53 protein-coding genes (1 of these 53 running past the window's edge) are annotated in these 56,269 nt (G+C 71.9%); 25 read left to right on the top strand and 28 right to left on the bottom strand.

The features are described 5' to 3' along the window. Positions 1–102: 102 nt before the first annotated feature. The 3 genes from ACLJPL_RS29255 (at position 103) to cseC (ending at position 3,029) form a co-directional block, all read left to right on the top strand. Positions 103–843, top strand: coding sequence for a hypothetical protein (locus ACLJPL_RS29255; RefSeq protein WP_411083946.1), 741 nt, complete (start codon positions 103–105; stop codon positions 841–843). Positions 844–978: 135 nt separating this feature from the next. After that, positions 979–1,692 (top strand): two-component system response regulator CseB, encoded by a 714-nt coding sequence (cseB, locus tag ACLJPL_RS29250; protein ID WP_411083945.1) that lies wholly within the window; start codon positions 979–981, stop codon positions 1,690–1,692. Beyond that, a complete protein-coding gene (gene cseC, locus ACLJPL_RS29245; RefSeq protein ID WP_411083944.1) occupies positions 1,689–3,029 on the top strand; it encodes a two-component system sensor histidine kinase CseC in 1,341 nt (446 codons plus the stop codon). The genes cseB and cseC overlap by 4 nt, the downstream gene beginning before the upstream one ends. 270 nt (positions 3,030–3,299) lie before the next feature. Here cseC and ACLJPL_RS29240 read toward each other — a convergent pair whose 3' ends face one another. Next, positions 3,300–4,013, bottom strand: a complete 714-nt coding sequence (locus ACLJPL_RS29240) for a M23 family metallopeptidase (RefSeq protein WP_411083943.1) — start codon at positions 4,011–4,013, stop codon at positions 3,300–3,302. A 458-nt stretch (positions 4,014–4,471) separates the two neighbouring features. Here ACLJPL_RS29240 and ACLJPL_RS29235 point away from each other — a divergent pair, with 458 nt between their 5' ends. From ACLJPL_RS29235 to ACLJPL_RS29225, 3 genes are all read left to right on the top strand, one after another. Beyond that, positions 4,472–4,876: a trypco2 family protein gene (locus ACLJPL_RS29235; RefSeq protein WP_411083942.1), complete on the top strand. Its 405-nt coding sequence runs from the start codon at positions 4,472–4,474 to the stop codon at positions 4,874–4,876. Continuing rightward, positions 4,873–7,203 carry an NACHT domain-containing protein gene (locus tag ACLJPL_RS29230; protein WP_411083941.1) on the top strand — a complete coding sequence of 777 codons (2,331 nt, stop codon included), beginning with the start codon at positions 4,873–4,875 and terminating at the stop codon, positions 7,201–7,203. The genes ACLJPL_RS29235 and ACLJPL_RS29230 overlap by 4 nt, the downstream gene beginning before the upstream one ends. Before the next feature lie 95 nt (positions 7,204–7,298). Beyond that, positions 7,299–8,135 carry a hypothetical protein gene (locus ACLJPL_RS29225; RefSeq protein ID WP_411083940.1) on the top strand — a complete coding sequence of 279 codons (837 nt, stop codon included), beginning with the start codon at positions 7,299–7,301 and terminating at the stop codon, positions 8,133–8,135. Between the two features lie 81 nt (positions 8,136–8,216). On the opposite strand, the gene ACLJPL_RS29220 is transcribed toward ACLJPL_RS29225, so the two are convergent. After that, a complete protein-coding gene (locus ACLJPL_RS29220) occupies positions 8,217–10,745 on the bottom strand; it encodes an ATP-dependent Clp protease ATP-binding subunit (RefSeq protein WP_327218941.1) in 2,529 nt (842 codons plus the stop codon). Between the two features lie 450 nt (positions 10,746–11,195). On the opposite strand from ACLJPL_RS29220, the gene ACLJPL_RS29215 reads away from it, so the two are divergent. Continuing rightward, complete coding sequence (locus ACLJPL_RS29215; protein WP_411083939.1) at positions 11,196–11,810, top strand: SCO3374 family protein; 615 nt, start codon at positions 11,196–11,198, stop codon at positions 11,808–11,810. On the opposite strand, the gene ACLJPL_RS29210 is transcribed toward ACLJPL_RS29215, so the two are convergent. From ACLJPL_RS29210 to ACLJPL_RS29165, 10 genes are all read right to left on the bottom strand, one after another. Continuing rightward, positions 11,789–12,124 (bottom strand): histone-like nucleoid-structuring protein Lsr2, encoded by a 336-nt coding sequence (locus tag ACLJPL_RS29210; protein WP_097869371.1) that lies wholly within the window; start codon positions 12,122–12,124, stop codon positions 11,789–11,791. The two genes, ACLJPL_RS29215 and ACLJPL_RS29210, sit on opposite strands and share 22 nt — an antisense overlap. A gap of 239 nt (positions 12,125–12,363) precedes the next feature. Next, on the bottom strand, positions 12,364–12,933 hold the full coding sequence (locus ACLJPL_RS29205; protein ID WP_411083938.1) for an amino-acid N-acetyltransferase: 570 nt from the start codon (positions 12,931–12,933) through the stop codon (positions 12,364–12,366). Between the two features lie 10 nt (positions 12,934–12,943). Continuing rightward, positions 12,944–13,390 carry a BlaI/MecI/CopY family transcriptional regulator gene (locus ACLJPL_RS29200; RefSeq protein WP_411083937.1) on the bottom strand — a complete coding sequence of 149 codons (447 nt, stop codon included), beginning with the start codon at positions 13,388–13,390 and terminating at the stop codon, positions 12,944–12,946. A gap of 359 nt (positions 13,391–13,749) precedes the next feature. Next, positions 13,750–13,929: a hypothetical protein gene (locus ACLJPL_RS29195; RefSeq protein WP_411083936.1), complete on the bottom strand. Its 180-nt coding sequence runs from the start codon at positions 13,927–13,929 to the stop codon at positions 13,750–13,752. A gap of 93 nt (positions 13,930–14,022) precedes the next feature. Further along, a complete protein-coding gene (locus tag ACLJPL_RS29190) occupies positions 14,023–14,607 on the bottom strand; it encodes a hypothetical protein (RefSeq protein ID WP_411083966.1) in 585 nt (194 codons plus the stop codon). Positions 14,608–14,769: 162 nt separating this feature from the next. Beyond that, complete coding sequence (locus ACLJPL_RS29185) at positions 14,770–15,567, bottom strand: type III pantothenate kinase (protein ID WP_411083935.1); 798 nt, start codon at positions 15,565–15,567, stop codon at positions 14,770–14,772. Next, positions 15,567–16,625, bottom strand: a complete 1,059-nt coding sequence (gene nadC, locus ACLJPL_RS29180; RefSeq protein ID WP_411083934.1) for a carboxylating nicotinate-nucleotide diphosphorylase — start codon at positions 16,623–16,625, stop codon at positions 15,567–15,569. The genes ACLJPL_RS29185 and nadC overlap by 1 nt, the downstream gene beginning before the upstream one ends. Positions 16,626–16,705: 80 nt before the next feature. Next, positions 16,706–18,397, bottom strand: coding sequence for an L-aspartate oxidase (locus ACLJPL_RS29175; RefSeq protein WP_411083933.1), 1,692 nt, complete (start codon positions 18,395–18,397; stop codon positions 16,706–16,708). Continuing rightward, complete coding sequence (gene panC, locus ACLJPL_RS29170) at positions 18,394–19,473, bottom strand: pantoate--beta-alanine ligase (RefSeq protein ID WP_411083932.1); 1,080 nt, start codon at positions 19,471–19,473, stop codon at positions 18,394–18,396. Before panC ends, ACLJPL_RS29175 begins: the two co-directional genes overlap by 4 nt. Continuing rightward, the gene (locus tag ACLJPL_RS29165) at positions 19,470–20,420 is read right to left on the bottom strand and encodes a Rossmann-like and DUF2520 domain-containing protein (protein ID WP_411083931.1); all 951 of its coding nucleotides are present in this window, start codon (positions 20,418–20,420) and stop codon (positions 19,470–19,472) included. The genes panC and ACLJPL_RS29165 overlap by 4 nt, the downstream gene beginning before the upstream one ends. A gap of 166 nt (positions 20,421–20,586) precedes the next feature. Between ACLJPL_RS29165 and ACLJPL_RS29160 the strand changes: the two genes are divergently transcribed. Both ACLJPL_RS29160 and ACLJPL_RS29155 read left to right on the top strand, forming a co-directional pair. Continuing rightward, the gene (locus tag ACLJPL_RS29160) at positions 20,587–21,744 is read left to right on the top strand and encodes a threonine aldolase family protein (RefSeq protein WP_411083930.1); all 1,158 of its coding nucleotides are present in this window, start codon (positions 20,587–20,589) and stop codon (positions 21,742–21,744) included. Positions 21,745–21,912: 168 nt separating this feature from the next. Then, positions 21,913–23,025, top strand: coding sequence for a DUF5937 family protein (locus ACLJPL_RS29155; protein WP_411083965.1), 1,113 nt, complete (start codon positions 21,913–21,915; stop codon positions 23,023–23,025). 235 nt (positions 23,026–23,260) lie between these two features. Here ACLJPL_RS29155 and ACLJPL_RS29150 read toward each other — a convergent pair whose 3' ends face one another. From ACLJPL_RS29150 to ACLJPL_RS29140, 3 genes are all read right to left on the bottom strand, one after another. After that, positions 23,261–23,869: an AAA family ATPase gene (locus ACLJPL_RS29150; protein WP_411083929.1), complete on the bottom strand. Its 609-nt coding sequence runs from the start codon at positions 23,867–23,869 to the stop codon at positions 23,261–23,263. 35 nt (positions 23,870–23,904) lie between these two features. Next, a complete protein-coding gene (locus tag ACLJPL_RS29145; protein ID WP_411083928.1) occupies positions 23,905–24,564 on the bottom strand; it encodes a response regulator in 660 nt (219 codons plus the stop codon). Positions 24,565–24,941: 377 nt separating this feature from the next. Next, positions 24,942–25,142 carry a hypothetical protein gene (locus ACLJPL_RS29140; protein WP_411083927.1) on the bottom strand — a complete coding sequence of 67 codons (201 nt, stop codon included), beginning with the start codon at positions 25,140–25,142 and terminating at the stop codon, positions 24,942–24,944. Between the two features lie 118 nt (positions 25,143–25,260). Here ACLJPL_RS29140 and ACLJPL_RS29135 point away from each other — a divergent pair, with 118 nt between their 5' ends. After that, positions 25,261–26,001 carry a helix-turn-helix domain-containing protein gene (locus ACLJPL_RS29135; RefSeq protein WP_411083926.1) on the top strand — a complete coding sequence of 247 codons (741 nt, stop codon included), beginning with the start codon at positions 25,261–25,263 and terminating at the stop codon, positions 25,999–26,001. Positions 26,002–26,005: 4 nt separating this feature from the next. Next, positions 26,006–26,476 (top strand): NUDIX hydrolase, encoded by a 471-nt coding sequence (locus ACLJPL_RS29130; RefSeq protein ID WP_411083925.1) that lies wholly within the window; start codon positions 26,006–26,008, stop codon positions 26,474–26,476. A 106-nt stretch (positions 26,477–26,582) separates the two neighbouring features. Here ACLJPL_RS29130 and ACLJPL_RS29125 read toward each other — a convergent pair whose 3' ends face one another. Further along, entirely contained in the window at positions 26,583–27,785 is a 1,203-nt protein-coding gene (locus ACLJPL_RS29125) for a sensor histidine kinase (RefSeq protein WP_411083924.1), read from the bottom strand. A 96-nt stretch (positions 27,786–27,881) separates the two neighbouring features. Here ACLJPL_RS29125 and ACLJPL_RS29120 point away from each other — a divergent pair, with 96 nt between their 5' ends. Together ACLJPL_RS29120 and ACLJPL_RS29115 are read left to right on the top strand one after the other, a co-directional pair. After that, the gene (locus tag ACLJPL_RS29120) at positions 27,882–28,913 is read left to right on the top strand and encodes an SAM-dependent methyltransferase (protein ID WP_411083923.1); all 1,032 of its coding nucleotides are present in this window, start codon (positions 27,882–27,884) and stop codon (positions 28,911–28,913) included. 106 nt (positions 28,914–29,019) lie between these two features. Next, positions 29,020–30,162 (top strand): NADH-quinone oxidoreductase subunit D, encoded by a 1,143-nt coding sequence (locus ACLJPL_RS29115; RefSeq protein WP_411083922.1) that lies wholly within the window; start codon positions 29,020–29,022, stop codon positions 30,160–30,162. A gap of 156 nt (positions 30,163–30,318) precedes the next feature. Here the strand turns inward: ACLJPL_RS29115 and ACLJPL_RS29110 are convergent, their stop codons facing one another. The 4 genes from ACLJPL_RS29110 to ACLJPL_RS29095 form a co-directional block, all read right to left on the bottom strand. Next, a complete protein-coding gene (locus ACLJPL_RS29110) occupies positions 30,319–31,488 on the bottom strand; it encodes a hypothetical protein (protein WP_411083921.1) in 1,170 nt (389 codons plus the stop codon). 243 nt (positions 31,489–31,731) lie between these two features. Then, positions 31,732–32,700 carry an ABC transporter substrate-binding protein gene (locus ACLJPL_RS29105; RefSeq protein WP_411083920.1) on the bottom strand — a complete coding sequence of 323 codons (969 nt, stop codon included), beginning with the start codon at positions 32,698–32,700 and terminating at the stop codon, positions 31,732–31,734. Positions 32,701–32,762: 62 nt separating this feature from the next. Beyond that, the gene (locus ACLJPL_RS29100) at positions 32,763–33,437 is read right to left on the bottom strand and encodes an ABC transporter permease (RefSeq protein ID WP_411083919.1); all 675 of its coding nucleotides are present in this window, start codon (positions 33,435–33,437) and stop codon (positions 32,763–32,765) included. A gap of 3 nt (positions 33,438–33,440) precedes the next feature. Further along, positions 33,441–34,322, bottom strand: a complete 882-nt coding sequence (locus ACLJPL_RS29095) for an ABC transporter permease (RefSeq protein ID WP_411083918.1) — start codon at positions 34,320–34,322, stop codon at positions 33,441–33,443. 141 nt (positions 34,323–34,463) lie between these two features. Between ACLJPL_RS29095 and ACLJPL_RS29090 the strand changes: the two genes are divergently transcribed. Beyond that, positions 34,464–35,738, top strand: coding sequence for an ABC transporter ATP-binding protein (locus ACLJPL_RS29090; RefSeq protein WP_411083917.1), 1,275 nt, complete (start codon positions 34,464–34,466; stop codon positions 35,736–35,738). 9 nt (positions 35,739–35,747) lie between these two features. Here the strand turns inward: ACLJPL_RS29090 and ACLJPL_RS29085 are convergent, their stop codons facing one another. Next, entirely contained in the window at positions 35,748–36,869 is a 1,122-nt protein-coding gene (locus ACLJPL_RS29085) for an alpha/beta hydrolase (RefSeq protein ID WP_411083916.1), read from the bottom strand. A 224-nt stretch (positions 36,870–37,093) separates the two neighbouring features. On the opposite strand from ACLJPL_RS29085, the gene ACLJPL_RS29080 reads away from it, so the two are divergent. From ACLJPL_RS29080 to ACLJPL_RS29055, 6 genes are all read left to right on the top strand, one after another. Then, a complete protein-coding gene (locus ACLJPL_RS29080) occupies positions 37,094–38,917 on the top strand; it encodes a phosphatidylglycerol lysyltransferase domain-containing protein (RefSeq protein WP_411083915.1) in 1,824 nt (607 codons plus the stop codon). A gap of 93 nt (positions 38,918–39,010) precedes the next feature. Then, positions 39,011–39,808: a dihydropteroate synthase gene (folP, locus tag ACLJPL_RS29075; protein ID WP_411083964.1), complete on the top strand. Its 798-nt coding sequence runs from the start codon at positions 39,011–39,013 to the stop codon at positions 39,806–39,808. Next, positions 39,805–40,281, top strand: a complete 477-nt coding sequence (locus ACLJPL_RS29070; RefSeq protein ID WP_411083914.1) for a nuclear transport factor 2 family protein — start codon at positions 39,805–39,807, stop codon at positions 40,279–40,281. The genes folP and ACLJPL_RS29070 overlap by 4 nt, the downstream gene beginning before the upstream one ends. Before the next feature lie 229 nt (positions 40,282–40,510). Beyond that, positions 40,511–40,870 carry a dihydroneopterin aldolase gene (gene folB, locus ACLJPL_RS29065; protein ID WP_388181986.1) on the top strand — a complete coding sequence of 120 codons (360 nt, stop codon included), beginning with the start codon at positions 40,511–40,513 and terminating at the stop codon, positions 40,868–40,870. Beyond that, a complete protein-coding gene (gene folK / locus ACLJPL_RS29060) occupies positions 40,867–41,478 on the top strand; it encodes a 2-amino-4-hydroxy-6-hydroxymethyldihydropteridine diphosphokinase (RefSeq protein WP_411083913.1) in 612 nt (203 codons plus the stop codon). Before folB ends, folK begins: the two co-directional genes overlap by 4 nt. A gap of 58 nt (positions 41,479–41,536) precedes the next feature. Next, a complete protein-coding gene (locus tag ACLJPL_RS29055; RefSeq protein WP_411083912.1) occupies positions 41,537–42,028 on the top strand; it encodes a DUF3180 domain-containing protein in 492 nt (163 codons plus the stop codon). Between the two features lie 335 nt (positions 42,029–42,363). Here ACLJPL_RS29055 and folE read toward each other — a convergent pair whose 3' ends face one another. The 6 genes from folE to dacB all read right to left on the bottom strand — a co-directional run bounded on the left by folE (position 42,364) and on the right by dacB (position 50,075). Beyond that, entirely contained in the window at positions 42,364–42,969 is a 606-nt protein-coding gene (gene folE / locus ACLJPL_RS29050; RefSeq protein ID WP_411083911.1) for a GTP cyclohydrolase I FolE, read from the bottom strand. Between the two features lie 164 nt (positions 42,970–43,133). Further along, positions 43,134–45,194, bottom strand: a complete 2,061-nt coding sequence (gene ftsH, locus ACLJPL_RS29045; RefSeq protein ID WP_411083910.1) for an ATP-dependent zinc metalloprotease FtsH — start codon at positions 45,192–45,194, stop codon at positions 43,134–43,136. 171 nt (positions 45,195–45,365) lie between these two features. After that, positions 45,366–45,905 (bottom strand): hypoxanthine phosphoribosyltransferase, encoded by a 540-nt coding sequence (hpt, locus tag ACLJPL_RS29040; RefSeq protein WP_073719669.1) that lies wholly within the window; start codon positions 45,903–45,905, stop codon positions 45,366–45,368. A 99-nt stretch (positions 45,906–46,004) separates the two neighbouring features. Next, the gene (tilS, locus tag ACLJPL_RS29035; RefSeq protein ID WP_411083909.1) at positions 46,005–47,171 is read right to left on the bottom strand and encodes a tRNA lysidine(34) synthetase TilS; all 1,167 of its coding nucleotides are present in this window, start codon (positions 47,169–47,171) and stop codon (positions 46,005–46,007) included. Positions 47,172–47,359: 188 nt separating this feature from the next. After that, complete coding sequence (locus tag ACLJPL_RS29030; RefSeq protein WP_411083908.1) at positions 47,360–48,535, bottom strand: zinc-dependent metalloprotease; 1,176 nt, start codon at positions 48,533–48,535, stop codon at positions 47,360–47,362. A 70-nt stretch (positions 48,536–48,605) separates the two neighbouring features. Continuing rightward, positions 48,606–50,075 carry a D-alanyl-D-alanine carboxypeptidase/D-alanyl-D-alanine-endopeptidase gene (gene dacB / locus ACLJPL_RS29025; RefSeq protein WP_411083907.1) on the bottom strand — a complete coding sequence of 490 codons (1,470 nt, stop codon included), beginning with the start codon at positions 50,073–50,075 and terminating at the stop codon, positions 48,606–48,608. An 86-nt stretch (positions 50,076–50,161) separates the two neighbouring features. On the opposite strand from dacB, the gene ACLJPL_RS29020 reads away from it, so the two are divergent. Together ACLJPL_RS29020 and ACLJPL_RS29015 are read left to right on the top strand one after the other, a co-directional pair. After that, the gene (locus tag ACLJPL_RS29020; protein ID WP_366391794.1) at positions 50,162–50,656 is read left to right on the top strand and encodes an inorganic diphosphatase; all 495 of its coding nucleotides are present in this window, start codon (positions 50,162–50,164) and stop codon (positions 50,654–50,656) included. A 197-nt stretch (positions 50,657–50,853) separates the two neighbouring features. Next, complete coding sequence (locus tag ACLJPL_RS29015; RefSeq protein WP_411083906.1) at positions 50,854–52,557, top strand: threonine/serine exporter ThrE family protein; 1,704 nt, start codon at positions 50,854–50,856, stop codon at positions 52,555–52,557. A gap of 222 nt (positions 52,558–52,779) precedes the next feature. Here the strand turns inward: ACLJPL_RS29015 and ACLJPL_RS29010 are convergent, their stop codons facing one another. Next, the gene (locus ACLJPL_RS29010; protein WP_411083905.1) at positions 52,780–53,490 is read right to left on the bottom strand and encodes a DedA family protein; all 711 of its coding nucleotides are present in this window, start codon (positions 53,488–53,490) and stop codon (positions 52,780–52,782) included. A 191-nt stretch (positions 53,491–53,681) separates the two neighbouring features. Between ACLJPL_RS29010 and ACLJPL_RS29005 the strand changes: the two genes are divergently transcribed. The 3 genes from ACLJPL_RS29005 to ACLJPL_RS28995 all read left to right on the top strand — a co-directional run. Continuing rightward, positions 53,682–54,962 (top strand): ion channel protein, encoded by a 1,281-nt coding sequence (locus ACLJPL_RS29005; protein WP_411083904.1) that lies wholly within the window; start codon positions 53,682–53,684, stop codon positions 54,960–54,962. A 255-nt stretch (positions 54,963–55,217) separates the two neighbouring features. Further along, entirely contained in the window at positions 55,218–55,841 is a 624-nt protein-coding gene (gene wrbA / locus ACLJPL_RS29000) for an NAD(P)H:quinone oxidoreductase (protein WP_411083903.1), read from the top strand. A 43-nt stretch (positions 55,842–55,884) separates the two neighbouring features. Further along, positions 55,885–56,269: the beginning of a glutamate decarboxylase gene (locus ACLJPL_RS28995; protein ID WP_411083902.1), read on the top strand. The gene runs 1,043 nt beyond the window's last position; only the first 385 of its 1,428 coding nucleotides appear in the window; it begins with the start codon at positions 55,885–55,887; the stop codon falls past the right edge of the window.

Below are 56,269 nucleotides of genomic sequence, written 5' to 3'. Positions count from 1 at the left end.
GACGGCAGCGGGAGCAAGAGCGGCAACGGCGGCAGCGGGGCGGGTTCCGACGACGGGGGCGCTTCCGGGAGACCCCGCCGGAACGACAGGTTCCGGGCAGGCATGGCGGCGAGTGGTACGGCCCTGGCCGGACTCGCCGCCTTCGGGCTGTTCTGCGTCGGCTGCTCCAGCGGCGGCACAGGCACCCGCGACGAAGGCCCGGCGGGCAGTCAGCCGGTCGCCCAGGTCTCCCCCCGGCCCACCCCCTCCGGCACGACGCCCACCACCAAGCGCGTCAACGCCGTAACACTCCTCAAGCGCGATCCCACCGTGAGCGAGCGCGTCAGGGACGGCCTGGAGCCCTGCGCCGGCAAGTCCTACCCGGTCGACACCTCCTACGGCTCGATGACCGACGGTCCGTCCGCCGATGTCGTGGTCAACGTGATGAGCTGCGCCGATTCGGTGGGGATCGGGACGTACGTCTACCGCGCGCGCGAGGACGGTTCGTACGAGAACGTCTTCATGGCGGAGGTCCCGGCCGTCTACGGCACCATCGACCGGGGCGACCTCGTGGTGACGACCCAGGTCTACGGGTCGGATGATCCGCTCGCCTACCCGTCCGGCTCCGAGGTGGTCACCTACCGTTGGGCCAACGAGCGCTTCACCGAGCACGACCGGGTGCACAACGACTTCAGCCGTGCCGTCGACGGCACGGACGGCGAGCTGCACGAACCTTCGGAGCCGCCGGAGCAGGCGGAGCCGCCGGACACGGCAGAACCGGCGGAACCGGCGGAACCATCAGCTCCGGCGGAACCGGACAGGACGGTCGGACCGGATGAGCCGGCGGAGCCGAGCGGTCGGTGAACCGGCGCTGGACCGGCGCCGCCCGGCGCTGGACCGCTGCTGAACCGGCCGCTGAAGACGCGCCGGTCTGACCTGATCCACCGAGCGGGACCTGAGTGGGACCTGAAGCGGGAACTGAAAGCGAGAAGCAGTCGCATGGCCGAGACCCACGTCCTCTTCGTCGAGGACGACGATGTCATCCGTGAGGCCACCCAGCTCGCCCTGGAGCGGGTCGGCTTCACGGTCACCGCGATGCCGGACGGGCTCTTGGGACTGGAGGCGTTCCGGGCCGACCGGCCGGACATCGCCCTGCTCGACGTGATGGTGCCGGGGCTCGACGGGGTGAGCCTGTGCCGCCGCATCCGTGACGAGTCGACCGTGCCCGTGATCATGCTCTCCGCGCGGGCCGACTCGATCGACGTGGTCCTCGGCCTGGAGGCGGGGGCCGACGACTACGTCACCAAGCCCTTCGACGGCGCGGTCCTGGTCGCCCGGATCCGCGCCGTACTGCGCCGCTTCGGCCACGCGGCCGGACCGGAGGGCACGGGCCAGGGCGGTACGGACGGGGAGGGCGGGGAGCTCGGCGGGGTGCTGGCCTTCGGCGACCTGGAGGTCGACACGGACGGCATGGAGGTGCGGCGCGGCGGGGAGCAGGTGGCGCTGACGCCCACGGAGATGCGGCTGCTGCTGGAATTCTCCTCCGCGCCCGGCACCGTGCTCTCCCGCGACAAGCTGCTGGAGCGGGTCTGGGACTACGGCTGGGGCGGCGACACCCGGGTCGTGGACGTCCACGTCCAGCGGCTGCGCACCAAGATCGGCCAGGACCGGATCGAGACGGTCCGCGGCTTCGGCTACAAGCTGCGGGCGTGATGCGACTGGCCCTGCGGACCGGTGTCCGCTGGAAGATCAGCATCGCCATCGCGGCGGTCGGCGCGCTCATCGCGGTCGCGCTGAGCCTCGTGGTGCACAACGCGGCCCGGGTCTCGATGATCGAGAACGCCCGTGAGGTGCAGCTGGAGCGGCTGCTCGGCGCGCAGCGGTTCTACGAGGCGACGAACATGCAGAAGGGCGGGCCCAAGTTCGGCGCGAAGCTCAACGATCCGGCGATCCCGGCGAGCCTGCGCGAGGAGGTCCGCAAGAACCGGCGGGCCACGCATGTGACGCAGAGCGACGACGGGGTGCCCGACGTGTGGGCGGCCGTCCCCCTGGCCAACGGGGACGTGCTCTCGCTGCACACCCGGTTCGCGGACCGCTCCGCCACGATCATGGACGACCTGGACCGGGCCCTGATCATCGGCTCGGTCTCCGTCGTCTTCGGCGGCTGCGCGCTCGGCGTCCTCATCGGCGGCCAGCTCTCGCGCCGGCTGCGCCAGGCGGCGGCAGCGGCGGGCCGGGTCGCCGAGGGCCACACCGACGTACGGGTACGGGAGGCGGTCGGCGGGGTCGTCCGCGACGAGACGGACGAGCTGGCGCGGGCGGTCGACGCGCTGACCGACGCCCTGAACGGGCGGATCGAGGCGGAGCGCCGGGTCACCGCCGACATCGCCCACGAGCTGCGCACCCCGGTCACCGGGCTGCTCACGGCGGCCGAGCTGCTGCCGCCGGGCCGCCCGACCGAGCTCGTACGGGACCGGGCCCAGGCCATGCGGACGCTGGTGGAGGACGTGCTGGAGGTGGCCCGCCTGGACAGCGCGTCGGAGCGGGCCGAGCTCCAGGAGCTGCCGCTCGGGGAGTTCGTCAGCCGGCGGATCGCGTCGCTGGACCCGGACGTGAGCGTGCGGGTGGTGCACGAGTCCTGGGTCTCCACGGACCCGCGCCGCCTGGAGCGCATCCTCGGCAACCTCCTCGGCAACGCCGCCAAGCACGGCTCCACCCCGGTGGAGGTCACGGTGGAGGGCCGGGTGGTACGGGTCCGGGACCACGGTCCGGGTTTCCCGGAGGAGCTGCTGCGGGACGGGCCGAGCCGGTTCCGTACGGGCTCCATGGACCGGGCCGGACACGGGCACGGGCTTGGCCTGACGATCGCGTCGGGCCAGGCGAGGGTGCTGGGGGCCCGGCTGACCTTCCGCAACGCGGCGCCCTCGGGTGCGGCGGAGGGCACGGGCGGCGCGATCGCGGTGCTGTGGCTGCCGGAACACGCGCCCACGGCTACGGGGAGCTTTCCCCTGCTGCGGATGGAGGACGGGGAGCGGCAGTCGCAGGGGTGAGCGGTGGCCGCCCGGAGGGGGGTGGGCGGTGGCCGCCCCCGGGAGGGGGGTGAGCGGCAGCCGCAGGGGTGAGGTTCCCTGGATCCGCCGGGTACAACGGCGACGGCGACCCCGAGGAGTGAGCCGTGAGGCTGTCCTCGACGTCGCCGTCGATCGGGTGACCCGGGCGCACGCCCCGGGTACCGGGGTGTAACGGGTCCACTGACTCTTTTCGGTTGTGCTGCGCGCCCGCCGGAGTCCCGGCGGAGTCGCGCGGTTACGCCGGCCGGATCAGATGGAGACGTGCACCGAGCGGAGGAACGCGGCCGGGTTCAGCGCCGAGCCGTAGTTCGGGGAGGTGCGGATCTCGAAGTGCAGGTGCGGGCCGCTGGAGTTTCCGGTGTTGCCGGACAGGGCGATCTTCTGGCCCGTCTTGACCTGCTGGCCGATCTTCACGTTGATCTTCGACAGGTGCGCGTACTGCGAGTACTTGCCGTTGGCGTGCTTGATCACGACGGCGTTGCCGTACGCGGGGCCGTCGCCGCCGCCGTTCGGGCCGGCCTTCACGATGGTGCCGGTGTGGGCGGCGTTGACCGGGGTGCCGACCGGCACGGCGAAGTCCTGGCCGGAGTGCTTGGCGGCCCAGCGGGCGCCGCCGGTGCCGTAGCCGGCGGACAGCGTGTACTTCTTGACCGGGGCCTTCCAGGAGGCGGCGTTCTTCTTGGCCGCCTTCTTCTTGTCCTCGGCCTTCTTCTTCGCGTCGGACGCCTTCTGCGCCGCCGTCTTCTTCGCCGCGTCGGCGGCCTTGCTCTGCGCGGTCGCCTGCTGGGCGACCGACTGGGCGGTGGTGCCCGCGGCGAGGGGAGCGGCGGCGTCGGCGTTGCCGGCCGCGAACGCCGAGCCTGCACCCAGCACCACGGACGCACCCAGGCCGGCGGCCAGGACGGCGCCACGGACGCGGGAGGCGGACGGGCGAATGGTGTGCTGGTTCGTTGCGCGCTTCATACGGTGAAGTCCTCCGAAGGTGAGTGGACCCGGCGTGCTGTCCGGGCTTGCTCCACCTTGGTAACCCGCACCCCCGCCGGTGCTCAAACCCCCCATCTACGAAGAAAAGCCGTAGAGGGCGCCCAGGGAATTCGTTGCGGTTGGTCCCTTTTCAACCACCCGGGGAGTCTTCGGAATCCTTCGCCCGCAGGAGGTTTAGCCCCAGTTCTGTGCGCACTTTTCCGGACATGACGCCATGAACCGGCCATATCGGTCGAAACTTCGGAAGTGCCTGCCGAGGGCGGGTCGAAGGTCCCTCCGCCGATCACCGCGCCATCTCCTAGCACGGCTAGTAGACCTGTTTCGGCCTGTGCGCCTTGTCACCGCCGGTGGGGCCTAAGTCCTTCCGATTCGGGACCTTCGGCCCGCTACATCACTACGCTGACGGGAAAGCGGCACCGCACCCCCGGGGGACCACCATGACGGCCGAGAACACCCATGACCTGGACGGCATCGAGCTCGCCGATGCCGTCGAATCCATCCGCAACCAGCTGATCGAGGCGGCGGGCCGGGCCACGGACCGGCCCCTGTCCTTCGAGGTCGGTGACATCCAGATGGAGTTCACCCTCGAACTGCGCAAGGAGGCCAAGGCGGGCGGCAAGGTGAGGGCCTGGGTGGTCGAGGCGGGCGCGGACGCCTCCCGGGCGACGGGCCGTACGCACAAGGTCGCCTTCACGCTGAGCCCGCGGAACGCGGTGACCGGCCAGGCGTGGGAGATCGGGACGCAGGACGACGGGTCCACGGCGGGGTTCGGCGACGGAGCCGGGCCGGGCGGGGACACGGCGGGGTTCGGTGAGGGGGCGGGGGCGGGAGTCCGCCCGTGAGCACCACAGTCCCCTACCACCCCGCCGACCGTACGGTGGTCGTCTCCGGCGCCCTCCAGGGCAGCGGCGTCCTGCTCACCGACCGGCTGGTCCTGACCTGCGCCCATGTGGTCAAGGCCAGGCCCGTCGCCATCGGCCACCCCGCCCGCCGGGACCGTGTAGGGGCCCACGTCGTCTGGATCGACTACGGGCTGGACGTGGCGCTCGTGCAGTCCACCGTGCCGGTGCGGCCGGTCTCCCCGGTGCGGCTCGGCGTGCTGGACACCCGCGAGGCGATCCCCGACTGCGAGATCACCGGCTTCCCGCAGGTCCAGCGCTACGGCCGTGACAAGCGGCTGGAGGCAGACCAGTACACGGCGACGGTCCTGCCCATGGCGGGCCGGGTGCGCGACGTGCTCGTCTGCGAACTGGACGGCCCGCCCGCCGCCCGCCCGGACGATGAGCCCCCGGCGCTGTCCGGGCTCTCCGGCGGCCCGCTCTTCGTCGGGGACGTGCTCCTGGGCATCGCCCGGCAGATCCCGCGGCAGCGCGAGGGCCGCCGGGTCGAGTGCGTACCGCTCGGCCCGGCCCTCGCCACGGAGTACTTCCGCTACGTCTTCCAGCGGACCGGGGTCGAACTGCGCGAGGAACGCGTCCACGGCAGCTTCCCGAGAGACCTGCGGTACGAGGCGGAGTACGCGCAGGCGCTGGGTGCCAAGTACCGCCGTACGAAGATCTTCGGCCTGGACGAGCTGAGCCGGCACGACTCCGAGTGGGACCTCGACACGGCCTACCTCAGCCTGGAGGCCCAGGCCCAGGCCCAGGGCCGAGGGGAAGCTCAGGGCCCTCCCCTCCCCCAACGCATCGACACCCTCCTCACCGGCCGCCCCCGGGTCCTGCTGCGCGGCGAGGCGGGCGCGGGCAAGACGACCCTCCTGTGGTGGCTGGCCGCCCACGCCTCGGCCCGCACCCTGGACGACGACCTGGCCCCGCTGAACGGCCTGGTCCCCTTCGTCGTACCCCTGCGCACCCTGCACGCCCGCGGCGGTACGTTCCCGAGCCCGGCGGAGCTGTGGGGCGCGGCCGGCCTGGCGATCGACGCGGCCCCGAAGGGGTGGGCGGGGCGGGTCCTGGAGTCCGGGCGGGCCCTGCTGCTGGTGGACGGGCTGGACGAGGTGCCGCCGGAGGACCGCGAACAGGCGCACGACTGGCTGTCGCAGCTCCTGGCCCGCTACCCGGAGACCCGGTGCGTGGCGACCGTACGACCGTTGGCCGTCGAACCGGACTGGCTGCGCTCGGAGGACTTCGCGGAGTTACGTCTGCTGCCGATGCGGAACGAAGATATCCAGGAGTTCGTGGCCTCCTGGCACCGGGCGGCGCGGCTCTCCGAGGAGGACGCCGAGCGCCTGGACGAACTGGAACGCGACCTCTCCCGCCAGTTCGAGCAGAACTCCACGCTCCGTGACCTGGCCCGTACACCGCTGCTCTGCGCGGTGATCTGCGCCCTGCACCGCCGCCGCGACGGCTTCCTCCCGGAGACCCGGTGGAGCCTGTACCGCTCGGCGCTGGAGATGCTCCTCGGCCACCGAGACCGGCGCCGCCGGATCGGTGACCCCGAGGGCATCGAGCCGACCATCGAGGAACACACCCAGCTCCTCCAGCGGATCGCGGTCTGGCTGGTGCGCGAGGGCCAGTCGGAGTTCACCCGGGAGCAGGCGCTGCGCCGGCTCGGCCGGGCACTGGCGGGGATGGAGCGGGTGAGCGCGCAGGGCACGCCCGAGAAGATCCTCACGCACCTGCTGAACCGCAGCGGCCTGCTCCAGGAACACGCCGACGACACCTACCAGTTCATCCACCGCACCTTCCAGGACTACCTGGCCGCCAAGGAGTTCATCGAGGACGACCACCTCAACGAACTGCTGCGGCACTCGACGGAGGAGACCTGGCAGGACGTGATCCTGCTGGCGGCGGGCCATTGCGGACGACGTGAACTCGCCCTGCTCGTCAGCGGGTTGCTGGACGTGGGCCTGCTGCACGAGGCCGGTACGGCGGAGCGCACCGCCGCCCATGTCCTGGCCGCCCTGTGCGCCCAGCACGCGACCTGGCTGGACGAGGCGGTGCGGAGAGCGGTACGGGAGAGCACGGCAGCGCTCTTCCCGCCGCGCGACGGCGGCCAGGTGGCCTCCCTGGCCCGGCTGGGACCGGCGGCGCTGGCGTTCCTGCCCGATCCCCGGCAGGTGTCCGACGAGGACCCGTGCCAACAGCACGTGGGCGAACTGATCGTGGCCATCGGGGGAGCCCCGCCGTACCCCATGCCCATGACTGGATCCTGGGCCGCCCGGGTCTGAGCCATTGCTTTGCGAGCGCGTGGGAACGCTTTCCGCCCGAGGAGTACGCCGCCCAGGTACTGGCCCACTGCGCACTCCGGACGACGATTCTGGGCGTGGCCGACCGGAAGCGGCTGAGGGCACTGCGGCACCTCCCGTCCGTGGAGGCCCTGTCACTGGGCTCGGACCTGCCCGAGGCGGAGCTCGGTGCGGCGCTGGAGGGCATCCAGGTCGAAATGCTTCTCCTCATCCAGAACACCCTGCTCACCGGGGTCTCGTGGCTGAGCGCGGTCGCCGACTCCCTGTCGCTGCTGTCCGTCGAACAGTGCCCGGGGGTCCGGGACCTGACGCCGCTCACCGGTCTCGGCAAGCTGCGGATCCTGCTCCTGGACGCGGAGGGAATGCCCCTCGCAGACCTGGCGCCGCTGGCGAACCTGCCCAGCCTGACCGACCTCAGCCTGAGGCGTCTCTCGGTGGACCGGCTGAGTGAGATCCCGGCCCACCCGGGGGTCAGCGTCCTGCGAGTGACGAACTTCCGTCCGCTCACGCTGGACGGGCTCGGCGCCTGGAAGTCGCTCAGGGCGCTCCGGGTCACCGAACTCGCCGCGTTCGACGACGCCCTCGTCAAGCTGCGGGAGCATTCCCGGATCACCGATCTCCAGCTGACCGCCTTCCCCTGGGGGAGCCGGCCGGACCACGCGGTGTCCGTCCCCACCATCGAGAAGCTGTCCGTACCGGCCCCTCCCCCCGGCGAGAACGTGGCGAGGCTGCGGACGGTCTTCCCCTGGGTCACCCGGCTCACCCTGGACGCTTCGGGCAGGCGGACGCTGAATCTCACGCCGCTGCGTTCCTGGCCCGGTCTGTCGTGGGTGGAGGTCGTCGGGGCGAAGGAGACCCGCCTCATCGGGGCGGAAGGACTGGGCGACCGGCTCGACGTCTCCCCCTTCGCGTGAGGACGCGGAAAGAGGGGCTGCCCCGGACCCGGCCGTGAAGCCGATTCCGGGGCAGCCCCTCCTGCGTGCCCTGTACGGGCCTTACGCGTCCTTCGTCAGGTTCGGGCCGGCGCCGCCTGCCGCCTGCTCGATCGGGGGGACGTCGGGCAGAGCCGACTTCTCCTCGCCGCGGAACGAGAACTTCTTCTCGTCGCCCTCGCCCTCGACGCCGACGACCACGATGTGACCGGGGCGCAGCTCACCGAAGAGGATCTTCTCGGAGAGGATGTCCTCGATCTCGCGCTGGATCGTCCGGCGCAGCGGCCGGGCGCCCATCACGGGGTCGTAGCCCTTCTTCGCCAGGAGCGACTTGGCCTCGGAGCTGAGCTCGATGCCCATGTCCCGGTCCTTGAGCCGCTCGTCCACCTTGGCGAGCATGAGGTCGACGATCTGGATGATGTCTTCCTCGGTCAGCTGGTGGAAGACGACCGTGTCGTCGACACGGTTGAGGAATTCCGGCCGGAAGTGCTGCTTGAGCTCTTCGTTGACCTTGGTCTTCATCCGCTCGTAGTTCGTCTTGACGTCGCCCTGGGCGGCGAAGCCCAGGTTGAAGCCCTTGGAGATGTCCCGGGTCCCGAGGTTGGTCGTCATGATGATGACCGTGTTCTTGAAGTCCACGACCCGACCCTGGGAGTCGGTCAGGCGACCGTCCTCCAGAATCTGGAGCAGGGAATTGAAGATATCGGGGTGGGCCTTCTCGACCTCGTCGAAGAGGACGACGGAGAACGGCTTGCGGCGCACCTTCTCGGTGAGCTGGCCGCCCTCTTCGTAGCCCACGTAACCGGGGGGCGAACCGAAGAGGCGGGAAACCGTGTGCTTCTCGCTGAACTCCGACATGTCGAGGGAGATCAGCGCGTCCTCGTCGCCGAAGAGGAATTCGGCGAGCGTCTTGGAGAGCTCGGTCTTACCGACGCCGGACGGGCCGGCGAAGATGAACGAGCCACCGGGGCGCTTGGGGTCCTTCAGGCCGGCTCGCGTACGGCGGATCGCCTGCGAAAGGGCCTTGATGGCGTCCTTCTGCCCGATGACGCGCTTGTGGAGCTCGTCCTCCATGCGCAGCAGACGGGAGGACTCCTCCTCCGTCAGCTTGAAGACCGGGATACCGGTCGCCGTGGCGAGGACCTCGGCGATGAGCTCGCCGTCGACCTCGGCGACGACGTCCATGTCGCCGGCCTTCCACTCCTTCTCGCGCTTGGCCTTCGCCGCCAGCAGCTGCTTCTCCTTGTCGCGGAGGGAGGCTGCCTTCTCGAAGTCCTGGGAGTCGATGGCCGACTCCTTGTCGCGACGCACGCCCGCGATCTTCTCGTCGAACTCGCGGAGGTCCGGCGGCGCGGTCATCCGGCGGATGCGCATCCTCGATCCGGCCTCGTCGATCAGGTCGATCGCCTTGTCCGGGAGGAAGCGGTCCGAGATGTACCGGTCGGCCAGGGTCGCGGCCTGGACGAGGGCCTCGTCCGTGATGGAGACCCGGTGGTGGGCCTCGTAACGGTCGCGCAGGCCCTTCAGGATCTCGATGGTGTGCGGCAGCGACGGCTCCGCGACCTGGATGGGCTGGAAGCGGCGCTCGAGAGCGGCGTCCTTCTCCAGGTGCTTGCGGTACTCGTCGAGCGTGGTGGCGCCGATGGTCTGGAGCTCACCGCGCGCCAGCATGGGCTTCAGGATCGAAGCCGCGTCGATGGCGCCCTCGGCCGCGCCCGCTCCGACGAGCGTGTGGAGCTCGTCGATGAACAGGATGATGTCGCCGCGGGTGCGGATCTCCTTGAGGACCTTCTTGAGGCGCTCCTCGAAGTCACCCCGGTATCGCGAACCGGCGACCAGGGCGCCGAGGTCCAGGGTGTAGAGGTGCTTGTCCTTGAGGGTCTCGGGCACCTCGCCCTTGACGATCGCCTGGGCCAGGCCCTCGACGACCGCCGTCTTGCCGACGCCGGGCTCGCCGATGAGGACCGGGTTGTTCTTGGTCCGGCGGGACAGCACCTGCATGACCCGCTCGATCTCCTTCTCGCGCCCGATGACCGGGTCGAGCTTGGACTCGCGAGCGGCCTGCGTGAGATTGCGGCCGAACTGGTCGAGCACCAGGGAGGTGGAGGGCGTGCCCTCCGCGGGGCCGCCCGCGGCCGCCGTCTCCTTGCCGCCCGAATATCCGGAAAGCAGCTGGATGACCTGCTGCCGGACCCGGTTCAGGTCGGCGCCCAGCTTCACGAGGACCTGGGCGGCGACGCCCTCGCCCTCGCGGATCAGGCCGAGCAGGATGTGCTCGGTGCCGATGTAGTTGTGGCCCAGCTGAAGGGCCTCGCGGAGCGACAGCTCCAGGACCTTCTTGGCTCGCGGGGTGAAGGGGATGTGCCCGGAAGGAGCCTGCTGCCCCTGCCCGATGATCTCCTCCACCTGCTGGCGGACCGCCTCGAGCGAAATCCCGAGGCTCTCCAGGGCCTTAGCGGCGACACCCTCACCCTCGTGGATCAGGCCCAGGAGGATGTGCTCGGTGCCGATGTAGTTGTGGTTGAGCATCCGGGCTTCTTCCTGAGCCAGGACGACAACCCGCCGCGCGCGGTCGGTGAACCTCTCGAACATCGTTAATCGCTCCTCAGAGCGGTCGGTCAGTGAGGGGTCGGTCCCCTCCCAGTCCTTCCGCATGCTAGTCCCGCAGGACGGGACAGCTCATTCCAACTGCCGACATCCGTCCGGATCACCCCGCACCGGGCGGGGATTCTTACTGCCGAACAGCTGACAACTGCTCCAACCCGATGGTGCGAGACGATGTTCCCGCAGGCCAGGCAGATACCCCTTTCGCCAGTACGCCGATGGCGAACGTGAGACGCCTCGGCCAGCGTGTCGCCCCTTCCCACTAGGAAAGTCTTACCCGCAATCACTGACAGTCCATGCGGCGCGCCCCGGTTCCCTCCGCTACGGGCGAACAACCTTGCGCGGGTGAATGCCTCTGCGCGCCCCGGAAATCCGGACACACCGTGACAGGTTGGGGACGCTGCGTAACTTCGGTGTCGGTTCAGCGGTTCATCGGACATGGCCTTCATCGTCCCGCCGCCCCGATCGTCGTCCGACGCCGCTCCGGGCCCATCCGCCGCCGGCGCCCATGGGGACGCCGTCGCCCGGTGGTACGAGCGGGAGCTCGGCTGGCCCACCGAGGGTCGCGCTCCGGTGCGGCTGCTCACCGGGGTCCGCTTCGACGTGCTGGAACTTCCCGCGGCGGCCGGTCATGCCCTGCTGCGCCGCCCGCTGCGCACCGGACCGGTGCTGCTGGCCGGTGCGCGGATGGGGCTGCTGGTCGCCCCGGGCTGCGCCGACGAGCTGCCGGGGCTGCTCGACTGGCTGGAGTGGGGCCCGCTCGCCCTCGGCCTGACCGCAGTGGGGGCCGGGGGCCGGATCGCGGCTCCGTCGCACCCGGGAGGTGCGGGCTCGCCGGGGGCCGCTGTGTGGCTGCGGCCCCCCGAGCCGAGGCTCGCGCCCACATCGGCGCTTCCCGCGCTCGCGGGCTTCGGGAGCAGCGGCGGGGGTGCCCCCGACCTCGTACGACTGGTGGACGCCGCGGCGACGGAATGCCATCGGGTCCGGTTGTCGCGCGCCCGTGCGGGGTTGCTGTTCGGCAGTCCGGCAGATCAGCCGTTGGCCTTCTCGTAAGCCTCACGGATCTCGGCGGGAACGCGGCCGCGGTCATTCACGTTGTGCCCGTTCTCCCGCGCCCACCGGCGGATTTCCGCGGTGTCCTTGTTGCCGCCGGTCACGGCGCGGCCCTTGCCGCGACCCGTCGCCGCACGGCCACCGGTACGGCGGCCGCCCTTGGTGTAGGGCTCAAGAAGACCGCGAAGCTTGTCCGCATTGGCCGTGGTGAGGTCGATCTCGTATGTCTTGCCGTCAAGGGCGAACGTCACGGTCTCGTCCGCCTCGACACCGTCGAGGTCATCGACAAGAAGGACCTGAACCTTCTGTGCCACGGGATTTCCTTTCATCGAAAATGGAGTACGCGGAAAGGAAACCGCTTTTCCCGGGAAAACACAAACCCCCGGGAGAGGTTCAGGAGCTCGAGAACACGGGAAACGTGCGCGATTCGGACATAGGGATGCAGGTCCTTCTACAGTCCAAGGCACAGCCCAAGGCGCAACCCAAGGCACAGTCCCCGGCGCATCCAAGGACCGGTCACGGGTGCGGACGGCAGAGGCAGTCACCGGCGTAGTCACAGGTGCAGAAGCATCCGGCTGTTGCCCAAGGTGTTCGGCTTCACCCGTTCGAGACCGAGGAACTCGGCGACGCCCTCGTCGTAGGAACGCAGCAGCTCGCTGTAGACATCTGTGTCGACCGGCGTCTCTCCGATCTCGACGAACCCGTGCTTCGCGAAGAAGTCCACTTCGAAGGTGAGGCAGAAAACCCTGCGCACACCGAGCCGGCGCGCGGTCCGCAAGAGCTTCTCCAGTACGTGATGCCCCACTCCGGCGCCCTTGATGCGGGGATCGACGGCGAGGGTCCGGACTTCCGCGAGGTCTTCCCACATCACATGGAGAGCGCCGCAGCCGATGATCCGGGCGTCCTCGTCGCGTTCCGCGACCCAGAACTCCTGGATGTCCTCGTAAAGAGTGACGGTCGCTTTGTCGAGCAGGATGCCTCCGGAGACGTACCCGTCGAGGAGTCGGCGTACGGACGCCACATCGCTCGTCCTGGCCCGTCGAACGGTGAAGGCGGGCTTATTTACCGACGGGTCGGTATGGAGTTCGGTTTCCGGATCCGTTTGCGGTTGCTCAGAGGACATGCCCCCGACGCTATCGCCCGCTCTCCGGCTCCGCCCCATCGGCCGGGGCGGCGTCTTCGGCAGCGGCTTCGGCGGCTTCGGCGGCCGGTCCCGCGGGGGTGGGGGAAACCATGCGAACGGCATCCTGGAGCGCTTCGCGCTGCTCGGGGGACATCATGCCGAAGAACGCGACAAGGGCGGCGGCGGGGTTGTCACTGCGCGACCAGGCTTCGTTCATCAGTGCGGCCGAGTAGGCGGCCCTGGTGGAGACGGCCGTATATCGATACGCGCGGCCGTCGACTTCCCTGCGAACCCAGCCCTTCTGATGGAGATTGTCCATTACCGTCATCACCGTCGTGTAGGCGATGGACCGTTCCTGCTGGAGGTCCTCAAGGACTTCCCGCACGGTCACCGGACGGTTCCATTGCCAGACGCGTGTCATCACGGCGTCTTCCAGCTCTCCCAATTGGCGGGGCACGGGATCACTTTAGTGCTAGATGTCCTGAATGGCTGGTTATTTACACAGCAAAAGAGCGCACAGCTCTCGTGAGCCGTGCGCTCCCAGGGGCACGCGAGGTTACGCGGGGGCCGGTGAGCCGCAGAGCCGCTTACGCCGCCGGCGTTCACCGGTGCGCGTGCGTTCGCCGGTGTGTATTCAGCGAAGCGCGTTCGTCAGCGGTGCGCGTTCGTCACCGAAGCGCGTTCGTCACCGAAGCGTGTTCGTCAGCCGTGCGCGTTCGTCACCGAAGGGCGTGCGTAGCCGTGCGCGTTCGTTCACCGGTGCGCGTTCACCGGCCGGATTTCTCCGGCCGGCATTCCGTCGCCAGGCGTTCGCCGTCAGGCATTCTCCGGACGAGCGGTCTGCTTCACCGATTCCGCGCGGGCGATCGCCGCGTCCACGGCGTCGTCCTCCTTGGTCTTGTTCGGACCGCCCTGGCTCTTCACGATCGTCACGATCAGACCGATGAAGAAAGCGGCCATCACCACGGGGGGCACGAGCGCGGATACATAGTCCATGCCGTCCAGAGTAGCGAGCCCGCGACGGCGGGACGCGGCGACCTCCCGATGGAAGGCCGCCGCGTCCGTGGTGTGCCGGTGGGGAGGGCGGGGTCAGCCCGCCGCGCGCTCCTCCTCCGAGGGGGGCGGCGTGGGGCGGCGGGGCGGGAAGACCTCGGAGGGCTTGGGCGCCGGGCGCTGTCCGGGGGCCGGCGGGCGGCCGGGGGCGGCCGGGGCCTTGGGGCGCTCCGGTTCCCGGTCGGCGGCCCGGCCGCCGGGGAGGGCGAGCAGGCGGCTGCGGGGCCCGGGGGCCGTGAGGGCGGCGGAGCGGCCGGCGAGCCGGGCCCGTACGGAGCGCTCCGCGAGGATCTGGCAGCGCTCCAGGAGGGCCGCGGCGAGGGGTTTCCCGCGCAGCGCGCGCAGGGCCGCCAGATCGTCCGGGCGGGGGTCGTAACCGGCCGCCAGGGCGTCCTGGAGGAGCTCCAGGTAGCCGCTGACGGAGCCGGGGAGGGCGGCGCGGTAGCGGGCCAGGTCGGCGAGGAGGAACGCTCGCAGCCGGCCCGCCTCCCCGACCGCCTCGTCCACGGAGCCCGCGAGCCGCAGGCAGTCCTGGACGTCCTCGTCGGACAGGGGCATGGGGTGGAGGGCGATGGCGAGGGCACGTCGGAGCACCCGCAGCTCGTCCGCGCTGAACGCCATGCCGCCTCGTGAACCGTAGGGCGTGGGCATAACGCGACAATACGTGCTAAATGGACAAAATCCGTTTAACTGGCCGTCGATGGCGCGGCGTCCACGGACGCCGGCCGAAGCCCCGCCGGACGCCGTTCCCGCAGGTACGCCGCACCCGGTCGGACACCGTGCCTACGAGCGGGACACGTTCCGCTCGTACACCAGGCGCAGCCCGATGAGCGTCAGCCACGGCTCGTGCTCGTCGATGACGGAGGACTCCCCCAACACCATCGGAGCAAGGCCGCCGGTCGCGATGACCGTGACGTCGTCCGGGTCGGCGGTCAGCTCCTTCTTCATCCGGGCCACCACCCCGTCGACCTGGCCCGCGAAGCCGTAGACGATGCCGGACTGCATGGCCTCGACGGTGTTCTTGCCGATCACGCTGCGCGGCCGGGCCAGCTCGATCTTGCGGAGCTGGGCGCCCTTGACGCCGAGCGCCTCGACGGAGATCTCGATGCCGGGGGCGATGACCCCGCCCGCGTACTCCCCGCGCGCCGAGACCGCGTCGAAGGTCGTGGCGGTGCCGAAGTCGACGACGATCGCCGGGCCCCCGTACAGCTCGACGGCGGCGACCGCGTTGATGATGCGGTCCGCGCCGACCTCCTTGGGGTTGTCCATCAGGATCGGCACGCCGGTCTTGACACCGGGCTCCACGAGGACGGCGGGGACGTCGCCGTAATAGCGGCGGGTGACCTCGCGCAGCTCGTGCAGGACCGAGGGGACGGTCGCGCAGATCGCGATGCCCTCGATGCCGTCGCCCAGCTCCATGCCGAGCAGCGGGTGCATGCCCATCAGCCCCTGGAGCAGGACGGCGAGCTCGTCGGCGGTGCGGCGGGCGTCGGTGGAGATCCGCCAGTGCTCGACGATCTCCTCGCCGTCGAAGAGGCCGAGGACCGTGTGCGTGTTGCCGACGTCGATGGTGAGCAGCATCAGGCGTCGGCCCCGTCACTGGTGGTGGACGCCTCGCGGAAGTCCAGGCCGATGTCGAGGATCGGGGAGGAGTGGGTGAGCGCCCCGACCGCCAGGTAGTCGACGCCCGCGTCCGCGTAGGCGCGGGCCGAGTCGAGGGTGAGGCGGCCGGAGGACTCCAGGATCGCGCGGCCGGCGACCAGGGCGACCGCCTCGGCCGTCTCGCCCGGGGTGAAGTTGTCCAGCAGGATCAGGTCGACGCCCGCGTCCAGCACCTCGCGGACCTGCTCCAGCGTGTCGACCTCGACCTCGATGGGCAGGTCGGGGAACTCGGCGCGGACGCGCAGGAACGCCTCCGCGACCCCGCCCGCCGCGACCACGTGGTTGTCCTTGACCAGCGCCGCGTCGGAGAGCGACATGCGGTGGTTGACGCCGCCGCCGCAGCGCACCGCGTACTTCTCCAGCGCGCGCAGCCCCGCCGTCGTCTTGCGGGTGTCGCGGACCTGGGCCCTGGAGCCCTCCAGTACGTCCGCCCAGGCGCGGGTGGCGGTCGCGATGCCGGAGAGGCGGCACAGCAGGTTCAGCGCGCTGCGCTCGCCGGTCAGCAGGTCCCGGGTGCGGGTGGTGACCGTCAGCAGCTTCTGGCCGGGGGCGACCCGCTCGCCGTCCTCGACGTGCCGCTCGACCTCGAACTCGTCGGTGCAGACGATCGACAGGACCGCCTCCGCGACCCGCAGCCCGGCCACGACCCCCGCCTCGCGGGCGGTGAAGTCACCGGTGATCACGGCGTCCTCGGGGACGGTCGCCACGGTCGTGACGTCCACCCCGCCGTCGAGGTCCTCCTCGATCGCCACATGGGCGACGTCCTCGACCTGTACGGGGTCGAGACCCGCCTCCGCCAGCAGCAGCGCGAGCGCGGGGTCGAGGCCGCACTCCAGGGCCTCGGGGTCGAAGCCGTCACCGCAGCCGCAGCCGTCGCCGCAGCCGCCGTCCGAGGGCGCGGACGGTGCGGGCGCGCCCACCCGGATCAGCGGTACGTCCACGGGTGTGGGGCGCGGATTCTCTTCGGGCGTGGACACGGTTGCGGCTCCTCGGGGGCGTGGCGGGTGGTGCGGGTGCGGCTGGCGCGGCTGCTGTCGGGCAGTCTGCTCAAGTCTGCTCAATCCGACGCGCGTACGGGCGGGAATGCGGCGGTCTCCGTACGGTGGACGACCGGCGTGCGGTCCGGGGCGATGCGGACCACCAGGTGGCGGCGCCAGTGCTCGTCGTCGCGGTCGGGCCGGTCCTCGCGCCAGTGGCAGCCCCGGGTCTCCTCGCGCTCGCGGGCGGCGGCGACCAGGACCCGCGAGACCAGCAGCAGGTTGGTGACCTCCCAGGTGTCGACCCCGGGGACCGCGTCCTTGGGGTCGGCGGCGTCCGCGTCGGCGGCGGCGCTGCGGTGCAGGGCCTCCAGCTCCTCGGCGGCGGCGGCCAGGCTCCCGGCGGAGCGGAGCACTCCCGCGCCCCGGGTCATGATGCGCTGGATCGCCGTACGCGTCTCGGGGGCGAGCAGCGCGACGGGGGCGTCGGCGTCATGGGGGGCGTCCGCCGGTTCGGTGCGCGGCGGGCGGGTCCGCGCGATGTCGGCGGCGATGCGCTCGGCGAAGACCAGGCCCTCCAGGAGGGAGTTGGACGCCAGCCGGTTCGCGCCGTGCACCCCCGTACAGGCGACCTCCCCGCAGGCGTACAGGCCGGGGACGGTCGTGCGGCCGCGCAGGTCGGTGCGGATGCCGCCGGAGGCGTAGTGCGCGGCCGGGGCGACCGGGATCGGCTCGGTGACCGGGTCGATGCCGTGGGTCCGGCAGGCGGCCAGGATGGTGGGGAAGCGCTGCTCCCACATCCGCGCGCCGAAGTGCCGGGCGTCCAGATACATGTGCTCGGCGCCGTGCTCGTGCATCTGCCGGGTGATGGCCTTGGCGACGATGTCGCGGGGGGCCAGCTCGGCCAGCTCGTGCTGTCCGAGCATGAAGCGCGTGCCGGTCGCGTCGACGAGGTGGGCGCCCTCGCCGCGTACCGCCTCGGAGACCAGCGGCTGCTGGCCCTCGCTGTCCGCGCCGAGGAAGAGGACGGTCGGGTGGAACTGGACGAACTCCAGGTCGGAGACCTCCGCCCCGGCCCGCAGCGCCAGCGCCACGCCGTCCCCGGTGGAGACGGACGGGTTGGTGGTGGCGGAGAAGACCTGGCCCATGCCGCCGGTCGCGAGGACGACGGAGGGGGCCCGGACCGCGCCGACGCCGTCGTGCTGGCCCTCGCCCATGACGTGCAGGGAGACGCCTGCCGTACGGCCTTCGGCGTCGGTGAGCAGGTCCAGGACGAGCGCGTTCTCGATGGTGTGGAGGGCGGCCTCGCGGACCGCCTCGACCAGGGCGCGGGAGATCTCGGCCCCCGTCGCGTCGCCGCCCGCGTGGGCGATGCGGCGGCGGTGGTGGCCGCCCTCGCGGGTCAGCGCGATGTCGCCGGCGTCGGTGGTGTCGAAGTGCGCGCCGGTGGTGATCAGCCGGCGCACGGCGTCGGGGCCTTCGGTGACCAGGGTCCGCACGGCCTCCTCGTCGCAGAGGCCCGCGCCCGCGACCAGGGTGTCGTCGAGGTGCTGCTCGGGGGTGTCGCCCTCGCCCAGTGCGGCGGCGATGCCGCCCTGGGCCCAGCGGGTCGAGCCGTCGTCGAGCCGGGCCTTGGTGACGACCACGGTGTCCAGGCCGGCGGCCGCGCAGCGCAGGGCGGTGGTGAGACCGGCGACTCCGGAGCCGACCACCACGACGTCCGCGTCGATGGCCCAGCCGGGGGCGGGGGCGGTCAGCCGTATTCCGGTCACGTCAGGGCTCCGAAGGTGAGGGGGATGTTGTCGATGAGGCGGGTCTCCCCGACCCGGGCGGCGACGGCGAGGATCGCCTCCCCGCTCTCGCGGTCGTCGGGGATCTCGGTGAAGTCCGCCGGGTCCACCAGCGCCAGGTAGTCCAGCACGAGCGGGCTCCTGCCCCGGGCGGCGGCCTCCTCCAGGACGGCCAGCGCGGTGGCCCGGACGGCGGCGGGCGCCCCGTTCGGCCGGGCCAGCGCCACGGCCTGGGCGTCGGCGGCGGCCCGGGCCTCGCCCAGCTTGTTGAGGCCGGCGGCCCGGTCGCCGCCGGGCGCGGTGGCCTTGGCCCGCTCGTGCAGGGCCTGCTGGGCGGCCAGCCGGTCCTGGGCGGCGAACAGGGCGCGGGGCAGGGCGAGAGCGGTGTGCCGCTCCTGCGGGGACAGGAAACGGTTGCGGCTGGAGAGCGCGAGGCCGTCGGGGTCCCGGACGGTGGGCACGCCGGTGATGCGGACGCCGAAATTCAGGTCGCGGACCATGCGGGCGATCAGGGCGAGCTGCTGGGCGTCCTTCTGCCCATAGAACGCCTCGTCGGGGCGGGTGAGGTGGAGGAGCTTGGCGACGACGGTGAGCATGCCGTCGAAGTGGCCGGGGCGAAAGGCCCCTTCGAGGCGTTCGCCCATGGGGCCCGCGGTGATCCGGACCTGGGGCTCGCCGCCCGGGTACACCTCGTCCACACCGGGGGCGAAGACCGCGTCGGCCCCGGCCGCCTCGGCGGTCTCCAGGTCGGCGTCCAGGGTGCGCGGGTAGCGGTCGAGGTCGGCGGCCTCGCCGAACTGGAGCGGGTTCACGAAGACCGTGACCACGACCTGGCCGTCCGGTCCTGCCGACTGGCGGGCGGCGCGGATCAGGGTGGCGTGGCCCTCGTGGAGCGCGCCCATGGTCATGACGACGGCCCGCTCGGCCCCGGCGGGGCGGGACAGCGCGTCGAGGTCGGCGGCGGTGCGGAGGAGGGCGGGGGCGGAGGGCTCGGCCGGGCGGGGCGCGGCAGTGGGGGGTGTGGCGGGGCGCGGGGCGGGGTTTCCGGTCGTCGTCATCGGGTCTCCCCCCGTCCGGGGCCGCCGGGGCCGCTCTCCTGGTCCGCCAGGGCGACGAGCAGGTCCTCCGCGAGCTCCGGCTTGAGGAGGCCGTGGGCCAGCGCCCGGTCGGCCGTGGCGCGGGCCATCGCGAGGTAGCCCCCCACCATCTGGGGGGCGTGTGCGCGCAGCTCCGAGACATGGGCGGCGACCGTGCCCGCGTCGCCCCGGGCCACCGGGCCGGTCAGCGCGGCGTCGCCGGAGCGCAGGGCGTTGTCCAGGGCGGCCCCCAGGAGCGGGCCGAGCATCCGGTCGGGGGCGGCGACCCCGGCCTTGGCCAGCAGCTCCATCGACTCCGCGACCAGGGTGACCAGGTGGTTCGCGCCGAGTGCGAGGGCCGCGTGATAGAGCGGACGGGACTCCTCCGCGATCCACTCCGGCTCGCCGCCCATCTCGATGACCAGCGCCTCGGCGGCCAGCCGCAGCTCCTCGGGGGCGGTGACCCCGAACGAGCAGCCCGCCAGCCGCTGGACGTCGACGGACGAGCCGGTGAACGTCATCGCCGGGTGCAGCGCGAGCGGCAGCGCCCCGGCCCGCAGCGCGGGGTCCAGGACCCGGGCCCCGTACCTCCCGGAGGTGTGGACGAGCAGCTGCCCCGGCCGGACGGCTCCGGTCTCGGCGAGCCCCTCCACCAGGGAGGGGAGCGCGTCGTCGGGGACGGTGAGCAGCACCAGCTCAGCACGGGCGAGCACCTCGGCGGGCGTCACCACGGGCACGTCCGGGAGCAGGGCTGCCGCACGCCGGCGGGAGCTGTCGGAGACGCCCGAGACCGCCACCGGGCGGTGTCCGGCGAGCTGGAGCGCCGCGGCGAGTGCGGGGCCGACGCGGCCCGCTCCCACGACGCCGACGGTGAGGCGGGCGGGGCGGTCCCTCGCGTCGAGGGGTTCCTTGGGAGCTGTCGTGTTCACGTGGCGATGGCCTTCCGTTCCAGTCCGCGGGGGGTACCGGACGATTCATCTGCATGCTACGCCAGCGTTTCGGCGAAGCCCGCCCGCCGCCCACAGCCTGTGGATAACCTCGCGGGACCGGAAAACACGGGGGCGTGCTGTCAGTGGCCCGGGCGATGATCGTCCCATGACAGCCATGGATGAGCAGGAGCAGCGGCGGCGTCGACTGGCCGCCTGGCGGGGGTCCCGGCGGGCGCTGGCGCGGCTGGGCGCGGACGGCACGCTGGGCGAGCGGCTGACGGCGCTGGCGGCCGACGCCTCTTCCGTACACGATCCGGACGACGCGGTGGATGTGTACGGGGGCGGGGTCGTCGCGGAGCTGGAGCGGCGGGTGGCCGGGCTGCTGGGGACGGAGGCTGCGGCGTTCTTCCCGACCGGCACGATGGCCCAGCAGGTCGCGCTGCGGTGCTGGGCGGGGCGTACGGGCAACGCGACGGTGGCCCTGCATCCCCTGTCCCATCCGGAGCTGCACGAGGGCGGTGCGCTCGGGGCGGTGAGCGGGCTGCGCACGGTGCACCCGACGTCCGAACCGAGGCTGCCGAGCGCCGAGGAGGTCCGGGAGCACCCCGAGCCCTTCGGCACGCTGATGCTGGAGCTGCCGCTGCGGGACGCCGGGTTCGTGCTGCCCGAGTGGGAGGAGCTGACGGCGGTGGTGGAGGCGGCGCGGGAGCGGGACGCGGTGGTCCACCTGGACGGGGCGCGGCTGTGGGAGTGCACGGAGCACTTCGGGCGGGGGCTGCCGGAGATCGCGGCGCTCGCGGACAGCGTGTACGTCTCCTTCTACAAGTCGCTGGACGGGCTGTCCGGGGCGGCGCTGGCGGGTCCCCGGACGCTGGTGGAGGAGGCGCGGGTGTGGCGCCACCGGTACGGGGGCCAGGTCTTCCAGCAGTACCCGGCGGCGCTCTCCGCCCTGATCGGGCTGGACCGGGAGCTGCCCCGCCTGCCGTCGTACGTCGCGCACGCGAAGGTGGTGGCGTCGGCGCTGGCGGAGGGGTTCGCCGAGGCGGGGGCGCCGTGGTTCCGGGTGCGTCCGGAGCCGCCGCACACGCACCAGTTCCAGGTGTGGCTGCCGTACGGGGCCGAGGTGCTGGACGAGGCGTCGATGCGGCAGGCGGAGGAGACGGGCGTGGCGCTGTTCCGGCGCTGGTCGGCGGGGGCGGCGGGCGCGGCCGGGCTGCCGCCGGGGGTGTCGGTCACCGAGGTGACGGTGGCGGGGGCGGGGCTGGAGTGGTCGGCGGAGGACGTGCGGGAGGCGGTGGGGGTGTTCGTGGGGCTCCTGGAGTAGGGGCCGTGGCGCGTGGCCGGGCCGGGGCGTCCGGGGTCCGCCCTCGAACGCCGGGCGGGCTGGGGTGGTGTCGGCCGGGCTGGGGTGGTGTCGGCCGGGCCCGGGTTGACGGCCGCCGTCAAATGAAGCGACGCCCCGTCCGCGTACGCGCACTATGGACCCGTGAGCGTGGACATAGACATCACCGGCCTGCCCCCCGAACGCATCGTGTTCGCGACCTCCCCCCTCCTGGAGCTGGGGGTCGCCCTGCACGCGCTCTCCGAACCCGGGCACCACCCCGGCGTGCACGGCTGGGTCACCGCGACCGCGGCGGCGCTGGAGCCCGACCTCGCCGACCGGCTGCTGGAGGCGGAGTTCCTGTGGCGGAACACCTTCTCCGACATCTTCATGCCGTTCGCCGGGATCCACGGGGGCGACGGCAAGACCGGGGCGACCCTCGCCGAGGACCTGGACCTCCTGGACCGGCTCGACGACGAACGGTTCGTGGCCGCGGCGCTGGAGTTCACCTGCGCCGGTCTGTACGGGGCGGGCGCGACGGCCCCGCTGTCGGACCCGGTGACGCGGGCCCGCGCCCTGGAGCTGGCGGCGGCGCGCGGGCCGCGGCAGGTGAAGTTCACCCAGCGGCTGCTGGCCGACCCCGCTCCCGTACGCCGCTGGATACGGCAGCTCTTCGAGGACTGCGACCAGGCGTTCTTCGCGGACACCTGGCGGCGGGGTTCGATCCAGCTGGTCGCCGACGCCCGGCACAAGACGGAGGTGCTCCAGCGCAAGGGCGTGCGGGAGGCGATGGGCGCGGTCTCCGCGGCCCTGACCGTGGACGAGGGGGCGGGCAGGCTCTCCGTCGACAAACTGGCCGAGGGCTGGACCACCGCCGTCGACCCGGACGTCGGCGCCGGGCTCACCCTCATCCCCACCAGCTTCGGCTGGCCGCACCTGATGGTGCTGCACTCCCGGGGCTGGCGGCCGGTGATCCACTACCCGGTCCGGCTGCCCGACCTGCCGGCCCCCGCCTCCGTCGAGCTGCTCCAGCGCCGGATGGACGCGCTGGCCCACCCGATGCGGATGCGGCTGTGCCGCAACCTCGCGCGCTCCCCGTACACCACCGGCGAGCTGGCCGACTCGCACAGCATCACCTCACCCGAGGTCTCCCGGCATCTGTCGGTGCTCAAGAAGGCCGGGCTGGTGACGACGCGGCGGCGCGGGCGTTACGTCCTGCACCAGTTGGACCTGACCGTGGTCGCCCGGCTCGGCAGCGACTTCCTGGAGGGCGTGCTGCGGTGACCCGGGAGGGCGGGTGCGGGTGCGCGAGCTGCGGTGACCGGCCGGGATGCGGGAGCGCGAGCTGAGGTGACCGGCCGGGGTGCGGGTGCACAAGTTGCGGTGACCGGCCGGGGTGCGGGTGCGCGAGCTGCGGTGATCGGCCGGGATGCGGGAGCGCGAGCTGAGGGCCCGCACCCGGCCCCTGGGGCCCGCCCCGGCCCCGGGGCTCCCGTCCCGCCCTCGGGTCACCGCAGCCTCAGTCGAAGCGGATGTGCCGCAGGCCCGTCCAGGTCCGCCGCAGCCGGTGCCGCAGCCGGCTGTCGGTGTCCGGCGTGAGCGTGAGGCCCGCCGCCCCCGCCACCAGGTCCGCCACCTGGGGCACCGTCACCTCGTCCGTACGGATGTGGCGGGCGAACTCCGGCCCGGCGAGGCGTTCCAGGCAGTCGTCCAGCCTCCGTACGGCGAAGCTGTCCCGCTTCAGCCCGCGCCCGAGGCCCCGTTCCCGCAGCCTCCGCAGGACCGTGCCCCGGTCCGCGAGCAGGGCGGTGTGGTGCACGGTGTGGCCGTCCTCGCGCAGCCCGCCGACGATCTCCGCGAAGTAGCCGGGATCGACCAGCGTCATCGGCGCGATCACTGGCCCCGGGTGCCCCGCCAGCGCCAGCCCGAGCACTTCGCGGACCCCGGACCGCCAGGCGGCCAGGTCCTGGAAGTCGCCGCGCAGGTGGGGCGGCAGGGTCCGGTGCAGGCCGAAGCCGATGTGCTCCGGATCGCAGATCACGCTGCCGGGGAGCCGTCGCCGGATCTCGTACGCGGTCTGCGTCTTGCCGCCCCCGAACGGGCCGTTGATCCACAGCAGCGTGCCCATCCCGAAACCCCCGTCCCCTCGGCCCGCTCCCGCCCTCAGCCCGCTCCCCCGCCCGCGCGGACCAGCCCGGTCTCATAGGCGAGGACGACCACCTGGACCCGGTCGCGCAGGTTCAGCTTGGTGAGGATGCGGCCGACGTGCGTCTTGACCGTCGCCTCGGAGAGGACGAGCAGGGCCGCGATCTCACCGTTCGACAGGCCCTGCGCGACCAGGAGCATCACTTCGCGCTCGCGTTCGGTGAGCTTCTCGATGTGCTTGTTCTTCGGCTCCTTCTCGCTGCTGGGCAGCATCGGCGAGAAGCGGTCGAGCAGGCGGCGGGTGGTGGACGGGGCGACGACGGCGTCGCCGCTGTGCACCGAGCGGATCGCGGAGAGCAGTTCGGCGGGCGGCACGTCCTTGAGCATGAAGCCGCTGGCCCCCGCCTTCAGCCCGGAGAACGCGTACTCGTCCAGGTCGAACGTCGTCAGGATCAGCACCTTGGGCGGATCCGGCTGGGCGCAGATGCGACGGGTCGCCTCCACGCCGTCCAGCCGGGGCATCCGGACGTCCATCAGGACCACGTCGACCGCCGTGGAGCGCAGGATGTCGATCGCCTCCGCCCCGTCCCCGGCCTCCGCCACGACCTCCATGTCGGGCTGGGCGGCCAGGACCATCCGGAAGCCCGTGCGCAGCAGCACCTGGTCGTCGACGAGCATGACTCTTACGCATCCTGCGGGTGCTGAGGTCTCTGAGGCAGTCATGCAGCCAGGGTACGCAGCGCGGAGCCCCGCCCACGGAGCCCATGAACGGGGCCGGGTCCGACGCCCTGCCCCGCCCTGCTCACCGTCGCTCAGCGGGCCGGGGCTCTACTCGGAGCGGGTCACCTTCGCGTGGTCGGTCACGACGCGCCGGAAGAGATCGTGACCGGTCCGCCCCGCGTGCCGGAGAGCCCAGTCCTGTGCGGCTTCCTGGTCGTCCCGGGGGCCGGAGTCGGCACCGCAGTCGGCAGCCGCACAGAACGCTTCGTAGGTGACCCCGCCTTCCGGGGCATGCCGGATCGTGTGGGATACGAACCGGTACACCGTCCGCGTACTCACTGGTGTCCCTCCGGGTGGCGTCGCATGTAGACGTTGCAGTCGGACACCGTGGTCATGTCGCCTCCGGCACGCGCACGGTCGCGCACGTTGGCCAACTCCGCGCAACCGGCGCATCCGTCCACGGGTGTCGGTTCCAAGGCCGTTTGCTGTAGCGGTAGTTCTACCGGTGCACTGGGATACGTCCTGGGCTCGCTCATAAGACGATCTTCCAGCCGTCGCCAGGACGGGGGAACCTCGCCCATGTCCCACTTCGGGACGTCCTACAGCGAGTAGAACGTCCCCAGGAGCGTCCGCGCAGCAGAGGGGAGAGCAGCGATGCCGAACGAGCGTTTGCGGGCCGTCATGGCGTCCGGAGGATGGACGCACGGGAGCCTGGCCGAGTCGGTGGGAGTAGACCCGAAATCCGTGGAGCGGTGGGTCAACCTGGGCCGCACACCACGGCGCGCGACAGCCCTGCAAGCTGCCGAGACGCTGGGGGAAGACGTGCACGCGCTCTGGCCGGCGCTCAGGCAGGCTCGCGCCGCGCGGGCGGTCAGCCCGGAACTGGTGGCGTTGTACGACCAGCGGGCGGACGTGCCCGTTTCCACGTACGTGGAGCTGTTCGCCCAAGCGCGGGAGCACATTGACGTACTGGTCTACGCGGGGGTGTTCCTGCATGAGGCGTACCCGCGCCTGAACGACCTTCTCCGAGAGCGGGCCGCCGGGGGATGCGTGATCCGGATCGCTCTGGGGGACGCGGACGCGGAGAACGTGCAACAGAGGGGCCAGCAAGAGAAGTTCGGTCACGGGATCGAGAGCCGCTGCCGTCTGGCGCTGATGCACTACCGGCCGCTCATCGGGGTACCGGGCATTGAACTGCGGACGCATGGAACGACGCTCTACAACAGCCTGTACCGCGCGGACGATCAGGTGTTGGTCAATGCCCACGTGTGGGGCGTGAACGCGTACGGGGCGCCCGTCTGGCACCTTCGGCGCAGTGGCGACGGGGGTGTGTACGCCGCCTACGCGAACAGCTTCAACGCCGTGTGGGAGACAGCTCGGACCGTGGAAGGGTGAGCCGATGGCACGCACCGAGTACTACGACGATCCGAACGCCCCCCGGCCCAACAGCCTGGTCGTAGCGGCCTCCGCAGTCGTCACCGACGAGCGGGGCCGCATCCTGCTTCAACGACGCCGGGACAACGATCTGTGGGCGTTGCCGGGCGGCGGCATGGACATGGACGACTCCCTGCCCGGTACGGCCGTCCGCGAGGTCAAGGAGGAGACGGGGCTCGACGTGGAGATCACGGGACTTGTCGGCACCTACACGGACCCGCGCCACATCATCGCGTACACGGACGGAGAGGTGCGAAGGCAGTTCAACGTGTGCTTTCGCGGACGCGTCATCGGCGGAACGCTGACGATCTCGGACGAGAGCACCGAACTCCGATTCGTGGACCCGGACGAGGTGAGTGAACTGCCCATGCACCCCACCCAGCGGCTGCGCATCCAGCACTTCCTGGAGGACCGGCCGACGCCCTACCTCGGCTAGCCACGGTCGACGGTCGGGGATGTTCTCCCGCGCGGAAGGCAGCGGTGGGAGGAAGCGGTGGGAAGAAGGGGTGGAAGGAAAAGGAAGGGGTGGAAGGAAGTCTCGGTCAGTCCGCCGGCTTCAGCGGCAGCAGCGCGCTGATCCGGAATCCGCCGCCGGGCCGCGGCCCCGCGTCCAGGGTGCCGCCGACCATGCCGACCCGCTCCCGCATCCCGATCATCCCGTGCCCGGCCCCGTCCGCGCCGCCGTCCTCGTACAGCTCGTGCGCCGCGCCCCGGCCGTCGTCCTCGACCAGCAGGCCGAGGCCGTCGTCGAAGTAGACCAGCCGGACGCTGGCCCCGGCGTCGGGGCCGCCGTGCTTGCGGGTGTTGGTGAGGGCTTCCTGCACGATGCGGTACGCGGTGAGCTCGACGCCGCTCGGCAGCGGGCGGGCGGTGCCCTCGACCTTGAAGTCGACGGCCAGGCCGGTCTGCCTGACCTGCTCGATCAGGTCCTCGATCTGCTCCACGTCGGGCTGCGGAACGTACTCCCCGCTCTCCCGCGCGTCGCCGGTCCTCAGCACCCCCAGCAGCCGCCGCATCTCCGCCAGCGCCTGGCGGCCGGTGGAGGAGATGGTCTCCAGCGCCTGCCGGGCCTGGTCGGGCGCGGCGTCCATGACGTATGCGGCGCCATCGGCCTGAACCACCATCACGGACACGTTGTGCGCGACGACATCGTGCAGTTCCCGGGCGATCCGGGCCCGTTCGGCGGCCACGGCCACCTTGGACTGGGCCTCGCGCTCCCGCTCCAGCCGGGCGGCGCGCTCCTCCAGCTGGCTGAAGTAGGCCCGCCGGGTCCGCAGCGAGTCGCCCATCACCCAGGCCAGCACGAACGGCACCGTCATGATGACCGTCACGAAGATCTGCTGGGGCCAGGAGCCGCCCGGCTCGGCCGCCCAGCGCACCTGCGACAGGCTGGCCGCGCTCAGGCTGCAGACCAGCGCGAGCCGGGAGGCCCAGCGCTCCCCGATCGTGGCCACCGTGAAGGTGATCACCAGCAGCGCGAAGTCGCCGATCCCCGGCCGGATGCCGAAGACCAGCTGGCCGACGCCCACCGCGATGGCGAGCAGCAGCATCTTCTCCGGAGCTCGTCGGCGCAGCGCCACCACGGTGGCGAGGCCGAGCGCGACCGGGACGGCGAGGAACATCTCCCGCCCGGCGTCGTACATGCCCGACGCCATCGACATGCCGGAGAGCCCGAGGAGGACGACCGCCCAGAAGACGTCGACGCCCAACGGGTGTCTGCGGAGAAAATCGTAAAGGCGCTGCACGTAGCCCAGCGTAAGGACAGCGGATAGGTGCCCGGGTCAACCGGAGGGTCGATCCAGATCCCGGGACCGTACTCCCCAAGGTGGAGACTTGACCGCATGACGGAGGACTGGCGCGGGTGGCGGGAGGCGGCGCAGACCGCTCTGTACGGGGACGAGGGCTTCTACCGCAGCCCGGTCCGCAGCCCGGAAGGACCGGCGGGCCACTTCCGTACGTCGGTGCACGCCTCCCCCCTGTTCGCGCGGGCGGTGGCCCGGCTGCTGGCCCGGACCGCGGGCGAGCTGGGCGCCGGCACGGTCGCGCTGGTCGATGTGGGGGCCGGGCGCGGCGAGCTGCTGACGGGGGTGCTCGCCGCCGCCCCGCAGGGGCTGGAGGTGATCCCGTACGGGGTGGAGGTCGCCGCCCGCCCGCCGGGCCTGGACCCCCGGATCGTCTGGTGCTCCGAACCGCCCCGGGGCGTCACCGGGCTGCTGTTCGCCAACGAGTGGCTGGACAACGTCCCGGTGGAGGTCGCCGAGGTGGACGGGGACGGCGTCGCCCGGTACGTACAGGTGCGGGCCTCGGACGGTGCGGAGCGCCTCGGGCCGCCGGTGACCGGGGCGGACGCGGCGTGGCTGGAGCGCTGGTGGCCGCTGTCCGCGCCGGGCGAGCGGGCGGAGATCGGGCTGCCCCGGGACCTCGCCTGGGCGCGGGCGGTGGGTTCGCTGGACGCCGGGCTCGCGGTGGCGGTGGACTACGCGCACGTACGGGGCGGGCGGCCGCCCTTCGGAACGCTGACCGGGTTCCGGGGCGGGCGCGAGGTGCACCCGGTGCCGGACGGCTCCTGCGACCTGACCGCGCACGTGGCGCTGGACGCGTGCGCGGGGGGAGCCCTGGGGGCGGTCCCGGGGGGCGTGGAGCCCACGGAGCGGAGGGGGGCGGTGGCGGTCGAGCTCACGGACCAGCGGACCGTGCTCGGGCGGCTGGGCGTGTCCGGGGAGCGGCCGCCGCTGAGTCTGGCCGCCTCGGATCCGGCGGCGTACGTACGGGGGCTGGCGGCGGCCGGCGAGGCGGCGGAGCTGACCGCGCGCGGCGGGCTCGGCGACTTCGGGTGGCTGCTGCACCGGGTGGGGCCGATGGTGCACGGGTGACCGTGGTGGGGGCGGGTGACCGCAGGGGTTGCGGTGGGGCCGGTGACGGGCTCCGCCCCGTACGGCGGCAGGGAATCCCGTACAGCGGCAGGGAATACTGGCCCCCATGACGGAGACGACGATCGGCATCGGCGGCGCGGCGGAGAGCACCGACATGGTGCTGAACATCGGACCGCAGCATCCCTCGACCCACGGCGTGCTCCGGCTGCGGGTCGTCCTGGACGGCGAACGCGTCCAGCACGCCGAGCCGGTCATCGGCTATATGCACCGGGGCGCGGAGAAGCTGTTCGAGGCGCGGGACTACCGGCAGATCATCATGCTGGCCAACCGGCACGACTGGCTCTCGGCCTTCTCGAACGAGCTGGGCGTCGTGATGGCCGTCGAGCGGATGCTCGGCATGGAGGTCCCCGAGCGCGCGGTGTGGACGCGGACGCTGCTCGCCGAGCTGAACCGGGTCCTCAACCACCTGATGTTCCTCGGCTCCTACCCCCTCGAACTCGGCGGCATCACCCCGGTCTTCCACGCCTTCCGGGAGCGCGAGGAGCTCCAGGCGGTGATGGAGGAGGTCTCCGGCGGCCGGATGCACTACATGTTCAACCGGGTCGGCGGGCTCAAGGAGGACGTCCCGGCGGGCTGGTCGGGGCGGGTCCGCGACGCCGTCGCCTCGGTCCGCTCCCGGATGGACGTGTACGAGAACCTCGTCCTCGGCAACGAGATCTTCCGGGGCCGTACGCGCGACGTCGGCGTGCTCTCGGCCGAAGCCGTGCACGCGTACGGGGTGTCGGGGCCGATCGCCCGCGCCTCGGGCGTCGACTTCGACCTGCGGCGCGACGAGCCGTACCTCGCGTACGGGGAGCTCCAGGACACCCTGAAGGTCGTCACCCGGACCGAGGGCGACTGCCTGGCCCGCTTCGAGTGCCTGCTGGAGCAGACCCTCAACGCCCTGGACCTGGCGGACGCCTGCCTGGACCGGATCGCCGGTCTGGAGCCGGGGCCGGTCAACCAGCGGCTGCCCAAGGTGCTGAAGGCCCCCGAGGGCCACACGTACGCCTGGACGGAGAACCCGCTCGGCGTCAACGGCTACTACCTGGTCTCCAAGGGGGAGAAGACCCCGTACCGGCTGAAGCTGCGCTCGGCCTCCTTCAACAACATCCAGGCGCTCACCGAACTGCTGCCGGGGACGCTGGTCGCCGACATGGTGGCGATCCTGGGCTCGCTCTTCTTCGTCGTCGGCGACATCGACAAGTAGCGGGCCCGGCTTCTCTCAGGAGACCGCCTCCCCTCAAGGGACCCTCCCCTCAAGGGACCCTCCCCTCTCAGGAGACCGCCTCCCTCAAGAGGCCCTCGTCTCTGAGGAGACCGCCTCCCCTCAGGAGACCGTCATCCTTAAGGAGACCGTCTTCCCTCAGGAGACCGCGCCGCGCAGCCGGCCCACGTCGATCTGCTCGGTCTCGTCGTGCGCGGTGAGGTCGATGACCTTGCCGACCGCCCGGTTCTGCGCCGCTCCCGTGCGGTGGGCGGCGAGCGCCTCCTCGCCGACGACGTCCGCGAGGTCCTCGTTCTGGACGGCCTCGATCGCGGCGTTCGCCTTCTGGGCGCCGAAGAAGTCGAAGCTGCCCTGGGGGGCCAGGTGGCGGCGGGCGGCGTACGGGACGACGGCCGAGGCCGTGGGGGCTCCTCGCGGCACGTGCACGGGCGCGGCGGAGACCGGAAACCGACTGCCGGGGGCCGGGGTCGGGGCCAGGAGCGGGGAGGCGGACGTGATCGGGGCCGGGGCGCTCGCGGCCGACGTGCCGTGAGCCGGGGTGCTCGCCGGGAGAGCGCTCTGAGCCGGGGCGTTCGGGACCGGGGCGTTCGGGACCGGGGTGCTCTGGGCCTGGGTGCCCGGGGCCGGGGTGCCCGGGGCCGGGGCGTTCGCGGGAAGGGCTGTCGGGGCCGGGGCGGGCAGGGCGGTCGTCGGGCGGCGGTGCGTGTGGTGCCCGCCCGCCCCGGCGGCCGCCGCGTCCTTCCCCTGCGGGCCCTCCCCCTCCGCCTTGCCCTCCGCGTCCCGCTGACCGGTGGCCCCGGCGGTGCGGCGGGCCTTCTGGAGGGCCGCGTTACGGGTGAGGTTCATCAGGGCCTCGTCCGCGCGGCGGTACGCGGCCGGGGTCGGCGTGGAGCGTCCGGCAGGCAGCTCCGGGGCCGGGGCGGCGGCCTCGATGGCGAGCTGCCTGCGGCCCTCCAGCGCACTGGCCCGCTCGGTCTCGGCGTTGGCGTACCGGCGGAGCAGGCCCGCGTGCTCCCCGCGCAGCCCGGCGAGCTCCACGCGCTTGCGGCGGAGCTTGGTCTCCAGACGGGTGCGCAGCTCGCGCGACTCCTCCAGATCCTGCTCCAGCTCGGCTATCCGCTCCTCGGCCCGCCACTCGTCACGGGTGCGGGCCCGCGTCAGCTCGGCGACCCTCAGCCCGGCGGCCCGGTCCCAGCTGCGCATCAGATACGCACCGGTCAGCGCCGCGGCGGCCACGACGGCCACCAGGCCGCGCAGGAGCAGGGGTTCGGCCAGGAGCCAGGCGCCGGCGGCACCGACGACCGACACTCCCGCCACCACGGAGGGCGGCAGGATTCTGTGAAGGGGTGGCGAATGGCGGTGGCGTCCACGTGGCATGGCCTGAAATTTACCGTGCGTACGGGTCACTTGGGGGGCCGCCCGGCAATCTGTTCTCCGCCGGTTACCTCGCGGCCCCCCAAAAGCCCGCCACCCGCCCCTTGTTTCACGATTCCGGTTACGGTTCCGGATCCGGTTCCGGTTCCGGATCACGATCGGCTTCGCGGCGGGGCCTTACTTCTTGATCAGGCTCTTCGACTCCAGATACTCCTTGGCCACGTCGGCGGGCTTCGCGCGCTCGGCGTCGACCTTGCGGTTCAGCTCCGCGAGGTCTTCCGTGGTGAGGGTGTCGGTGAGCTTTCCGAGCGCTTCGGCGATCTCCGGCGCGCCCGCGTCCTTGGCATTGAGGACCGGCAGCACGTTGTCGGCGTTCTGGAGCTTCTTGTCGTCCTCCAGGAACACCAGCCCGTCCAGCACCGCGTCCGTGGTGGTCGTCAGGACCAGCTGGACCTTGCCGTCGCGGACGGCCTGCTTGGACGCCGGGCTGCCGACGCCCTTGGGGTCGATACCGGTGACGTCGATGCCGTACGTCTTCTTCAGGCCGGGTGCGCAGAAGGGCCGCACCTCGCACTCGTCGCCCGCCGCGATCTTGACCTTGAGCTTCGACTTTCCGAGGTCGGAAAGGGTCGTGAGCTTGTTCTTGTCGGCGAATTCCTTGGAGACCGCGAAGGCGTTCTGGTCGACGGCCTTCCCGGCCGGGAGCACCTTGAGGCCCAGCGGAGTGGCGAGCTTCTCCAGGGCGGCGACCGTGGCGTCGGCGTCCCCGGAGGCCAGCGGGTTGTCCTGGGCCTTCTTGGCCCCGTTCACCTTGGCGTTGAGGAATTCGGTGATCGTCGCCGCGTATTCCGGTACGACGTCGATCTCGCCCTTCTCCAGCGAGGGCTCGTACAGCTCACGGTTCTTCACCGTGGTGACCGAGGTGCTGTACCCGGCGTCGCCCAGGATCTGCGCGTACAGCTCGGCGAGCACCTTGGACTCGGTGAACGCGGCCGAACCGACGACCAGGGAGCCCTTCTTGCCGTCGCCGCCCGAGGAGCCGGAGCCCTTCTCCTTCTCCAGGCTGTCGCCGCCGCAGGCCGCCAGCGACCCGGCCAGCGCCACCATGCCGATGACCGCTCCGGCTATCCGCGAGGTCCTGCTCATGTTGTTCTCCGTCCGAACTGAAGTAAAGAAAGGTGACCAGAAGAAGGAAGAGGGCGGGCCCGTCATGCGGCCCGGCGGTGGCGCAGCGGTGACAGCAGCCGGTCCAGCGCCACCAGCACCCCCTCCACCAGCAGGGCCAGCGCGGCGACCAGCACCGCGCCCGCGAAGACCTGCGCGGTGTCGTAGGTGTTGAACCCGGCGGTGATGATCCGGCCGAGCCCGCCGAGACCGACCATGGCGGCGATCGAGGCGGTGGCCACGACCTGGACGGCGGCGGAGCGCAGCCCGGTCATGATCATCGGGTAGGCGAGCGGCAGCTCGACCCGGACGAAGAGCTGCCCGCCGGACATGCCCATGCCCCGGGCGGCCTCCACCACGGACCGGTCCACCTCCCGCATCCCCACATAGGCGTTGGTCAGCAGCGGCGGCACGGCGAACAGCACCAGCGCGATGATCGTGGGCCAGTAGCCGGAGTTGCGCAGGGGCGTGAGCATGAACAGGGCCAGCACCGCGAAGACCGGAATGGCCCGTCCCACATTGGAGACGTTGATCGCGAGCGCGCCCCCCTTGCCGATGTGGCCCAGATACAGGGCCAGCGGCAGGGCGATGGCGCAGGCCACCGCGAGGGCGACCCCGCTCACGTACAGATGCTCGCCGAGCCGGTGCGCGGCCCCGCCGTCGCCCGACCAGTTGGCCCCGGTGGTCAGCCAGGTCCAGGCTTCGCCGATGACTCCCACGGGTCAGCCCGCCTCCACCTTCGCCGGAGCGGGTATCCCCGCCGGACCGCCCGAACCGACCGGACCGCCAGGACCGTCCGGGCCACCCGGACCGCCAGGACCACCCGGACCGTCCGCGCCACCCAGGCCACCCGGACCGTCCGTTCCCGCCTGCCCGCCCGGGCCCCTGCGGGCGCCCTTGCCGCCGCCCGCACCCGTACGCGTGTCCCCCGTCGACGCCGATATACGCGTCCACGGCGTCAGCAGCCGCTGGAGGCCCAGGAGCAGCAGGTCGGCGGTGATCGCGAGCAGCACGCACAGGACCGAGGCGGCGAGCACCTGGGCCTTGAAGAAGCTCGGGAGCGCGTCCTCGATGAGATTGCCGAGGCCCCCCTTGCCGACGAGCGAGCCGACCGTGGTCAGCGCGACCGTCGACACGGTGGCTATGCGCAGTCCCGCCATCAGCGCGGGCAGCGCGAGCGGGAGCTCCACCTCCCACAGCAGCCGCCAGGGCCCGTATCCCATGCCCCGGGCGGCCTCCTTGGCCTCCTGCGGGACCGCTTCGAGGCCGGCCAGGATGTTCCGCACCAGGATGGTCAGCGAATAGAGCACCAGGCCCGTGACGACCAGCGCGGCGGACAGCCCGAACAGGGGCAGCAGCAGCGAGAACATCGCCAGCGAGGGCACGGTGTAGAGGATCGTCGTCAGCCCGAGCACCGGTCCGGCGAAGCCTCGGCCCCGCCGCGCGAGCAGCGCCAGCGGAAAGGCGACCGCGAGCCCGATGATCACCGAGACCACCGTGATCCCGATGTGCTGCACGGTGGCGTCCGTCAACTCCTGGCTGCGGGAGCGCAGATACTCGCCGCAGATCCAGTCGTTCGTCGCCATGCAGTTCCCCTTGGCCATCCGGCCCCCACCTCCCGTTCTCCCCGTCGCGCCCGTCTCGAACTGATGTCTGGCGAGCCTATCCTCGACCACTGACAATCGCGGAGGCTGTCGCATTCCAGCAACATGTCCTTCACAGAACGCCCTCCACAATGGGGAATCATGATCCGTTTCGAGCACGTCACCAAGCGGTACGCGGACGGCACCACCGCCGTCGACGACCTGTCCTTCGAGGTCGCCGAGGGTGAACTGGTCACGCTCGTCGGACCTTCCGGCTGCGGCAAGACGACCACCATGAAGATGGTGAACCGGCTGATCGAACCGACCGAGGGGACGATATTCCTCGACGGGGACGACATATCCGCCATCGACCCCGTCGAACTCCGCCGCCGCATCGGCTATGTGATCCAGCAGGTGGGCCTCTTCCCGCACAAGACGGTGCTGGAGAACACCGCGACCGTCCCCCATCTCCTCGGCTGGAAGCGCGGAAAGGGACGCGAGCGCGCCGCCGAACTGCTCGACCTCGTCGGACTCGACCCTTCCGTTTATGGCGACCGCTATCCGGAACAGCTCTCCGGCGGTCAGCGCCAACGCGTGGGCGTCGCCCGGGCCCTGGCCGCCGATCCGCCCGTCCTGCTGATGGACGAGCCTTTCGGGGCGGTCGACCCGGTCGTCCGCGAACGGCTCCAGAACGAATTCCTGAAACTCCAGGCACAGGTCCGTAAGACCGTGCTCTTCGTCACCCACGACATCGAGGAAGCCGTCCGCCTCGGCGACCGGATCGCCGTGTACGGGAACGGCCGCATCGAGCAGTTCGACTCCCCCGCCACCGTCCTCGGCGCGCCCGCGACCCCGTATGTGGCCGACTTCGTCGGCGCGGACCGGGGACTCAAGCGGCTCTCGGTGACCCCGATCGAGGAGAGCGACCTCGACCAGCCTCCGGTCGTCCACCTCGACGACTCCCTGGCCGAGGCCACCGCGCGGCTGAGGACCGAGGGCGCGCGCTGGGCCGTCGTCCTGGACGGCCGGGACAACCTGCACGGCTGGATCCCGGCCGACGCGACCGCGATCACCGGTGCCACCGCGACCTCAGGCACCGCCGCGACCCCGGGCACCGCCGCAACCTCGGACGCCACCGCGACCTCGGACGCCACCGCGACCACCGGCACCAGGAAGCCCGCCCAGGGCACCGTCCGCGAGCACGCCCGCCGGATGGAAGCCTGGCTTCCGCTCGGCGCACCGCTCAAGCAGGCGTTCGCCACCATGCTCCAGCACGACGCGGGCTGGATCGCGGTCATCGACAAGGAGAGCGAGGGCCGCTTCCTCGGCGTCCTGACCCCCGCCCGGCTGCACGAGGCCCTGCGCCGCTCGATCGACGCGGACGCCCAGGCGCTGCCGCGCGCGGAGGTCGCCGTGGAGACGGTCGCCACCGCGTAGCCGGGGGTCTCACCGCGCGCTGAGCCGCCCGCTCAGCCACTCCAGCGCCGGCGGGATCTCCCGCCGCCAGGTCGTGAAGTTGTGCCCGCCGCTGTCCAGCACGATCGACGACACCTGGGCGGGCTTCTTCACCTTCCCGATGAACTTCATCGTGCCCTTCAGGTTCCCCTCCCCCTCCCGCGACGTCGTCACCAGGAAGGACCCGCCGGACGGCGGCCGGTTGTCCAGGGTCCACAGCAGGTCGGCCCGGTCGCGCAGCGCCTGGTCCCCGTGGAACAGGTCGCCGGTCGTCGGGTCCTCGGCGGCCCGGTAGTACGCGGACAGCCCGGCGCTCGCCGCGTAACGGTCCGGGTGGTGCAGCCCGATCTTCAGCGCGCAGTAGCCGCCGGTCGAGTTGCCGATGATGCCCCAGTTACGGGCCTGCTTCCCGACCCGGTACGACTGCGTGATCGCCTCCGGGAGGTCCTTCGCGAAGAACGTCTCCGTCTGCGGCCCCTTCGGGATGTCCACGCACTCGGTGTCCCGGGGCGGGGCGACCGTGGGCCGCAGCATCACCAGGATCATCGGCTGCGCCTTGCCCGCCTTGACCCGCTCGTGCGCCGTCTGCGGGTAGCGCAGGCCCTTGAGCAGGTTCTCCGCCGTCCCCGGGTAGCCGGTCAGCACCACGACCGCCGGGAACGTCCGCCGGGCGTGGGCGCTCTGGAAGTACTCCGGCGGCAGATAGACGTACGCCGCCGACTCGATGCCCGAGACCCGCCCGGCGATCACCACCTTGTCGATGCGCCCGCCCGCCTCCGGCACCTTGCCGCCCGGCACGTCCGGGTGCTGGGTGTCGATCCGCGTCATGTGCCGCGAGGCGAGCTCCCCCTCCGCGTGGTCGGTGACCACGCCCAGGTCCTGCTTCTGGCCGAAGAGGTCGGCCCAGGAACCGTAGAAGAGGAACGCGTTGTTGGCCGCGAGGCCGACCGAGGCGAACAGCGTCAGCTGGGTCGCCAGCAGCAGCCCGACGCGCCCGGCCACGGCCCGGGCGCTCCGCCGGGCCAGGCGTGGCCAGAACCAGACCGTGGCGGCGAACAACACCACGGCCAGGGCGGCCACGACCGCCAGGACTACGTTGCTGGTCAGACCCATGAGCGAGCTTTCTCCGCGTTCTCTCTGCTGTTCTCTGCCGTTTGCTGCGTTTTCTGCGTTTTCTGCGGTCTCAGCATGTTCTCTGCGTTGTCGGGCGGGAGATTTCCGGAATGTGGATGAACCCCCACTCCCCAACCCCCGTCCTAGAGGGAGCACATCGTCCGGCAGGCCACGGCCGACGGACTCAAGGAATGCTGAAATCTCATCTGGAGCCACGGGAAGCGATGTCTGTCACGGTAGATGGGGATAATTCGGTGTCGGTTCCGCAACGCGTCCGGCGGCTGCTGCGCGGCCCGCGGCCCGAAGCCGTACCGGCCGTCGTCGGCACCGCCTGCACCGTCGTCGGGCTGATCGACATCGCCGCGGGGGTCTTCCCGCGCTTCCGGCACAGCCGGATGCACACCCTGGCCGAAGTGCTCCCCGGGGCGCTCGGCCCGTTCGCCGCCGCGCTCTCGCTGAGCGCGGGCGTGCTGCTGCTCCTGCTCGCGCACGGGCTGAAGCGGCACAAGCGGCGGGCCTGGCGGGCGGCGGTGATCCTGCTGCCGGCGGGGGCCGTGGCGCAGTTCACGTACCGGCACTCGGTCGTCGGCGTCCTGGTCTCCCTGACGCTCTGCTATCTGCTGGTGCGCCACCGGGACCAGTTCCGGGCCCTGCCCGACCCGCGCAGCCGCTGGCGGGCGCTGGCCAACTTCATTCTGCTCGGGGCGAGTTCGCTCGCGCTCGGGCTGGTCATCGTCTCCGTGCACCCCGGCCGGGTGGTCGGCGACCCGTCCATCGCGGACCGGCTCCAGCACGTGCTGTACGGCCTGTTCGGCGTGGAGGGGCCCGTCGACTACGCGGGGCGGACCAGCTGGACCGTGGCGTACTCGCTCGGCGCGCTCGGCCTGCTGACCGCCGTCACCACCATCTACCTGGCCTTCCGCCCCGAACACCCGGCCGCCCGCCTCACCGAGGACGACGAGAGCCGGCTGCGGGCGCTGCTGGACAAGCACGGCGGCCGCGACTCGCTCGGCCACTTCGCACTCAGACGCGACAAGGCCGTCGTCTTCTCCCCCAGCGGCAAGGCCGCCGTCTGCTACCGGGTCGTCTCCGGGGTGATGCTGGCCGGCGGCGACCCGATCGGGGACGTGGAGGCGTGGCCGGGGGCGATCGAGCGGTTCATGGACGAGGCGAAGGCGCACTCCTGGACCCCGGCCGTGATGGGGTGCAGCGAGCGCGGCGGCGAGGTCTGGACCCGCGAGACCGGGCTCACCGCCCTGGAGCTGGGCGACGAGGCGGTGGTGGACGTCGCGGATTTCTCGCTCGCCGGGCGGGCCATGCGGAACGTACGCCAGATGGTGGGGCGCATCGAGCGCAACGGCTACGAGACCCGGGTCCGGCGAGCACGTGACATCAACCCCACCGAGCTGGACCGCATCCGCCGGGCCGCCGCCGACTGGCGCGGCACCGACACCGAACGCGGCTTCTCCATGGCGCTCGGCCGGATCGGCGACCCCGCGGACGGCGACTGCGTGATCGCCACCGCCCATCTGCCGGGCTCCGAGGACGAGCAGCACGGCGACCTGAAGGCCGTCCTGCACTTCGTGCCGTGGGGGCGCGACGGGATGTCCCTGGAGCTGATGCGCCGCGACCGCTCCGCCGACCCCGGCATGAACGAGCTGCTGATCGTCGCCTCCCTCCAGGCGGCCCCGGGGCTCGGCGTCGCCCGGGTCTCGCTGAACTTCGCGATGTTCCGCTCCGCGCTGGCGCGGGGCGAGCGGCTGGGCGCGGGGCCGGTGCTGCGCTGCTGGCGCGGACTGCTGATCTTCCTCTCGCGGTGGTTCCAGATCGAGTCGCTGTACAAGTTCAACGCCAAGTTCAAGCCGCGCTGGGAGCCGCGCTTCGTGGTGTTCCGCACCAGTCGCGACCTGCCCCGCATCGGGATCGCGGCGATGCAGGCGGAGGGGTTCGTGAACTTCTCGCTGCCCCGCCCGTTCCGCTCCCGGGGCCCGCGCCCGTGCGGCCACGCGCTGCGCACCGTCCCGGAGCACGAGGTGCGTGCGGCGTAGCGGGCGGCCCCACGGGCCTAGGCTGGTGGTATGAGTACGTCACGCGGGCGGGGCACGGTACGAGGGCTGCCGGAGTGGGACCGCTGTGCGGTCATGGGCGTCGTCAACGTGACGCCCGACTCCTTCTCGGACGGGGGCCGCTGGTTCGACACCACGGCCGCCGTCAAGCACGGCCTCCAGCTGGTGTCCGAGGGCGCCGACCTGGTCGACGTCGGCGGCGAGTCGACCCGCCCCGGCGCGAGCAGGGTCGACGAGTCCGAGGAGCTGCGGCGGGTGATCCCGGTCGTCAGGGGGCTCGCGTCGGAGGGCGTCACCGTCTCCGTGGACACCATGCGCGCCCGCGTCGCGGAGCGGGCCGTCGCCGCCGGGGCCGTACTCGTCAACGACGTCAGCGGCGGCCTCGCGGACCCGGACATGATCCCGGCCGTCGCCGCCGCCGACGTACCGTTCGTCGTCATGCACTGGCGCGGCTTCAGCGAGACCATGAACAGCCGTGCGGTGTACGGGGACGTGGTCGCCGAAGTCCTGGCGGAGCTGCGGCAGCGGATGGACGCGGTGCTCGCGGGCGGACTCGACCCGGACCGCGTCGTGATCGACCCCGGCCTCGGCTTCGCGAAGACGGCTCCCCACGACCTGGCGCTCGTCGCGCACCTGGACGAGCTGCACGGACTGGGCCGCCCGCTGCTGGTGGCCGCCTCCCGCAAACGCTTCCTCGGCCACGTCCTGGCCGGCCCCGGCGCGTCCCTCCCGCCCGCCCGCGAACGCGACGCGGCGACCGCGGCGGTCTCCGCCCTCGCCGCCCGGGCCGGGGCCTGGGCGGTCCGGGTCCACGAGGTACGGGCCACCGCCGACGCCGTACGGGTCGCCCGCGCCGTCGAGGGAGCCGCGTGAACGAGGACCACGCGAGCGCCGCCGCCGACATCGCCGAGGTCGAGGCGGCCAACACCGCCTTCTACGAGGCGCTGGAGCGGGGCGACCACGAGGAGCTGTCCGGCCTCTGGCTGCCGGGCGAGGACCTGACGGTCTCCTGCGTCCACCCGGGGTGGCCGGTCCTCTCGGGCCGGGGCGACGTGCTGCGCAGCTACGCCCTGATCATGGAGAACACCGAGTACATCCAGTTCTTCCTCACCGACGTCACCGTCGCCATGACCGGCGACACCGCCCTGGTCACCTGCACCGAGAACATCCTCAGCGGCGGCCCCGCCGAGGAGGGCGACGCGCTGGGCCCGCTGGTGGGCCAGCTGGTCGTCGCCACGAACGTCTTCCGGCGCACCCCGGAGGGCTGGAAGCTCTGGTCCCACCACGGCTCGCCCGTACTGGCGGACGGCGACGACGAGGACGACGAGGAGGAGCCGGCCTCCTGAGCGGGTGGGGGACGGGCCGGATCCCGGACCACGACCGGGGCCGGAATCCACCGCCGGGGGTTGGGATCCACCGCCCCCGGGTATGGGCGGCTACCAGCCCCGCGGGGTGCTGTCCATAGCCCCCGCGGACAAGCACTGTCGGTACCCGCAGGTAGATTCGAAAGAAGGCACCCCGTCGCCCGCACGCGGCCGGATGCCTCTTGGACCAACGACAGCAGGAGTGATTCGCGTGGATCGTGTCGCGCTGCGCGGCCTCAAGGCCCGTGGGCACCATGGCGTCTTCCCCCGGGAGCGGGAAGAGGGCCAGACCTTCATCGTCGACCTGGTGCTCGGCCTCGACACCCGCCCCGCGGCAGCCGCCGACGACCTGTCCCGCACCGTGCACTACGGCGTCGTGGCGGAGGAGGTCGTCGACGTGGTGACGGGCGAGCCGGTCGACCTGATCGAGACGCTCGCCGAACGCATCGCCCAGCAGTGCCTGAAGCACGAAGGCGTTCAGGAGGTCGAGGTGGTGGTCCACAAGCCGGACGCGCCGATCACCGTTCCCTTCGACGACGTGACCATCACCATCACCCGGAGCCGAGCATGACTGCGTTTTCCACCGAGGGGCAGAGCGACCCGACCGTACAGCCGGTGCCCACCGCCGTCGTCAAGCAGGTGGACGCCGCCGACATCACCCTGTCCAACCCGAAAATGGCCGTGATCGCCCTCGGCTCGAACCTGGGCAACCGGCTGGAGACCCTCCAGGGGGCCGTCGACGCGCTGGAGGACACCCCGGGCCTGCGGGTCAAGGCCGTCTCCCGGGTGTACGAGACGGAGCCCTGGGGCGTCGCGGCCGACTCCCAGCCCTCGTACTTCAACGCGGTCATCCTCGTGAAGACGACGCTGCCCCCGGCCTCCCTGCTGGAGCGCGGCCAGGCCGTCGAGGAGGCTTTCGACCGGGTCCGCGAGGAGCGCTGGGGCCCGCGCACCATCGACGTCGACATCGTGGCGTACGCCGACGTCCTGTCCGACGACCCGGCGCTCACCCTCCCCCACCCCCGCGCCCACGAGCGGGCCTTCGTGCTCGCCCCCTGGCACGACGTGGACCCCGAGGCGCAGCTCCCGGGGGCGGGACCCGTGGCCGAGCTCCTCGAAGGGGTCGGCCACGACGGGATTCTTCCGCGCGCCGACCTGGAACTGCGCCTGCCCGAGTAATCGTTAGGCTCGACGGGCACCAGCACAGGAACACAGGCGACGAAGGGCGGCTCACGCGGTGAGGCAACTACGGCTCGGGGTACTGGCGGGCCTCTTCATCGCCGCCGGCGTCCTCTCCTGGGGCGGCGCACGCCTCTGGGACTCCCTCGGCACGCTCCCGAGCGTGCCGCTGGCCGCGTCGATCGTGCTCGCCGTGATCGCGGTGATCCTCCTGGCGACCGCGCTCTCCCTGCGCGCCCGCCTCCGCGCCCAGCGCGAGCGCCGCCCGGGGGCCAAGGGCGTCGAGCCCCTGATGGCGGCCCGCGCGGTGGTCTTCGGCCAGGCGAGCGCCCTGGTCACCGCCCTGATCGCCGGGGTGTACGGCGGCACGGGCGTCTTCCTGCTCGGCTTCCTCGACCTCCCGCCCCGCCGCGACCAGGCCATCTACGCCGGCGCGGCGGTGGTGGCGGGCATCGGGGTCATCGCGGCCGCCTTCTTCCTGGAGCGCGTCTGCAGGCTCCCCGAGGACGGCGACGACAACCACGACGGCACGGGCGCGGCAGCCGCGTAGGCGCTCCTTTCACTCCACCCCCCGCGCCTGGTGCCCGTCGGGGCCAGGAAGGTGGAGTGCGGCCGGAAGCCGTACGGCGTGAACGGCTCGCCCGGCGCTCCACGGGACCGTACGGCCTCGACCGTCACCCGGCCCGACTCCACCGGATCGGCGTCATGGTGCTCCGGCCGGAAGGCGCCCCGGGCCGCCCGGCGGTCCACCGGCGTCAGATGGGACGCAGGCCCTTCCGGGTGGGAAACAGGCGCCGACCCTGCTGGTTCACGCGGCGCTCCTCGGCCTTCACCGGCTCAGGCCGAGGAGCGTTTCGGGCACCACTGACAGAGCGGGCCGAAGGACTAGCGGGCCAGTATCAGGCTCATCGCCTCGGCGCGGGTGGAGGCGTCACGGAGCTGGCCGCGCACGGCCGACGTGGTCGTCTTCGCCCCCGGCTTGCGGATGCCCCGCACCGACATGCACATGTGCTCAGCCTCGATCACCACGATCGCGCCCCGCGCCTCCAGGATGCGCATCAGCGAGTCCGCCACCTGCGTGGTCAGGCGCTCCTGCACCTGCGGGCGGCGGGCGAAGACGTCCACCAGCCGGGCCAGCTTCGACAGACCGGTGATCTTGCCCGAGTCGGCCGGGATGTAGCCGACGTGCGCCACTCCGTGGAAGGGCAGGAGGTGGTGCTCGCACAGGGACATGATCTCGATGTCCTTCACCAGGACCATCTCGTCGTGCCCGAGGTCGAACGTCGTGGTCAGCACGTCCTCCGGCTCCTGCCGCAGGCCCGCCAGTATCTCCTTGTACGCCCGCGCCACCCGCCCCGGCGTGTCCTTCAGGCCCTCGCGGTCCGGGTCCTCTCCGACCGCGATGAGCAGTTCGCGTACGGCCGCCTCGGCCCGCTTCGCGTCGAATTCGCCGATCGATCCCTGGCCGTCCAGCGTCACCGGGTCGGTCATCTGTGCCTCGTTCCTCTGTGCTGCCCCGTGCGCGGTTCGCACGGAACATCCGCAGGCATACGGAAAAGCCGCGCCCCCACAGGCTAAAACCTGGGGGGCGCGGCTTCCATTCCGGGCCCGGTGACGCCCCCGTGACGGGGGTCTCACCGGAGTCGGTACGGGGGTCAGCTCTCGGGACGCTCCTCGGGGATCGCCTCCGTGGAGGGGGCGATGTCCTTCGTGAGGTCCGTCGCCGGGGCGATCTCCGGCGGGGTGGCCGATCCGTTGGCGGTCGAGGCGCCGTTGGTGAGGGCCAGCTCCTTGGGAGAGAGCACCGGAGGCCGCGTCGACGGGGTGCGCCGGGCGGAGCCGGTCCACGCCGGGCGGGCGGGACGCTTGACGATCGGGGCGAAGATCTCCGCGATCTCGTCCTTGCCCAGCGTCTCCTTCTCCAGGAGTTCGAGCACGAGGGCGTCGAGGATGTCGCGGTTCTCGACGAGGATCTCCCACGCGTCGTTGTGGGCGGTCTCGATGAGCTTCTTGACCTCTTCGTCGACCAGCGCCGCGACCTCTTCCGAGTAGTCGCGCTGGTGGCCCATCTCACGGCCGAGGAAGGGCTCGGTGTTGTCGCCGCCGAACTTGATGGCGCCGAGCCGCTCTGTCATGCCGTACTGCGTCACCATCGCGCGGGCCGTCGCCGTGGCCTTCTCGATGTCGTTGGCCGCGCCGGTGGTCGGGTCGTGGAAGACCAGCTCCTCGGCCGCGCGCCCGCCCAGCATGTACGCCAGCTGGTCGAGCATCTCGTTGCGCGTCGTGGAGTACTTGTCCTCCTCCGGGAGCACCATCGTGTAACCGAGGGCACGGCCGCGGGAGAGGATCGTGATCTTGTGGACCGGGTCCGACTGGGGGGAGGCCGCCGCGACCAGGGCGTGTCCGCCCTCGTGGTACGCGGTGATCTTCTTTTCCTTCTCGGACATGATCCGGGTCCGCTTCTGCGGGCCCGCCACGACGCGGTCGATGGCCTCGTCGAGACTCTCGTTGTCGATGAGCTTCTTGTCGCTGCGCGCCGTCAGGAGCGCGGCCTCGTTCAGCACGTTCGACAGGTCCGCGCCGGTGAAGCCGGGCGTCCGGCGGGCGACCGCGCCGAGGTCGACGTCCTTCGCGACCGGCTTGCCCTTCTGGTGGACCTTGAGGATCTCCAGCCGGCCCAGCATGTCGGGGCGGTCGACCGCGATCTGCCGGTCGAAGCGTCCCGGGCGCAGGAGGGCCGGGTCGAGGATGTCGGGGCGGTTCGTGGCGGCGATCAGGATGACCCCGCCCTTCACGTCGAACCCGTCCATCTCGACGAGCAGCTGGTTGAGCGTCTGCTCGCGCTCGTCGTGACCGCCGCCCATGCCGGCGCCGCGGTGCCGGCCCACGGCGTCGATCTCGTCGACGAAGACGATCGCCGGGGCGTTCGCCTTGGCCTGCTCGAAGAGGTCACGGACCCGGGAGGCGCCGACGCCGACGAACATCTCGACGAAGTCGGAACCGGAGATCGAGTAGAACGGCACGCCCGCTTCGCCGGCGACGGCGCGCGCGAGCAGCGTCTTGCCCGTACCGGGCGGCCCGTAGAGCAGGACGCCCTTGGGGATCTTGGCTCCGACCGCCTGGAACTTCGCCGGCTCCTGGAGGAACTCCTTGATCTCGTGGAGCTCCTCGACGGCCTCCTCGGACCCCGCCACATCGGCGAAGGTCGTCTTGGGGGTGTCCTTGGTGATCAGCTTGGCCTTGGACTTGCCGAACTGCATGACCTTGGAGCCGCCGCCCTGCATCTGGTTCATCAGAAACAGGAAGACGACGACGATCAGGATGATGGGCAGCAGCGAGAGGAGGATCGAGACGAACGGGGACTGCTTCGACACCGAGACGGTGTAACCCTTCTCGACGTCACCCGCCTCGAACTTCTGCTGGAGCGTGTCGGCGATCTCGACGCCCTGATTGCCGATGTAGCTCGCCTGGAACTTGCTGCCGGACTCACCGGCGAGCTTCTGCCCCTTCTTGAGTTCGATCTTGACAAAGTTTTCGTCACCGGTGGTCAGCTTGGCCTGCTCCACCTGGTTCTTGCTGATCGCCTGGATCACCTTGCCGGTGTCCACCGTCTTGTGGCCGCCGGACGAGCCGACGACCTGCATCAACACGAACACGGCGAGGACGGCCAGCACGATCCACATGACCGGCCCACGGAAGTATCGCTTCACGTCCATCCATACGGAGCGAAGACGCCCCGTCCCTCCTGCCCGTAGGTAAATGCTGCTGTTTGAAAAGAGTGTTCTTCGGACGGTACCCCAGCGGGGACGCCCGCGACCGCCGGGTGCGGCGGAGAAACCTGCTTTCGCAGCTTCAACGGCCCACGGGCGGCGAGGGTTCCCCGGGCGTCAGCCGCCGTAGACGTGCGGGGCGAGCGTGCCGACGAAGGGGAGGTTGCGGTACTTCTCCGCGTAGTCCAGCCCGTAGCCGACGACGAACTCGTTGGGGATGTCGAAGCCGATCCACTTCACGTCGATCGCGACCTTCGCGGCGTCCGGCTTGCGCAGCAGGGTGCAGACCTCGAGGGTGGCCGGCTCCCGGGAGCCCAGGTTGGACAGCAGCCAGGACAGCGTCAGACCGGAGTCGATGATGTCCTCGACGATCAGGACGTGCTTGCCCTTGATGTCGGTGTCCAGGTCCTTGAGGATCCGGACGACACCGGAGGACTGGGTGCCCGCCCCGTACGAGGAGACGGCCATCCAGTCCATCGTGACGGGGGTGGACAGCGCGCGCGCCAGGTCCGCCATGACCATCACCGCGCCCTTGAGGACGCCGACGATCAACAGGTCCTTGCCCGCGTACTCCGCGTCGATCTTCGCGGCCAGCTCGACGAGCTTCGCGTCGATCTCTTCCTTGGTGAGGAGCACCGACTGAAGGTCGGTGCCCATGTCCTTCTCGTTCACCCACGTCTCTTTCTCTGCCTGCCGGGCCCGGGGTGCGTCCCGGGCCCGGCCCGGCTGTTCGCCTGCGTTTCAGCCGCTCGCGCGTCAGCTCTGCCGAATGACCAGTCTGCCACCCTGCCGCCGGGCCTCGACGCGGCCGGGCAGGTTGATGGCCCGCTGGCCGCGCCAGCCGGTGATCAGGCGGTCGACTTCTTCGAGATGGCGGGCGAACAGGGAGCCGGCGGGCGCACCGGCCTCGATGACGGCCCGGCGCAGCACCCGGCGGCGTACCGCGGGCGGCAGGACGAAGAGCTTGGCGCACTCCAGGCGGCCGGTCTCGTCGCGTACCGAGAGCTCGGCCTCGGCGGCCCAGGCGTCGAGGGCGTCGGCGTCGTCGCGGGAGAGCTGGGCCGTCCGGGCGAGGGCTTCGACGACGCCCTTGCCGAGCGCCTTCTCCAGGGCGGGCAGGCCCTCGTGGCGGAGCCGGGAGCGGGTGTAGGCGGGGTCGGTGTTGTGCGGGTCGTCCCAGACGGGGATCGACTGGACCAGGCACGCCTTGCGAGCGGTCTGCCGGTCGAGCTGGAGGAAGGGGCGGCGGTAGCGGCCGGCCGGCCCGGAGGCGGCGGCCATGCCGGAGAGCGAGCGGATGCCGGAGCCGCGGGCGAGGCCGAGGAGGACCGTCTCGGCCTGGTCGTCGCGGGTGTGGCCGAGCAGCACGGCGGCGGCCCCGTGGCGCTCGGCGGCGGCGTCCAGCGCCGCGTAGCGGGCGTCGCGCGCGGCGGCCTCGGGGCCGCCCTCGCGTCCGACGTGCACGGCGACGGCCTCGACGGGGTCGAGGTCCATGGCGGCGAGCCGGGTGACGACCTCGGCGGCGCGCAGGGCGGAACCCGGCTGGAGGTTGTGGTCGACGGTGATGCCGCCGGCCCGGACGTCGAGCTTGCGGGCCTCGAAGGCGAGGGCGGAGGCGAGGGCCATGGAGTCGGCCCCGCCGGAGCAGGCGACCAGCACGAGGGGGGCGGCGGGCCGGTCGGGGAGGGGGGACCGCTCAAAGGGGGCGAGCCGGTCGGCGGGCGCGGCGCGGTCCGGGAGTGCGGTGCGGTGGCTGCTCGCGCCGGCTTCGGCGAACCGGGCGGCGCGGGAGGCGGGCGCGGGGCGCCTGGCCTCTGAGGCCGGCCGTTCGTGCTCGGCGTGCCGGTGGAAATCGGTGAGGACGTCGTGGAGTACGCGGCGGACCGCCAGGCGTATCGCCGCGACCGCTGGATGGGGACCCATGTCCGGTGCCCTTCGTGGAGGTTCTGGGAGGAGCGTCGAGCGCCGGAACGCGTGAGTCCCGTCACTCAGAGTGCGTCGATGGTGACAGAGGCAAGCTGTCCATCGAGCATTGCACGCCTTCCCATGCCCTCATGGTCCCTCGGATGGGTGATAGAAGGGCAGTTCTCCGGTCACGGGCCCCAGGAGCCTCAGGACTCTGCCTTACGGTGCACCCGCGCGACCCACTCCGCGGGTGCGGCGATCTCGGCCTTGGTCGGGAGGGTGTTGGGCGAGGTCCAGACGCGGTTGAAGCCGTCCATGCCGACCTCCTCGACGACGGACCGTACGAACTTCTCGCCGTCCTTGTACTGCCGGAGCTTGGCGTCCAGGCCGAGCAGCTTGCGCAGCGCCTGGTCGAGCCGGCCGGCGCCCTGGGCCCGGCGGCGCTGGAACTTCTCCCGGATCTCGCTGACGGACCCGACGACCTCGGGGCCCACGCCGTCCATCACGAAGTCCGCGTGGCCCTCGAGGAGGGACATCACGGCGGTGAGCCGGCCGAGCACCTCGCGCTGGGCGGGGGTCTGCACGATGTCGACGAGGCTGCGGCCGCCGTCGTCGCCCTGCTCGCCCTCGGGGCGGCCCGCGCCGGACAGCGACTGGGCGGCCTCGCGCAGCCGCTCCAGGAAGGTCGTCGGGTCGACGTCGGTCTCGTCCAGGAAGGTCTGGATCTCGCCCCGGAGGTGGTCGCGGAGCCAGGGCACACCGGTGAACTGGGTGCGGTGGGTCTCCTCGTGGAGGGCGACCCAGAGCCGGAAGTCGTGCGGGTCGACGTCGAGTTCCCGCTCGACGTGGACGATGTTGGGGGCGACCAGGAGCAGCTGTCCACCGTTCTTCGCCGAGCCGGGCGGCGGTGGGGTCTCCCCTGCTCGAACGGACCTGAGAGCTTGGGGAAGGGTGGCGGGGGCGAACGTCTCGTACTGGCCGAGGACCCGGGAGGCGAGGAACGAGAGCAGCATGCCCAGCTCGACGCCGGTGACCTTGCCGCCGACCGCGCCGAGGACGGCCCCGCCGGGTCCGCCGGAGCGGCGGCTCGCCATCTTGGCCAGCAGCGGGCCGAGCAGTTCGCGGAAGCCGGCGACGTTGGCCCTGATCCAGCCGGCCCGGTCGACGACCAGGACCGGGGTGTCCTCCGGTTCGACCCCTTCCGGGATCATCCGGGTGAAGAGGCGGACGTGTTCCTCCGACGCCTTCGCGTGCCGCCGGAGCTCCGCGACGACGGCGCGGGCGTCCTCACGGCTGATCTCGGGCCCCGGCCGGACCAGTCGGGTCGCCGTCGCGACCGCGAGGTTCCAGTCGACCATCCCTGCACCACCGATGCTCGTCATGCGTCAACCGTACGTGAGCGGCTCGCCCGGTGGTGGGGTGTTGAACCGCTCTTCGGGTGCCGGGGCCGGTTCAGCCGCCCGCGCCGGCGAGTGCGGTGGCCAGGGCGTCGAGGGCGGATTCGGCCTCGGGTTTCGAGGGGGTGTCGGCGGCGAGGAAGGCGAAGGCGAGCAGCCGGCCCCGGTGGTCGACGACGGTTCCGGCGAGGGAGTTGACGCCGCTGAGGGTGCCGGTCTTGGCGCGGATCAGGCCGGTGGCCCCGGTGTCGTCCCGGTAGCGGGTGCCGAGGGTGCCGGTGAAGCCGGCGACGGGCAGGCCGGTGAGGACCGGGCGCAGTTCGGGCCTGGCCGGGTCGGCGACGCGGGCGAGGAGGGTGGTGAGGAGGGTGGCGGTGACCCGGCCCTTCCGGTCGAGTCCGCTGCCGTCGGTGAGGCGGGCGCCCGCGGTGGGCACCTTGAGCTTCTTGAGTTCGGCGGTGACCGCGCGGCGGGCCCCGGCGAAATCGGCGCTCTCGCCGGCGGCGATGGCGGTCTGCCGGGCGAGGGCCTCGGCGATGTCGTTGTCGCTGTTGGTGAGGGTGCGCTCGACGAGGGCGGAGAGCGGGGCGGAGTGGTGGGTGGCGACCGTGCGGGCCCGGCCGGCGGCCCGGGCCTCGCGAGGTGCGCCGGTGACCTCGGCGCCCGCCTTCCGCAGCCCGGCGGCGAAGGCGCGGGCGGCGTCCCCCGCCGGGTCCTCGCTGCGTTCGGCGGGGCCGCGGTCCGTGTCGTCGAGACGCCCCTCGTCGACCATCAGGGCGGTGACGGGGGCGATGTTCGGGTTGGGGCTGATCGGGTGGAGCACGGGCCCGGTGTAGCGGGAGGCGTCGTACGTGAGCCGTACGGGGCCGTCGCCGTCCTCGCGCAGGGCCTTGGCGGCGGCGGTGGCCAGCGAGCGCAGGGCCGCCCGGCCGAGGGTGGGGTCGCCGCCGCCGACGAGGGTGAGGGTGCGGGCGTCCTCGGAGAGCCGGACGGTGGTGGCGATGCGGTGGTCGGGACCGAGGGCGGAGAGGGCCGCGGCGGCGGTGGCGATCTTGACGGTGGAGGCCGGGGTCATCGGGGCGGCCGCGCCGTGCCCGTACAACTGCTTGCCGGTGGCCGCGTCGACGACGGAGGCGGAGGCCCTGCCGCCGAGTGCGGGCGCTTCGACGAGCGGGGTGAGGGTGGAGCGCAGACTCGCGGGGTCCTGCGGGGCGGAACGGGTGACGGCGGCGTCGAGCACGGCGGGGGCGCTGGGGGCCGGTTCCGGGGCGCCCGGCAGCGTACGGCCGTGATGTGCGCCACCTGTACGGTCCTCGGCGGCTGCGAGCCGCCGCTCGGCCTTACGCTGACCGTTGTCCCAGGGGCCGGCGGCGAAGACCGCGCCGGTGGCCACGACCAGGCCCAGCACGGCGGAGCCTGCGACGACCTGCCAGGTGGGGGAACCGTTGCGCCCGCGCTTCGGGTTCCTGATCCTGCCCCACGGGTCCGACGGGCGGTTCGACGGTCTTTCCACCGGCTCGGCCACCGTTGACCAGCCCCTTTCGCGAGCACTCTTCTGCGTGGGGGACACTTAACCACCAGTCGTATGTGTTGATCATGGAGGAGCCACCCGTGGAGTTCGACGTCACCATCGAGATCCCGAAGGGTTCGCGGAACAAGTACGAGGTGGACCACGAGACCGGTCGGATCCGTCTGGACCGTCGACTCTTCACCTCGACCAGCTACCCCGCGGACTACGGATTCGTCGAGAACACCCTCGGCGAGGACGGCGACCCGCTGGACGCGCTGGTCATCCTGGACGAGCCGACCTTCCCCGGTTGCCTCATCAAGTGCCGCGCCATCGGCATGTTCCGGATGACGGACGAGGCCGGCGGCGACGACAAGCTGCTGTGCGTCCCCGCGTCCGACCCGCGCGTGGAGCACCTGCGCGACATCCACCACGTGTCGGAGTTCGACCGCCTGGAGATCCAGCACTTCTTCGAGGTCTACAAGGACCTGGAGCCGGGCAAGTCCGTCGAGGGCGCCGACTGGGTCGGCCGTACCGAGGCGGAGGCCGAGATCGAGGCTTCGTACAAGCGTCTCGAGGCGCAGGGCAACAAGCACTGACGTCCTCCTCCTGACGGTCCGGCGTCCCTCTTACGGTTCCGTTTGCGGGCCGGACGGCCGTACGGGAACGGGCGGTACACCTTCACCGGTGTGCCGCCCGTTCCGCTGTGCGGACGGTTCGTCATGCGGGGATCATGCCGGTGGCCATACTGGGCACACGTGCGCCCAGAGATGCAGCCGAGGAGGAACGAGGTCGAGTGGTGGCGGAATCGGGCGGTCCGGAGGACCTCAAGCCCCAGTCCGACGAAGCGCGGAGCGCCTTCGTCCCGCCCGCCGGGACGAGTCAGCCGGCCTCGCCGCCCGAGGAGGACCATCCGACGTCGGAGTTCGCGCTGCCGACCGGGGTTCATCCGGAGCCCAGCGGTCCGGCCGGTTCCAGCGGCGGCTCCGGGGGGCTGTCGAACTCCGACACGCTGAGTTCCGCTTTCACCCCGCCGAGCACCTACAACGCGCAGCAGGCGCCGCCCGCGTTCACCCCGGCGCAGGGCATCCCGATGGTCAAGCTGACCAAGGAGGCGCCCTGGCAGGACCGGATGCGCACGATGCTGCGGATGCCGGTGACCGAGCGCCCGGCCGCGGACGCCGTGCAGCGGCACGACGAGGACGCGGGTCCGGCCGTGCCGCGCGTCCTCGACCTGACGCTCCGTATCGGGGAGCTGCTGCTGGCGGGCGGCGAGGGGGCCGAGGACGTCGAGGCGGCGATGTTCGCGGTGACCCGTTCGTACGGGCTGGACCGCAGCGAGCCGACGGTCACGTTCACGCTGCTGTCCATCTCGCACCAGCCCTCGCTGGTGGACGACCCGGTGACGGCGAGCCGTACCGTACGCCGCCGGGGCACCGACTACACCCGGCTGGCGGCCGTCTTCCGGCTGGTGGACGACATCACCAGCGAGGACACCGACATCACCCTGGAGGAGGCATACCGGCGTCTCGCGGAGATCCGCAGGAACCGGCACCCCTACCCGGGCTGGGTGCTGACGGCGGCGGCCGGGCTGCTGGCGGGGTCGGCCTCCGTGCTGGTCGGCGGCGGGGTGCTGGTCTTCGTCGTGGCGGCGGCGGGCGCGATGCTCGGCGACCGGCTCGCGTGGCTGTGCGCGGGGCGCGGGCTGCCGGAGTTCTACCAGTTCACGGTGGCCGCGATGCCGCCCGCCGCGATGGGGGTGGCGCTGACGCTGACCCACTCGACGGACATCCGCCCCTCCGCGGTGATCACCGGTGGGCTGTTCGCGCTGCTGCCGGGGCGGGCGCTGGTGGCGGGGGTGCAGGACGGGCTGACCGGCTACTACATCACCGCCTCCGCCCGTCTGCTGGAGGTCATGTACTTCTTCATCGGGATCGTCGCGGGCGTGCTGATCATCCTGTATCTGGGGGTGCAGCTGGGGGCCCAGCTCAACCCCGAGGCCCAGTTCGTGCCCAACGACCGGCCGGTGCTCCAGATCCTGGCGTCGATGGCGCTCAGCCTGGCCTTCGCGATCCTGCTCCAGCAGGAGCGTTCCACCGTGCTGGCGGTCACCCTCAACGGCGGTGTGGCCTGGATCATCTTCGGGGCGATGGCCCGGACCGGGAACATCTCGCCGGTCGCGGCGACGGCGGTGGCGGCCGGTCTGGTGGGCCTGTTCGGCCAGTTGTTCTCGCGCTACCGGTACACGTCCTCGCTGCCGTACATCACGGCGGCGATCGGGCCGCTGCTGCCCGGTTCGGCGACGTACTTCGGTCTGCTGGGCGTGGCGCAGAACGACGTCACCCGCGGGCTGACCTCGCTGTCGACGGCGGTCGCGACGGCGCTGGCCATCGCGATCGGGGTGAACCTGGGGAGCGAGATCTCGCGACTGTTCATGGGGATGCCGGGCACGATCGGCGGGGCGAGCCGCCGGGCGGCGAAGCGGACCCGAGGGTTCTGAGGCCCGGCGGCCGGAGGCGTACGGCTTCGCGGGCGCGATGCGGGGCCGGAGGCGTACGGCTTCGTCGGCGCGACGGAAGACCGGAGGCGTACGGCTTCGCGGGCGCGCTCCCCGGTGTGCGCGCGGGCGCACCGGCCGGATCGCTCGCGGGCGCGACGGAAGGCGCCCCTGCCCTGTGGATCCGGGCAGGGGCGCCTTCGTACGCGTACGTACGAGAAGGGGTCAGCGCTTGGCGTGGCGGCCGCGCTGGCCGGAGCCCGGGCCCGGCGGCGGGCCGCCCGGGTTGTTCCGCGCCTCGGCGGCGGCGGCCTTCTTCGACTGGCTGCGGGAGCGCAGGACCTCGATCACGATCGGCACCACGGACATGAGCACGATCAGGATGAGGATCATCTCGATGTTCTCGTGCACGAAGTCGATCTTACCGAGCAGCGCGCCGAGCACGGTGACGCCGACGCCCCACAGGAGCGCGCCGACGACGTTGTAGATGACGAACAGGCGGTAGTTCATCCGGCTGACGCCCGCGATGATCGGCGTGAACGTCCGCACGATGGGGACGAACCGCGCCAGGACCAGCGACTTCGGGCCGTGCTTCTCGAAGAACTCGTGGGCCTTCTCCACGTTCTCCTGCTTGAAGAGGCGGGAGTCCGGGCGCTTGAAGAGGGCCGGGCCCACCTTGCGGCCGAAGAGGTAGCCCACCTGGTCGCCGAGGATCGCGGCGATGGCCACCAGCGTGCAGACCAGCCACAGCGGGTACTTCAGCTGTCCCGTGGTCACCAGGAGACCCGTGGTGAACAGCAGGGAGTCGCCGGGCAGGAAGAAGCCGATCAGGAGTCCGGACTCGGCGAAGACGATGAGGAGCAGGCCGGGGAGGCCGAACGTGTTGAGCAGATAGTCCGGGTCCAGCCAGCTCGGGCCGAGCGCAAGCGTATTCAAGGGTCCGGGCTCCAGGATGAGGTGTGCGACGGGGGCTCTGTGGCCACCCCAAGCTATCAACGCCCGATGAACACCCTTGGTTCCAGTGGCGCGCAGCGACAATGCGCATCCTACGAAGCGGCTCCGGATGACGTGTCCCACCGGTGGTGCCAAGGAGCTTTTGCGCGCATTCGTCACCTTATGGTGACCCGATGGCCCCCGAATCCCCCGCGCCGCCCCGCCCGCCGGCCGCCCCGGCCCGGCGGCTTCTGCCGCTCGTCCTGCCCGCGATCGTCGTCGGCGTGGTCTGCGCGCTGGTGCTGCTCGGGGTGAGCCTGCTGGCGGAGCGGCTCCAGGACGTGCTGTGGGAGACCCTGCCCGACGCGCTCGGCGTGGGGCGCTTCTCCTCGCTGTGGATGATCGTGATGCTCACCGCGACCGGCCTCGCCGTGGGCCTGGTCCTGCGGGCCGTGCCCGGTCACGGCGGGCCCGACCCGGCCACCACCGGGCTGGTGGACGCCCCGATGCGGCCCGGGATCGTCCCCGGGCTGCTCCTGGTGACCATGCTGGCGCTGGCGGGCGGGGTCAGCCTCGGGCCGGAGAACCCGATCACCGCCGCCAACGTCGCGCTCGCCTACTGGCTCGGGCGGCGGGCCGCGCCCGGCTCACCGGCCGAGCTGTGGGTGGCGCTCGCCGCCGCCGGGACGATCGGGGCCCTGTTCGGCACCCCGATCGCCGCCGCGCTGATCCTCTCCGAGACGCTGGCCTCGCAGCCGGGCCCCGGGGCGTTCTGGGACCGGCTGTTCGCCCCGCTCGCGGCCGGCACGGCGGGGGCGCTGACCATGTCGCTGATCGCGGAGCCCAGCTTCGACCTGGCCCTCCCCCCGTACTCCGGACCGCACTGGGGCGATCTGCTCTCCGCCCTGCTGATCGCCTCGGCGGGCGCGCTGCTCGGGCTGCTGGCGGTGTACGCGTTCCCGGTGGCGCACCGGGTCTTCCGCGCGCTGCGGCACCCGGTGCTCGCGCTGGCCCTCGGCGGGCTGGTGCTGGGGCTGCTCGGGGCGCTGGGCGGGCATCTGACCCTCTTCAAGGGGCTGGACGAGGTGAAGGAGATCGCCGGGGACCCGGACGGGTGGTCGGCCGGGGAGTTCGCGGTGATGGCGGTGGTGAAGACGGCCGCCCTGGTGATCGCGGCGACCTGCGGCTTCCGGGGCGGGCGGATCTTCCCGGCGGTCTTCGTGGGGGTGGCGCTCGGGCTCTGCGCCCATGCGCTGGTCGACGCCGTGCCGCCCGCGCTCGCGGTCTCCTGCGCGGTGCTGGGCGTGCTGCTCGCCGTCACCCGGCAGGGCTGGGTGAGCCTGTTCACGGCGGCGGTGCTGGCCGGCGACGCGTCCGTGCTGCCGATGCTGTGCGCGGCCACCCTGCCCGCCTGGCTGCTGGTGACCGGGCGGGCCCAGATGCAGCTGGACGAGGAGGGGAAGGCGCTGCGGTGAGGGGGACGCGTGGGGTGGGGAGGGCGGGGCGGGGGGGTGCGGAGGGGCCGTTCGTCCGCATCCCGCGCGCGGGGCGGAGGGGGTCGGTCGGGTCGGTCGCACGCGGAGCGGAGGGGACCCGGCCGCCGGCACGCGGGGCGGAGGGGCCGTTCCTCCGACGCGCCGGACGCCGTGAATCTCCGTATCGTCGACTTCGTACCGTTACGTACCTTTGCTCAGCGTTTCGATCCGCCGCCGCCCGATGGAGGTCCCCGCATGTCCACGCCCGTCAACGTCGCCGTCATCTACTACTCGTCCACCGGCACCGTCGCCACGATCGCCAGGGCCATCGCCCAGGACGCGGAGCGGGCCGGGGCGGTGGTGCGGCTGCGGCGGGCCGCGGAGCTGGCCCCGCAGTCGGCCGTCGACGCCAACCCGGCCTGGGCCGCCAACGTGCAGGCGACCGCCGACGTGCCCGAGGTCTCGCCGGACGACATGGTCTGGGCGGACGCGGTGATCTTCGGCTCGCCCACCCGGTACGGGAACGTCACCGCGCAGCTCAAGCAGTTCATCGACACCCTCGGCGGGCTCTGGCAGTCCGGGCAGCTGGCCGACAAGGTCTACAGCGGCTTCACCGCCAGCTCCACCGCCCACGGCGGCCAGGAGTCCACGCTGCTGGCGCTCTACAACACGATCCACCACTTCGGCGGCATCCTCGTCGCCCCCGGGTACACCGACCCCTCGAAGTTCGTCGACGGCAACCCGTACGGCACCTCGCACGTGTCCGGGCAGGGCGACATCCCGGTCGGCGAGCAGACGCTGACCGCCGCCCGGGTGCAGGCCGAGCGGGTCGTGAAGTTCACCCGGGCGCTCAAGGCCGGCCTCGCCGCCGAGAGCTGAGAACCAGAGCTGAGAATCCAGAGCTGAGGAAGAGGACTCCCCCATGCCGCTCCACCGAGGCGCCCACCCGCAGCGGGACGAACACTCCGAGGAGCGGCGCAGGCTCGCCCTCAACCCCTTCTACGGCGAGGCCGACCCCACGGCGGCGATGAACACCGCGCCGCCCCGGCACAAGCTCCCGGACGGGCCGCTGCCGCCGCTGACGGCGTACCGGCTGGTCCATGACGAGCTGATGCTCGACGGCAACTCCCGGCTGAACCTGGCCACGTTCGTCACCACCTGGATGGAGCCCCAGGCCGGGGTGCTGATGAGCGAGTGCCAGGACAAGAACATGATCGACAAGGACGAGTACCCGCGCACCGCCGAGCTGGAGCGGCGGTGCGTGGCGATGCTCGCGGACCTCTGGCACGCTCCCGATCCGGCGTCGG

Source organism: Streptomyces sp. cmx-18-6 (genome assembly GCF_046548915.1).
GTDB lineage: Bacteria > Actinomycetota > Actinomycetes > Streptomycetales > Streptomycetaceae > Streptomyces.
This window is presented reverse-complemented; position numbering and strand designations above follow the sequence as displayed.

Coding starts and splice junctions, on each gene's coding strand:
- ACLJPL_RS29255 (WP_411083946.1), top strand. CDS start 103: ATGGCGGCGAGTGGTACGGCCCTGGCCGGACTCGCCGCCTTCGGGCTG.
- cseB (WP_411083945.1), top strand. CDS start 979: ATGGCCGAGACCCACGTCCTCTTCGTCGAGGACGACGATGTCATCCGT.
- ACLJPL_RS29240 (WP_411083943.1), bottom strand. CDS start 4,013: ATGAAGCGCGCAACGAACCAGCACACCATTCGCCCGTCCGCCTCCCGC.
- ACLJPL_RS29235 (WP_411083942.1), top strand. CDS start 4,472: ATGACGGCCGAGAACACCCATGACCTGGACGGCATCGAGCTCGCCGAT.
- ACLJPL_RS29220 (WP_327218941.1), bottom strand. CDS start 10,745: ATGTTCGAGAGGTTCACCGACCGCGCGCGGCGGGTTGTCGTCCTGGCT.
- ACLJPL_RS29215 (WP_411083939.1), top strand. CDS start 11,196: ATGGCCTTCATCGTCCCGCCGCCCCGATCGTCGTCCGACGCCGCTCCG.
- ACLJPL_RS29205 (WP_411083938.1), bottom strand. CDS start 12,933: ATGTCCTCTGAGCAACCGCAAACGGATCCGGAAACCGAACTCCATACC.
- ACLJPL_RS29195 (WP_411083936.1), bottom strand. CDS start 13,929: ATGGACTATGTATCCGCGCTCGTGCCCCCCGTGGTGATGGCCGCTTTC.
- ACLJPL_RS29190 (WP_411083966.1), bottom strand. CDS start 14,607: ATGGCGTTCAGCGCGGACGAGCTGCGGGTGCTCCGACGTGCCCTCGCC.
- ACLJPL_RS29185 (WP_411083935.1), bottom strand. CDS start 15,567: ATGCTGCTCACCATCGACGTCGGCAACACGCACACGGTCCTCGGCCTC.
- panC (WP_411083932.1), bottom strand. CDS start 19,473: ATGACGACGACCGGAAACCCCGCCCCGCGCCCCGCCACACCCCCCACT.
- ACLJPL_RS29160 (WP_411083930.1), top strand. CDS start 20,587: ATGACAGCCATGGATGAGCAGGAGCAGCGGCGGCGTCGACTGGCCGCC.
- ACLJPL_RS29150 (WP_411083929.1), bottom strand. CDS start 23,869: ATGGGCACGCTGCTGTGGATCAACGGCCCGTTCGGGGGCGGCAAGACG.
- ACLJPL_RS29145 (WP_411083928.1), bottom strand. CDS start 24,564: ATGCTCGTCGACGACCAGGTGCTGCTGCGCACGGGCTTCCGGATGGTC.
- ACLJPL_RS29140 (WP_411083927.1), bottom strand. CDS start 25,142: ATGAGCGAGCCCAGGACGTATCCCAGTGCACCGGTAGAACTACCGCTA.
- ACLJPL_RS29135 (WP_411083926.1), top strand. CDS start 25,261: ATGCCGAACGAGCGTTTGCGGGCCGTCATGGCGTCCGGAGGATGGACG.
- ACLJPL_RS29130 (WP_411083925.1), top strand. CDS start 26,006: ATGGCACGCACCGAGTACTACGACGATCCGAACGCCCCCCGGCCCAAC.
- ACLJPL_RS29120 (WP_411083923.1), top strand. CDS start 27,882: ATGACGGAGGACTGGCGCGGGTGGCGGGAGGCGGCGCAGACCGCTCTG.
- ACLJPL_RS29115 (WP_411083922.1), top strand. CDS start 29,020: ATGACGGAGACGACGATCGGCATCGGCGGCGCGGCGGAGAGCACCGAC.
- ACLJPL_RS29105 (WP_411083920.1), bottom strand. CDS start 32,700: ATGAGCAGGACCTCGCGGATAGCCGGAGCGGTCATCGGCATGGTGGCG.
- ACLJPL_RS29095 (WP_411083918.1), bottom strand. CDS start 34,322: ATGGCCAAGGGGAACTGCATGGCGACGAACGACTGGATCTGCGGCGAG.
- ACLJPL_RS29090 (WP_411083917.1), top strand. CDS start 34,464: ATGATCCGTTTCGAGCACGTCACCAAGCGGTACGCGGACGGCACCACC.
- ACLJPL_RS29085 (WP_411083916.1), bottom strand. CDS start 36,869: ATGGGTCTGACCAGCAACGTAGTCCTGGCGGTCGTGGCCGCCCTGGCC.
- ACLJPL_RS29080 (WP_411083915.1), top strand. CDS start 37,094: ATGTCTGTCACGGTAGATGGGGATAATTCGGTGTCGGTTCCGCAACGC.
- folP (WP_411083964.1), top strand. CDS start 39,011: ATGGGCGTCGTCAACGTGACGCCCGACTCCTTCTCGGACGGGGGCCGC.
- folK (WP_411083913.1), top strand. CDS start 40,867: ATGACTGCGTTTTCCACCGAGGGGCAGAGCGACCCGACCGTACAGCCG.
- folE (WP_411083911.1), bottom strand. CDS start 42,969: ATGACCGACCCGGTGACGCTGGACGGCCAGGGATCGATCGGCGAATTC.
- ftsH (WP_411083910.1), bottom strand. CDS start 45,194: ATGGACGTGAAGCGATACTTCCGTGGGCCGGTCATGTGGATCGTGCTG.
- hpt (WP_073719669.1), bottom strand. CDS start 45,905: ATGGGCACCGACCTTCAGTCGGTGCTCCTCACCAAGGAAGAGATCGAC.
- tilS (WP_411083909.1), bottom strand. CDS start 47,171: ATGGGTCCCCATCCAGCGGTCGCGGCGATACGCCTGGCGGTCCGCCGC.
- ACLJPL_RS29030 (WP_411083908.1), bottom strand. CDS start 48,535: ATGACGAGCATCGGTGGTGCAGGGATGGTCGACTGGAACCTCGCGGTC.
- ACLJPL_RS29005 (WP_411083904.1), top strand. CDS start 53,682: ATGGCCCCCGAATCCCCCGCGCCGCCCCGCCCGCCGGCCGCCCCGGCC.
- wrbA (WP_411083903.1), top strand. CDS start 55,218: ATGTCCACGCCCGTCAACGTCGCCGTCATCTACTACTCGTCCACCGGC.